The organism is Mesorhizobium sp. BR1-1-13 (genome assembly GCF_020165515.1).
In the GTDB taxonomy this organism is placed as follows: Bacteria; Pseudomonadota; Alphaproteobacteria; order Rhizobiales; family Rhizobiaceae; genus Mesorhizobium.
On the sequence record NZ_JAIUIH010000003.1, the window covers coordinates 561,620 to 616,542 of the forward strand.

At 63.5% G+C, this 54,923-nt stretch carries 60 protein-coding genes (2 of these 60 running past the window's edge); 26 read left to right on the forward strand and 34 right to left on the reverse strand.

Translation table 11 applies throughout. The features are described 5' to 3' along the window. The 6 genes from radA to LB533_RS10425 form a co-directional block, all read left to right on the forward strand. Positions 1-103, forward strand: partial view of a DNA repair protein RadA gene (gene radA / locus LB533_RS10400; protein WP_140637587.1) — the 3' end only. Its footprint begins 1,301 nt before the window's first position; the window shows 103 of its 1,404 coding nt (coding positions 1,302-1,404); its start codon lies off the left edge, out of view; its stop codon occupies positions 101-103. Between the two features lie 43 nt (positions 104-146). Further along, complete coding sequence (locus LB533_RS10405; protein WP_140494478.1) at positions 147-818, forward strand: CvpA family protein; 672 nt, start codon at positions 147-149, stop codon at positions 816-818. Between the two features lie 121 nt (positions 819-939). Continuing rightward, positions 940-2,409 carry an amidophosphoribosyltransferase gene (gene purF, locus LB533_RS10410; protein WP_140637586.1) on the forward strand — a complete coding sequence of 490 codons (1,470 nt, stop codon included), beginning with the start codon at positions 940-942 and terminating at the stop codon, positions 2,407-2,409. Positions 2,410-2,457: 48 nt separating this feature from the next. Then, a complete protein-coding gene (locus tag LB533_RS10415) occupies positions 2,458-3,213 on the forward strand; it encodes an SDR family NAD(P)-dependent oxidoreductase (protein WP_140637584.1) in 756 nt (251 codons plus the stop codon). A gap of 83 nt (positions 3,214-3,296) precedes the next feature. After that, positions 3,297-3,932 carry a hypothetical protein gene (locus tag LB533_RS10420; RefSeq protein ID WP_140637582.1) on the forward strand — a complete coding sequence of 212 codons (636 nt, stop codon included), beginning with the start codon at positions 3,297-3,299 and terminating at the stop codon, positions 3,930-3,932. Between the two features lie 148 nt (positions 3,933-4,080). After that, the gene (locus LB533_RS10425; RefSeq protein WP_140494486.1) at positions 4,081-4,299 is read left to right on the forward strand and encodes a hypothetical protein; all 219 of its coding nucleotides are present in this window, start codon (positions 4,081-4,083) and stop codon (positions 4,297-4,299) included. Positions 4,300-4,313: 14 nt separating this feature from the next. Here the strand turns inward: LB533_RS10425 and LB533_RS10430 are convergent, their stop codons facing one another. Then, positions 4,314-4,820, reverse strand: a complete 507-nt coding sequence (locus tag LB533_RS10430; protein WP_140637580.1) for an OsmC family protein — start codon at positions 4,818-4,820, stop codon at positions 4,314-4,316. Between the two features lie 523 nt (positions 4,821-5,343). Here LB533_RS10430 and LB533_RS10435 point away from each other — a divergent pair. Continuing rightward, positions 5,344-6,855, forward strand: coding sequence for a S10 family peptidase (locus LB533_RS10435; protein ID WP_140637579.1), 1,512 nt, complete (start codon positions 5,344-5,346; stop codon positions 6,853-6,855). Between the two features lie 167 nt (positions 6,856-7,022). On the opposite strand, the gene LB533_RS10440 is transcribed toward LB533_RS10435, so the two are convergent. After that, the gene (locus LB533_RS10440; protein ID WP_224556826.1) at positions 7,023-7,805 is read right to left on the reverse strand and encodes a glutathione S-transferase family protein; all 783 of its coding nucleotides are present in this window, start codon (positions 7,803-7,805) and stop codon (positions 7,023-7,025) included. Between LB533_RS10440 and LB533_RS29985 the strand changes: the two genes are divergently transcribed. Next, the gene (locus LB533_RS29985) at positions 7,696-8,040 is read left to right on the forward strand and encodes a hypothetical protein (protein WP_224556830.1); all 345 of its coding nucleotides are present in this window, start codon (positions 7,696-7,698) and stop codon (positions 8,038-8,040) included. The genes LB533_RS10440 and LB533_RS29985 overlap by 110 nt on opposite strands. On the opposite strand, the gene LB533_RS10450 is transcribed toward LB533_RS29985, so the two are convergent. Further along, on the reverse strand, positions 7,938-8,519 hold the full coding sequence (locus tag LB533_RS10450) for a VOC family protein (protein WP_140637575.1): 582 nt from the start codon (positions 8,517-8,519) through the stop codon (positions 7,938-7,940). The genes LB533_RS29985 and LB533_RS10450 overlap by 103 nt on opposite strands. A 322-nt stretch (positions 8,520-8,841) precedes the next feature. On the opposite strand from LB533_RS10450, the gene LB533_RS10455 reads away from it, so the two are divergent. Both LB533_RS10455 and LB533_RS10460 read left to right on the forward strand, forming a co-directional pair. Then, entirely contained in the window at positions 8,842-9,729 is an 888-nt protein-coding gene (locus LB533_RS10455) for a DMT family transporter (protein ID WP_140637573.1), read from the forward strand. Between the two features lie 54 nt (positions 9,730-9,783). Next, positions 9,784-10,686, forward strand: a complete 903-nt coding sequence (locus tag LB533_RS10460; RefSeq protein ID WP_140549304.1) for a DMT family transporter — start codon at positions 9,784-9,786, stop codon at positions 10,684-10,686. A 106-nt stretch (positions 10,687-10,792) separates the two neighbouring features. Here LB533_RS10460 and LB533_RS10465 read toward each other — a convergent pair whose 3' ends face one another. Beyond that, positions 10,793-11,719, reverse strand: a complete 927-nt coding sequence (locus tag LB533_RS10465) for a LysR substrate-binding domain-containing protein (RefSeq protein WP_140637572.1) — start codon at positions 11,717-11,719, stop codon at positions 10,793-10,795. 113 nt (positions 11,720-11,832) lie between these two features. Between LB533_RS10465 and LB533_RS10470 the strand changes: the two genes are divergently transcribed. Both LB533_RS10470 and LB533_RS10475 read left to right on the forward strand, forming a co-directional pair. Continuing rightward, on the forward strand, positions 11,833-12,240 hold the full coding sequence (locus LB533_RS10470) for a tautomerase family protein (RefSeq protein ID WP_140637570.1): 408 nt from the start codon (positions 11,833-11,835) through the stop codon (positions 12,238-12,240). A gap of 133 nt (positions 12,241-12,373) precedes the next feature. Next, positions 12,374-14,596, forward strand: a complete 2,223-nt coding sequence (locus LB533_RS10475) for an AMP-binding protein (protein ID WP_140637569.1) — start codon at positions 12,374-12,376, stop codon at positions 14,594-14,596. A gap of 120 nt (positions 14,597-14,716) precedes the next feature. On the opposite strand, the gene LB533_RS10480 is transcribed toward LB533_RS10475, so the two are convergent. The 5 genes from LB533_RS10480 to LB533_RS10500 form a co-directional block, all read right to left on the reverse strand. Beyond that, the gene (locus tag LB533_RS10480) at positions 14,717-15,535 is read right to left on the reverse strand and encodes a CDP-alcohol phosphatidyltransferase family protein (RefSeq protein ID WP_140494505.1); all 819 of its coding nucleotides are present in this window, start codon (positions 15,533-15,535) and stop codon (positions 14,717-14,719) included. A 3-nt stretch (positions 15,536-15,538) separates the two neighbouring features. Then, the gene (locus tag LB533_RS10485) at positions 15,539-16,237 is read right to left on the reverse strand and encodes a phosphatidylserine decarboxylase (RefSeq protein WP_140637567.1); all 699 of its coding nucleotides are present in this window, start codon (positions 16,235-16,237) and stop codon (positions 15,539-15,541) included. A 174-nt stretch (positions 16,238-16,411) separates the two neighbouring features. Beyond that, positions 16,412-18,295, reverse strand: a complete 1,884-nt coding sequence (locus LB533_RS10490) for an ABCB family ABC transporter ATP-binding protein/permease (protein WP_140637565.1) — start codon at positions 18,293-18,295, stop codon at positions 16,412-16,414. Positions 18,296-18,320: 25 nt separating this feature from the next. Beyond that, positions 18,321-18,668 (reverse strand): ArsR/SmtB family transcription factor, encoded by a 348-nt coding sequence (locus tag LB533_RS10495; RefSeq protein WP_140637564.1) that lies wholly within the window; start codon positions 18,666-18,668, stop codon positions 18,321-18,323. 120 nt (positions 18,669-18,788) lie between these two features. Beyond that, a complete protein-coding gene (locus LB533_RS10500; RefSeq protein WP_140637562.1) occupies positions 18,789-20,168 on the reverse strand; it encodes a LysM peptidoglycan-binding domain-containing protein in 1,380 nt (459 codons plus the stop codon). Between the two features lie 128 nt (positions 20,169-20,296). On the opposite strand from LB533_RS10500, the gene LB533_RS10505 reads away from it, so the two are divergent. Next, on the forward strand, positions 20,297-20,908 hold the full coding sequence (locus LB533_RS10505) for a TIGR00730 family Rossman fold protein (protein WP_140637560.1): 612 nt from the start codon (positions 20,297-20,299) through the stop codon (positions 20,906-20,908). A gap of 45 nt (positions 20,909-20,953) precedes the next feature. On the opposite strand, the gene LB533_RS10510 is transcribed toward LB533_RS10505, so the two are convergent. Then, positions 20,954-21,850, reverse strand: coding sequence for a LysR substrate-binding domain-containing protein (locus tag LB533_RS10510; protein ID WP_140637558.1), 897 nt, complete (start codon positions 21,848-21,850; stop codon positions 20,954-20,956). Between the two features lie 119 nt (positions 21,851-21,969). On the opposite strand from LB533_RS10510, the gene LB533_RS10515 reads away from it, so the two are divergent. Then, positions 21,970-22,260 (forward strand): muconolactone Delta-isomerase family protein, encoded by a 291-nt coding sequence (locus tag LB533_RS10515; protein ID WP_140637556.1) that lies wholly within the window; start codon positions 21,970-21,972, stop codon positions 22,258-22,260. Positions 22,261-22,435: 175 nt separating this feature from the next. Then, complete coding sequence (locus tag LB533_RS10520; RefSeq protein WP_140637554.1) at positions 22,436-23,434, forward strand: transporter; 999 nt, start codon at positions 22,436-22,438, stop codon at positions 23,432-23,434. Here the strand turns inward: LB533_RS10520 and rarD are convergent. From rarD to cysS, 8 genes are all read right to left on the reverse strand, one after another. Then, positions 23,412-24,338 (reverse strand): EamA family transporter RarD, encoded by a 927-nt coding sequence (rarD, locus tag LB533_RS10525; RefSeq protein WP_140637553.1) that lies wholly within the window; start codon positions 24,336-24,338, stop codon positions 23,412-23,414. The two genes, LB533_RS10520 and rarD, sit on opposite strands and share 23 nt — an antisense overlap. Positions 24,339-24,421: 83 nt before the next feature. Continuing rightward, positions 24,422-26,038 carry a citramalate synthase gene (gene cimA / locus LB533_RS10530; protein ID WP_224556809.1) on the reverse strand — a complete coding sequence of 539 codons (1,617 nt, stop codon included), beginning with the start codon at positions 26,036-26,038 and terminating at the stop codon, positions 24,422-24,424. Between the two features lie 187 nt (positions 26,039-26,225). Next, positions 26,226-27,185 carry a prolyl aminopeptidase gene (gene pip / locus LB533_RS10535; RefSeq protein WP_140637549.1) on the reverse strand — a complete coding sequence of 320 codons (960 nt, stop codon included), beginning with the start codon at positions 27,183-27,185 and terminating at the stop codon, positions 26,226-26,228. After that, positions 27,182-27,658: a GFA family protein gene (locus LB533_RS10540; RefSeq protein WP_140637548.1), complete on the reverse strand. Its 477-nt coding sequence runs from the start codon at positions 27,656-27,658 to the stop codon at positions 27,182-27,184. Before LB533_RS10540 ends, pip begins: the two co-directional genes overlap by 4 nt. After that, the gene (locus LB533_RS10545; protein WP_140637547.1) at positions 27,655-28,146 is read right to left on the reverse strand and encodes a GFA family protein; all 492 of its coding nucleotides are present in this window, start codon (positions 28,144-28,146) and stop codon (positions 27,655-27,657) included. The genes LB533_RS10540 and LB533_RS10545 overlap by 4 nt, the downstream gene beginning before the upstream one ends. A 6-nt stretch (positions 28,147-28,152) precedes the next feature. Then, the gene (locus tag LB533_RS10550) at positions 28,153-28,539 is read right to left on the reverse strand and encodes a VOC family protein (RefSeq protein ID WP_140637546.1); all 387 of its coding nucleotides are present in this window, start codon (positions 28,537-28,539) and stop codon (positions 28,153-28,155) included. Then, on the reverse strand, positions 28,536-28,940 hold the full coding sequence (locus LB533_RS10555; RefSeq protein WP_281407096.1) for an endonuclease domain-containing protein: 405 nt from the start codon (positions 28,938-28,940) through the stop codon (positions 28,536-28,538). The genes LB533_RS10550 and LB533_RS10555 overlap by 4 nt, the downstream gene beginning before the upstream one ends. A gap of 68 nt (positions 28,941-29,008) precedes the next feature. Next, positions 29,009-30,457, reverse strand: a complete 1,449-nt coding sequence (cysS, locus tag LB533_RS10560; RefSeq protein WP_224677140.1) for a cysteine--tRNA ligase — start codon at positions 30,455-30,457, stop codon at positions 29,009-29,011. A gap of 416 nt (positions 30,458-30,873) precedes the next feature. On the opposite strand from cysS, the gene LB533_RS10565 reads away from it, so the two are divergent. Then, positions 30,874-31,029, forward strand: coding sequence for a hypothetical protein (locus tag LB533_RS10565; RefSeq protein WP_140494544.1), 156 nt, complete (start codon positions 30,874-30,876; stop codon positions 31,027-31,029). Positions 31,030-31,094: 65 nt separating this feature from the next. Here the strand turns inward: LB533_RS10565 and LB533_RS10570 are convergent, their stop codons facing one another. Further along, on the reverse strand, positions 31,095-31,871 hold the full coding sequence (locus LB533_RS10570) for an SOS response-associated peptidase (RefSeq protein WP_140637544.1): 777 nt from the start codon (positions 31,869-31,871) through the stop codon (positions 31,095-31,097). 122 nt (positions 31,872-31,993) lie between these two features. Between LB533_RS10570 and LB533_RS10575 the strand changes: the two genes are divergently transcribed. From LB533_RS10575 to LB533_RS10590, 4 genes are all read left to right on the forward strand, one after another. Next, positions 31,994-32,428 (forward strand): NUDIX hydrolase, encoded by a 435-nt coding sequence (locus LB533_RS10575; protein ID WP_140637543.1) that lies wholly within the window; start codon positions 31,994-31,996, stop codon positions 32,426-32,428. A gap of 62 nt (positions 32,429-32,490) precedes the next feature. After that, on the forward strand, positions 32,491-32,865 hold the full coding sequence (locus LB533_RS10580) for a TIGR02301 family protein (protein WP_140637542.1): 375 nt from the start codon (positions 32,491-32,493) through the stop codon (positions 32,863-32,865). A gap of 385 nt (positions 32,866-33,250) precedes the next feature. Further along, the gene (locus LB533_RS10585; RefSeq protein WP_008874920.1) at positions 33,251-33,508 is read left to right on the forward strand and encodes a hypothetical protein; all 258 of its coding nucleotides are present in this window, start codon (positions 33,251-33,253) and stop codon (positions 33,506-33,508) included. A 69-nt stretch (positions 33,509-33,577) separates the two neighbouring features. Continuing rightward, entirely contained in the window at positions 33,578-34,372 is a 795-nt protein-coding gene (locus tag LB533_RS10590) for a hypothetical protein (protein WP_181169225.1), read from the forward strand. 20 nt (positions 34,373-34,392) lie between these two features. On the opposite strand, the gene LB533_RS10595 is transcribed toward LB533_RS10590, so the two are convergent. The 3 genes from LB533_RS10595 to LB533_RS10605 form a co-directional block, all read right to left on the reverse strand. Next, positions 34,393-34,749, reverse strand: coding sequence for a nucleotidyl transferase AbiEii/AbiGii toxin family protein (locus tag LB533_RS10595; protein ID WP_348641682.1), 357 nt, complete (start codon positions 34,747-34,749; stop codon positions 34,393-34,395). A 236-nt stretch (positions 34,750-34,985) separates the two neighbouring features. Next, entirely contained in the window at positions 34,986-35,213 is a 228-nt protein-coding gene (locus LB533_RS10600; RefSeq protein WP_140637540.1) for a hypothetical protein, read from the reverse strand. Between the two features lie 53 nt (positions 35,214-35,266). After that, complete coding sequence (locus LB533_RS10605) at positions 35,267-36,598, reverse strand: dihydroorotase (RefSeq protein WP_140637539.1); 1,332 nt, start codon at positions 36,596-36,598, stop codon at positions 35,267-35,269. Positions 36,599-36,680: 82 nt separating this feature from the next. On the opposite strand from LB533_RS10605, the gene LB533_RS10610 reads away from it, so the two are divergent. The 3 genes from LB533_RS10610 (at position 36,681) to LB533_RS10620 (ending at position 40,379) form a co-directional block, all read left to right on the forward strand. Beyond that, positions 36,681-37,541 (forward strand): YgfZ/GcvT domain-containing protein, encoded by an 861-nt coding sequence (locus LB533_RS10610; RefSeq protein WP_140637538.1) that lies wholly within the window; start codon positions 36,681-36,683, stop codon positions 37,539-37,541. Next, entirely contained in the window at positions 37,541-38,173 is a 633-nt protein-coding gene (locus LB533_RS10615; RefSeq protein WP_140637537.1) for an HD family hydrolase, read from the forward strand. Before LB533_RS10610 ends, LB533_RS10615 begins: the two co-directional genes overlap by 1 nt. Before the next feature lie 64 nt (positions 38,174-38,237). Beyond that, the gene (locus LB533_RS10620) at positions 38,238-40,379 is read left to right on the forward strand and encodes a putative bifunctional diguanylate cyclase/phosphodiesterase (RefSeq protein ID WP_140637536.1); all 2,142 of its coding nucleotides are present in this window, start codon (positions 38,238-38,240) and stop codon (positions 40,377-40,379) included. A 9-nt stretch (positions 40,380-40,388) separates the two neighbouring features. Here the strand turns inward: LB533_RS10620 and LB533_RS10625 are convergent, their stop codons facing one another. After that, positions 40,389-41,279 (reverse strand): fatty acid desaturase family protein, encoded by an 891-nt coding sequence (locus tag LB533_RS10625; protein ID WP_140637535.1) that lies wholly within the window; start codon positions 41,277-41,279, stop codon positions 40,389-40,391. A gap of 113 nt (positions 41,280-41,392) precedes the next feature. Between LB533_RS10625 and LB533_RS10630 the strand changes: the two genes are divergently transcribed. Further along, complete coding sequence (locus LB533_RS10630; RefSeq protein ID WP_140637534.1) at positions 41,393-42,310, forward strand: LysR substrate-binding domain-containing protein; 918 nt, start codon at positions 41,393-41,395, stop codon at positions 42,308-42,310. A gap of 19 nt (positions 42,311-42,329) precedes the next feature. Here LB533_RS10630 and LB533_RS10635 read toward each other — a convergent pair whose 3' ends face one another. The 5 genes from LB533_RS10635 to LB533_RS10655 all read right to left on the reverse strand — a co-directional run bounded on the left by LB533_RS10635 (position 42,330) and on the right by LB533_RS10655 (position 46,700). Then, positions 42,330-42,602, reverse strand: a complete 273-nt coding sequence (locus tag LB533_RS10635; protein ID WP_140637533.1) for a DUF3303 domain-containing protein — start codon at positions 42,600-42,602, stop codon at positions 42,330-42,332. Between the two features lie 19 nt (positions 42,603-42,621). Continuing rightward, positions 42,622-44,085, reverse strand: a complete 1,464-nt coding sequence (locus LB533_RS10640) for a RimK family protein (RefSeq protein WP_140637531.1) — start codon at positions 44,083-44,085, stop codon at positions 42,622-42,624. 5 nt (positions 44,086-44,090) lie between these two features. Continuing rightward, entirely contained in the window at positions 44,091-45,188 is a 1,098-nt protein-coding gene (locus tag LB533_RS10645) for a GNAT family N-acetyltransferase/peptidase C39 family protein (protein WP_140637529.1), read from the reverse strand. A gap of 205 nt (positions 45,189-45,393) precedes the next feature. Next, on the reverse strand, positions 45,394-46,185 hold the full coding sequence (locus LB533_RS10650; protein WP_140637528.1) for an anti-sigma factor family protein: 792 nt from the start codon (positions 46,183-46,185) through the stop codon (positions 45,394-45,396). Between the two features lie 2 nt (positions 46,186-46,187). Further along, positions 46,188-46,700 carry an RNA polymerase sigma factor gene (locus LB533_RS10655; RefSeq protein WP_140549337.1) on the reverse strand — a complete coding sequence of 171 codons (513 nt, stop codon included), beginning with the start codon at positions 46,698-46,700 and terminating at the stop codon, positions 46,188-46,190. Positions 46,701-46,915: 215 nt separating this feature from the next. On the opposite strand from LB533_RS10655, the gene LB533_RS10660 reads away from it, so the two are divergent. Beyond that, positions 46,916-47,167: a type II toxin-antitoxin system prevent-host-death family antitoxin gene (locus LB533_RS10660; protein ID WP_140637526.1), complete on the forward strand. Its 252-nt coding sequence runs from the start codon at positions 46,916-46,918 to the stop codon at positions 47,165-47,167. A gap of 440 nt (positions 47,168-47,607) precedes the next feature. Here LB533_RS10660 and LB533_RS10665 read toward each other — a convergent pair whose 3' ends face one another. Continuing rightward, positions 47,608-50,346 (reverse strand): DUF2339 domain-containing protein, encoded by a 2,739-nt coding sequence (locus tag LB533_RS10665; RefSeq protein WP_224677141.1) that lies wholly within the window; start codon positions 50,344-50,346, stop codon positions 47,608-47,610. Between the two features lie 37 nt (positions 50,347-50,383). Next, positions 50,384-50,530 carry a hypothetical protein gene (locus LB533_RS10670; RefSeq protein ID WP_224677142.1) on the reverse strand — a complete coding sequence of 49 codons (147 nt, stop codon included), beginning with the start codon at positions 50,528-50,530 and terminating at the stop codon, positions 50,384-50,386. A gap of 78 nt (positions 50,531-50,608) precedes the next feature. Here LB533_RS10670 and LB533_RS10675 point away from each other — a divergent pair, with 78 nt between their 5' ends. Next, positions 50,609-51,073: an NUDIX domain-containing protein gene (locus tag LB533_RS10675; RefSeq protein WP_224677156.1), complete on the forward strand. Its 465-nt coding sequence runs from the start codon at positions 50,609-50,611 to the stop codon at positions 51,071-51,073. Between the two features lie 46 nt (positions 51,074-51,119). On the opposite strand, the gene LB533_RS10680 is transcribed toward LB533_RS10675, so the two are convergent. From LB533_RS10680 to LB533_RS10695, 4 genes are all read right to left on the reverse strand, one after another. After that, positions 51,120-51,635, reverse strand: a complete 516-nt coding sequence (locus tag LB533_RS10680) for a PaaI family thioesterase (RefSeq protein ID WP_224677143.1) — start codon at positions 51,633-51,635, stop codon at positions 51,120-51,122. Further along, a complete protein-coding gene (gene recO, locus LB533_RS10685; RefSeq protein ID WP_224677144.1) occupies positions 51,632-52,402 on the reverse strand; it encodes a DNA repair protein RecO in 771 nt (256 codons plus the stop codon). The genes LB533_RS10680 and recO overlap by 4 nt, the downstream gene beginning before the upstream one ends. Positions 52,403-52,534: 132 nt before the next feature. Beyond that, positions 52,535-53,671, reverse strand: coding sequence for a porin (locus LB533_RS10690; protein ID WP_140637518.1), 1,137 nt, complete (start codon positions 53,669-53,671; stop codon positions 52,535-52,537). A 580-nt stretch (positions 53,672-54,251) separates the two neighbouring features. Beyond that, a protein-coding gene (locus tag LB533_RS10695) for an aminoglycoside phosphotransferase family protein (protein ID WP_224677145.1) crosses the window boundary here: on the reverse strand, positions 54,252-54,923 show its 3' portion. Its footprint extends 219 nt past the window's final position; only the last 672 of its 891 coding nucleotides appear in the window; the start codon falls outside the window, past its right edge; the stop codon is at positions 54,252-54,254.

A 54,923-nucleotide genomic window follows, 5' to 3' on the forward strand; every position in this document is an offset into this window, starting at 1 on the left:
TGCCGGAGGAATCGGGGCCGGCGCTTTCCAGCCCACCGAGCTCGCCGACCTCGTGGCGCGCATAGCCGGCTCACGGCGCAGCCGCGCCAACGACGAAGAATGACGGGCTCACCTAGTGGTGAGCGACAGGGAGTGGGGCGACAAAGATGCCGATAACGCTGCTTGACGGAATTCTCGTCGGCTTCACCCTGGTCTCGGCGATGCTCGCCATGGTTCGCGGCTTTTCACGCGAGGTCCTGTCCATCGTGTCCTGGGCGGCGGCAGCCGCGGCGGCATTCTTTTTCTACAAGCCCGTCCTGCCCTACCTGAAGCCCTATATCGACAATGAAAAGATCGCCATGGCGGCCTCCGCCGGCGTCGTCTTCATCATCGCTTTGATCGTCGTCAGCGTCATCACCATGAAACTCGCCGACTGGATCATCGATTCCCGCATCGGCGCGCTCGACCGCACGCTCGGCTTCCTCTATGGCGCGGCCCGCGGCATTCTGGTGGTCGCCGTGGCCTTGCTGTTCTTCAATTGGCTGGCCGGCGCCAAGGCACCGGCCTGGGTCACGGAGGCCAAGTCGCGGCCGCTGCTGGAACAGATCGGCGCCAAGCTCGAAAGCCTGCTGCCCGAGGATCCGGAAAACGCCATCCTCAAGAAGCTCAATCCGAATCAGCCGGCCGCCGAAACGCCCGCCGCACCGGATGCACCGGCCACGGATGCTCCGGCGGGAGGGGACGATGCCAATGCGCCGGCCCCCGACGACAGCGATGCCGGAACGCCTCCCGCGGACAACGCACCGGCCAATCCGGCCCCGGCTGCGCCGGCGAATTGATGAGTGATCGGGCGCCGCGGAACAGGCGCCCAAGACTGACGATGATCGTGAACCATCGCCGGACGCGTTGCTTTCACGACGCTATCGCCTTATATGGCGATTTTAGCGGAGCTTGAGCCCCATGGCAGATGCAAACGACGTGCTTTCCGCGGAAGCTGACGATCACTTCCACGACGAATGCGGCGTGTTCGGCATTTTCGGCCGACAGGACGCGGCGGCCATCGTCACGCTCGGTCTGCACGCGCTGCAGCATCGCGGCCAGGAAGCGGCCGGCATCGTCTCCTACGACGGCACCCAGTTCCATGTCGAACGCCATGTTGGCCTGATCGGCGACACCTTCACCAAGCAACGCGTCATCGACAGCCTGCAAGGCAATCGCGCCATCGGCCATACGCGCTATGCCACGACCGGCGGCGCCGGCATGCGCAACATCCAGCCTTTCTTCGCCGAACTGGCCGATGGCGGCTTCGCCGTGGCCCATAACGGCAATCTGACCAACGCCATGACCGTGCAGCGCGCGCTGCAGAAGCAGGGCGCGATCTTCTCCTCGACCTCCGACACCGAGACGCTTCTGCACCTCGTCGCCACCAGCAAGGAGCGCGATCTGAACTCGCGCTTCATCGATGCGGTGCGCCAGGTCGAGGGCGCCTTCTCGCTGGTGGCGATGACGGCCAAGAAGATGATCGGCTGCCGTGACCCGCTCGGCATCCGTCCGCTGGTGCTGGGCGACCTCGACGGTGCCTGGATCCTGGCCTCCGAAACCTGCGCCCTCGACATCATCGGCGCGCGTTTCGTGCGCGACTTGAAGCCCGGCGAGATGGTCGTCGTTACCTCCAAGGGCATCGAAAGCCTGTTCCCGTTCGAGCCGCAGAAGACCCGCTTCTGCATCTTCGAATATGTCTATTTCGCACGCCCGGATTCTTCGGTCGAAGGCCGCAACGTCTACGAGGTGCGCAAGCGCATCGGCGCGGAACTCGCGCAGGAAAATCCGGTCGAGGCCGACATCGTCGTGCCGGTGCCGGATTCCGGCACGCCGGCGGCTATCGGCTTTTCGCAAGCCGCGGGCATTCCCTTCGAGCTCGGCATCATCCGCAACCACTATGTCGGCCGCACCTTCATCCAGCCTGGCGATTCCATCCGCCATATGGGCGTCAAGCTGAAGCACAACGCCAACCGCCGCATGATCGAGGGCAAGCGCGTCGTGCTGGTCGACGATTCCATCGTGCGCGGCACGACCAGTCAGAAGATCGTGCAGATGGTGCGCGACGCCGGCGCCAAGGAAGTGCACATGCGCATCGCCTCGCCGCCGACCAGCGCCTCCTGCTTCTACGGCGTCGATACGCCGGAAAAATCGAAGCTTTTGGCATCACGCATGTCGATCGAGGAGATGGCCGAATTCATCCGCGTCGATTCGCTCGGCTTTCTGTCGATCGACGGACTCTATCGCGCCGTCGGCGAAGCCAGCCGCGACAACGAGCAGCCGCAATTCTGCGACGCCTGCTTCACCGGCCAGTATCCCACCCGCCTGCTCGATTTCGAAGGCCACGACAATGTACGCACGCTGTCGCTGCTGGCGACGAGCGGCGCGTAGGATCGCCGCACCGCCAGTTGCCATAGCCATATTTCCGGAATCTGTCGCATGACCCTCGACCTCTCCGGCCGCGTTGCGGTCGTTACCGGCGCCTCGCGGGGCATCGGCTACTTCATCGCCAGGGAACTGGCTGCCGCCGGCGCCCACGTCATTGCCGTGGCGCGCACCGTGGGCGGGCTGGAAGAACTCGACGACCAGATCAAGGCGGAGCGCGCCAAAACCGGCAAAGGCGAAGCGACGCTGGTGCCGCTCGACCTTGCCGACATGGCCGGCATCGACCGCCTGGGCGGCGCCATCCACGAGCGCTGGGGCAAGCTCGACATTCTCGTCGCCAATGCGGGCGTGCTCGGCGTGATCTCGCCGATCGGCCATGTCGAGGCCAAAACCTTCGAGAAGGTGATGACCATCAACGTCACCTCGACCTGGCGGCTGATCCGCTCGGTCGACCCGCTGCTGCGGCTCTCCGACGCCGGCCGGGCCATCATTCTTTCGTCCAATGCCGCTCACTCGGCGCGCGCCTTCTGGGCGCCCTACGCGGCTTCCAAGGCGGCGGTCGAGACGATGATGCGCTCCTGGGCGCATGAGACGCAGAGCCTGCCGCTCAGAGTCAACGCGGCCGACCCCGGCGCCACCCGCACCGCGATGCGCGCGCAAGCCGTGCCCGGCGAGGACCCGGAAACGCTGCCGCATCCCTCCGAAATCGCCAAACGCATCGTGCCGCTGGCAAGCCCCGACCTGAAAGAGACGGGACTGATCTTCCAGGCCAAGCACAACCGTTTCGTCGCCTACCGGCAGCCGGAATAGCCGCATCCTTTTTATCGGAAGAATTCGGCTCCGGGCGGCGTTCCTCGAATGTACTTTCGAAGCTCAAACCCCGGAGGATCGACATGCGCAGACTTATTCTCATCGCCGCCACCGCCACTATCTCCGCCTTGGCCGCCGGCACAGCTTTGTCACAAGATGCCAGAATGAGTTTCTTCGTCACCAGCGTCGGCTCGGGCAAAGGGGCAGACCTCGGCGGCCTGAAGGGCGCGGACGCGCATTGCGCCTCGCTGGCGGAAGCAGCCGGCGTCACCGGCAAGACCTGGGCCGCATACCTGTCGACCAGCACCGAGGATGCGCGCGACCGCATCGGCAAGGGACCATGGGTGAATGCCAAGGGCGTCAAGATAGCCGACGACGTCGCCTCGCTGCACGGCGATGCCAACGGCATCACCAAGCAGACGGCGCTCAACGAAAAAGGCGAGATGGTCAACGGCCGCGGCGACACGCCCAACCGCCACGACATGCTGACCGGCTCGAAGCCCGACGGCACCAGGATCGCCGACCAGACCTGCGGGGACTGGACCATGAGCGGCACGGAAGGCGCTGCCATGATGGGTCACCACGACCGCGCCGGGCTCGATGATTCGGCTGCCGCCAAATCCTGGAACTCTTCGCATGCTTCGCGCGGCGGCTGCGGCCAGGAGGCGCTGAAAGGCACCGGCGGCGACGGCCTGTTCTATTGTTTCGCAACGAATTGACCAGGCCCCGCCCGCCCCGCCACATCACGCGGCCGTGATGTGGCGGCGGAAAGCTGCGTCGCGGTCATGCTTTCGTCATTTCCGCAGAGTTGATAGGATCACATAGATTCCCACAACAAGCCCGGCTGGGCAGAGCAAGGAAATTCCCATGGCTTCGAGCGTAGCGTTGGTCTGGTACCTAGTAATTGCCGGTCCGCAAGGCGGCATGGTCGTGTTGCCCAGCACGTTCGACAAGCGCGAACAATGCACCGCCGCCATCACCGAATACCAGAAGCAGCCGGCCCCGACCGGCTGGTCGCTGCAATGCGTGCCGAGCGCATCACCCTTCACCGACGAGGGCGACGCGGAGGAACCGGCAGCGCAGTAAGGCGTGATGCGGCGTCAGCGCCGTGCGCTGACCGTCAGTTCCGGCTTCTGATTGATGGTCTGGAACACCACGCAGTAGCGTTCGGTCAGCCTCAGCAAGGAATCGATGCGCTCCTGCGGCTCATCGGTGTCGAGACTGAAATTCAGCCTGATGGCGCGAAAACCGACCGGCGCATCCTTGGCAACGCCGAGCGTGCCGCGAAAATCAAGGTCGCCTTCGGCCTCGACCGTGGCGGCGCCGAGCTTGAATTCGAGCGCCGTCGCCACCGCCTTGAGCGTTACGCCGGCGCAGGCCACAAGTGCCTCCAGCAGCATGTCGCCCGAGCAAAGCTCGAGCCCCGAGCCGCCGGTTGCCGGATGCAAGCCGGCAATCGCGAGAGCCCTGCCCGTCTCGACCTTGCAGGCGATCGACTGGTCATCGAGACTGCCTCTGGCCCTGAGCGTGATGAGCGCGCGCGAAGCATCATCGCGATAGGTCTCTTTCAGCGGCGCCTGCATGGCCTTCAGTGCGGTGGCGTCCATTTCGCTGCCCCTTTCCGACGATTGTTTCTGGCGCTGGCATGCGCCAACCGACCGAGATTTGACCCGATCACACCGGAAAGCAAACATAATCATCGCGTTGGAACACAGGCGCGCGCAACCACTATCCCAAATGGGACATTGACGGACGAGGGCTCAAAAACTGTCTGATCCATGGGGAGTGCCGTCGTTCCATTTTCCGGTGACCGACTCGGGTCAACGAAGGCTGGCGATGGGCAGTCGAGTGTGCGGGCGGTCTCTCGTGATAGGAATTTTTTCTTGACAGGGTGAAGGCAGCTATGGTACATATCTGGTTATGGTGCTGAGTTGCGCCAGGGACCCGCCGCACAGGCGGGTTTTTTCATTCAATGCTCTCTCAATAGTGCGCCGAGAAGGCTTGCACGGAACCCGCTGACCCGGATTCGTTGCCCTGATGGCAGGCGATCGTCTTCAGCCGGACAGGCCTTTCCTTTGACTTCGATCGCATCGGCTATAGCTATGCGACAAGCGTTCTCGCGGAGGCTTCATGCCGTTCAAGTTGAAACTGATCTCTCTCATCCTACTGATGCTTGCTGCCTTCGCACAGCCTGTGCTGGCTGAAACGCCGGAGAGGCCGGCGCCGACCGGCGGTGTGCTGTCGCTGCTGCCGCAGCCGCAGGTCACCAGCCATTCGATCACGGTTGCCGGACGCAAGCTGGACTATCAGGCCAAGGCCGGCACGCTGTCGCTGCTTTCAGGCAAGGCCGACGTCACGGCGGAGATCTTTTATGTCGCCTACACGCTGCGGCCACCGGCCGATGCGACAAAAACGGCACCACGCCCCATTACCTTCGTCTTCAATGGCGGCCCCGGGGCGGCCTCCGCCTATCTGCATCTCGGTGCGCTCGGTCCGCGCATCATCACGACCGGAGCCGACGGCGAATTCCTGCCGCCGCCGCAAAAGCTCATCGACAATCCGGACAGCTGGCTCGACATGACCGACCTCGTCTTTGTCGATCCGATCGGCACCGGCTACAGCCGCGAGGCTCCCGGGCAGAACACCCACGATTTTTGGGGCGTCAACCAGGATGCCAGCTCGATCGGCGCCTTCATCCGGCTCTATCTTGCGCAGAACGGCCGCAGCGGCTCGCCGCTTTTCCTTGCCGGGGAAAGCTATGGCGGGTTTCGCGCGGCACTGCTGGCCAGAATGCTGCAGGAGGATGTCGGCCTTAGCCCGAGCGGCATCGTGCTGATCTCGCCGGCGCTGGAATTCATGCTGGTGCAACCTGACGAATTCGAGCCGCTGCACTGGGCCCTCGAACTCCCCTCGCTGGCATCGGTGCGGCTCAGTGCCGACGGCGTTACGGGCGAGGCGCTGCGGGCGCAGTTGGCCGCGGTCGAGCGCTATGCGCTTGGCGAATACCTCACGGCGCTGGCCAGCGGGCTGGAGCAAGGCGGGGGGCTCGCGAGCCAGCGGGTGGCCGAGATCACCGGCCTGCCGCTCGATCTCGTGCAGCGGAACTTCGCGCGTATACCGACCAGCCTTTTCGCGAGGGAGTTCGCCCGCTCGAAGAGCAAGGTGCTCAGCCCCTATGACGCCATGATCGGCACGGCCGACATCGCTCCTGAAAGCGCTCGCAACGCCGGACCCGATCCGGTGCTCGACCGCAGCGTTCCAGCATTGACCTCGGCTTTTGTCGGCTATGCCCGCGACGAATTGAACTACCACACCGATGTCAGCTATCGGCTGCTCAATGGCGAGATCAGCCGCAATTGGGACTACGGCACATCGCGGCAGGGCTATGCCGGCGTGATGAACGATCTGCAGCGGGCGCGCTCGCTCAATCCCGCGCTCGGCGTCGTCATCGTCAACGGCTACACCGATCTCGTCACGCCCTATCTGGCGTCTCGCTATCTGGTGAACCAGATACCGACGCTCGCCGGTGCAAAGCCCATCCGCGTCGATGTGCTGGACGGAGGACACATGATGTATTTCAGGCCGGACGGAAGGCGGGCGCTCAAAGCAGCGGCGGCGGAGCTTTACCAAGCGACGCAGTAAGCGCCACGGGATACGCCGGAAGCGCGGTGTGACGAGCATCCGCGATACGCTGGCGGACAGTGCCCCCCACTGTCCTGCCAGACAAAGGAGGCGTGAAGGAACCCGACGGATCGCAGTTCATCTTGGCCGCCGGCTGGCTTCAACCGGCCTGCGACGCCGAAGCGATCTCACACCCGTGGCTGTGACTTCACATGGGCAATGTAGCCGCGCACGTCGCTGGCCGGGTCTGCATAGGCCTTGCCGAGCTTCTTCTCCATCGCGGCCATGTAGTCGCTGGCCCATTCGGGCAGGGCATAGTCGATGACGACGAGAAATTCGAGTGTCGCCGCCAGGCGGATGTCGGCGATAGACGGGTTCTTGCCTCCAATGAAGGGCTTGCCGTCCCTGAAGAAAGAGTGGAACACCTCCAGCGGTTCGGAGATGGCGGCGATCGCCGCCTTCTGCGCCTCGGCCTTCCTGTCGGGATGAGCGTCGCTGTGGCCGACCTCTCCGGCATATTGCGGGAAACCGAGCGCCGGATAGGTGGCGCGCGCCACATAGGGATAGAGCGTGCCGATCAGGTAGAACATGGCGCTGTCGATCATCGCCCGCTTGGCAGGCGCCTTGGGGTAGAATTTCTCCAGCCCGTGCTTGTTGGCGAGATACTGCATGATGGCGCAGCTTTCCCAAAGCACCCCTCGCGGCAGGCCCTTGTCCTCGATCATCGGAGTCAGATGGGCCGGGTTGCGCGCCATGAATTCGGGCGAACGCGTGCTGCCCCAGGCGTCGGCCTCGACATGGTCCAGCCCGGCGGCGCGGGCAAACACCCGAACCGTCATGTTGTTGACGCTGGGCTTCAGCATGCTGATCATCAGGGCGGGGTTCTTCGCCGATTTCCCCTTGGTCCTGGACGCGGTTTTGCCGGCGGTTGCTGCTTTTGACGCCGCCTTGGCCGAAGGCTTTGCCGATATTCTTGGCGCCGGCTTGGTTGAAGCTTTTGCTGCTGGTTTTGCCATAACCTTTGGTGTCGCCTTGGCTGCCGGCTTCCTCGCACCCTTCGTCGCTGTCTTTGCCATGTGTTCCTCCCTTTGCTTATTCAAAAATCAATATGGATTGCGCGGCGTCCTGTCGGCCGACAATGTCGCGCGCGAGCGCTCGACCAGTGCCTGGATGGCGTCGGCCAGATGCGCCTCGGCGATGTTGTAGTCGCCCCGCGCGACGCGGAGCTTGTGCGCTTCCATCAGCACGTCGGCATGGCCAAAGCCGGCCGGCGGCTCGAAACGGTAGGAAGCAAGTTCGATCAGCAAGCCGAGCGGATCCTCGAAATAGATCGAATCCATGAAACCGCGGTCCTTGACGCCACTGTGCTTGATGGCGCGCGCATCAAGCCGGGCGACCGCCTGCAGGAAGGTGACGCGCGACACGGCAAAGGCGATGTGGTGGACGCAGCCGGTGTCGGTCGGGGTGCGTCGCTTTACCGGCGTGCGGGTCTCGTCGGTAAAGATGGTGATCAGCCGCCCGTCGCCCGGATCGAAATAGAGATGGCTTTCGGCCGCCTTGTCGAGGTTGGGCTGCTCGAAAATGAAAGGCATGCCCAGCACGCCTTCCCAGAAATCGATCGAGGTCTGGCGACCGGCGCCGACCAGCGTGATGTGATGTACGCCTTGCGATTGCAGTTTCTGCATTGCGTTCTCCCCCCGATCTCGGCGTCTCGATGTCCGTACTGCCGGCTGTCAGGGCCCGCTGCCATGATGCGAATGGCGTCTCTTATGCGAGCGCCGGCTTCTTGATCCGCACCGTTTCCCTGGCCCGCCGAGCCTATGCGCCGGCTTTGTGAGACAATGCTAAACCAATCAGTCGCGCCGCGCCAGAAGCCGCATCCGGGATCGGACCTGCCCCAACGCAAGCATGGCGCTGGAGCAGCGCCTTGCAAGGTTTCGCCCCTATAGCTGGCGGGAGCGGAGCCGACAGGGGCCGGAGCCGTTTTCACACAAGGCCGCTTGCCGCATGGCCGACGTCGCCATTCTCGAAACACGCGAAAGGGTTCTCGCCGGCATCCTCCTGACCGGCGTCGCCTATTTGCTTTTTTCCACGCAGGACGCGTCGATCAAGCTGCTGGTCGCCAGCATGAGCGTCTGGCAGATCATGTTCTTCCGGAGCATCACCATACTGACCGCCTGCGCGGCGATCGGCGGACGGCATCTCTATACCGAGACAGCGCGGTCGCCGATCGTGTGGCCGATGCTGTTGCGCAGCGTCTTCACCCTGGCGGCCTGGCTCTGCTACTACAATGCCGCGCGCAGCCTGCAGCTCGCCGAACTGACCACCGTCTACTACGCGGCCCCGATCATCGTCACCGTGCTTTCCGTGGTGATGCTTGGCGAAAAGGTGCCCATGCTGCGCTGGCTGGCGGTGGCAATCGGCTTCGCCGGCGTCTTCGTCGCCTGCGACCCTGCCCATCTCGGCCTGTCCGTGCCGGTGCTGCTGGTGCTGGCCGCCGCTTTCCTGTGGGGCATCGCCATCGTGCTGTTGCGCAAGACAGCCCTTGCCGAGCGCTCGATGGTCCAGCTCCTGCTCAACAATTTCTATTTCCTGATATTCTCGGCGGTGCCGGCGCTGCTCTGGTGGCAGACGCCCGGCTGGAGCGAACTGCTTCTGCTTGCCAGCGTCGGCGCGCTCGGCGGGTTGGCGCAGTATCTTCTCTTCGAAGGCATGAAACGGACGCCGGCCTCGATCATCGCGCCGCTGGAATACACCTCGCTGTTGTGGGCCTTCGCGCTCGGCTTCGCCATCTGGGGCGACGTGCCGCGCCGCGAAGTGTTCTTCGGCGCTGCTCTCATCATTGCCGCAGGGCTGCTGATCGTGGGCGGCGAGCATTTCCGCAAACGGCTGTGATGGCCAGACTGCTGACACTACGATGTCAGGACAGAACCACGTAGATTGGCTTTCATGACCGACGTAGCAGCCGCCACCGACACCGCAGAACGGACACTTGGCATCATTCTGGTGTCGTCGTCGGCGGCGGTGTTCGGGCTGACCGGTGTGCTGACCAAATCGATCCATGCCGATCCGCTGACCATCACCTGCTGGCGCGGCTTCGTCGGCTTCATCCTGATCAGCCTCTATGTGCTGTGGCGCCGCCACCGCTCCGGCAACCGCGAAACGCTGCGGCTCGGCTGGCGCGGCTGGCTGCTGGCGGTGGAAGGCGCGCTGGCCAGCATCGCCTTCATCTCCGCCTTCAAATTCACCTTCGTCGCCAATGTCACGGTCATCTACGCGACGTCGCCTTTCATTGCCGCGCTGCTCGCCTTCCTGCTGGTTCGCGAGCCCTTCCGCCTGCAGACGATGTTAGCCGCAGCGGTCTCGCTTGGCGGCGTCGCGGTCATGGTCTGGTCGAGCTTCGGCACCGGCAATCTGTTCGGAGACGGGCTGGCGCTGCTGATGACGATCGGCAGCGCGCTCTACATGATCATGGTGCGCGCCTTCCGCGACACGCCGGCGGTCTGGGCAGGCGCGGTCTCGGCCCTGCTGTTGTTCATACTCGGCTGGTTCGTCACCGACCCGCTTGCCGTCTCGGCAAGAGACGCCGTGCTGCTGGTCGCCTTCGGCTCGAGCTTCGCACTCTCCTCCATCCTGTGGACGGAAGGAGCGCGGCTCATCCCTGCGGCTGAATCCGGCCTGCTCGGCTCTGCCGAAGTGCCGTTCGCGATCCTGTTTGCCTTCCTTTTCCTGGCCGAGATACCGCCCGTGGCCAGCATGATCGGCGGCGCGATCGTGCTTTGTGCGGTGTTTGCCCATGCCGGCCGCGACTGGCTGTCGGCAAAGCAGCAACAAGCGCCAGGTCCGTTGTGAAAGCCGAGCCCAAAAAAATTTGCGCAGTCACGGAACCATCATCCGGTTCAGGCATTGTTGAGCAGACGGACCACCCCCCGAGTCCCCCCAAACCCCTCGGTCCGTCCTACTCCAAGCCGACCGCAAGGTCGGCTTTTTCTTTGGCCCCGCGCCTGACGATGGACGGCTCTCTGCCAAAAAGCCCTGGTAGAGCCAGGCCGGCGCCGAGCAGTGCGCCTAGATCCCGCGCCGGGCTCTCGGCGTCGGCGCGCAGCCGGACGGCGAATTCAGCAACGGGCACGGGCGGCAGGTCAAATGCGTGGGGTGCTTCGACAATCCCGGAATGGGCAAAGCGTGCGGTGCGCAGCGTCAGCGCAATGCCGGCATTGACCGCCGTGCGCAGGCCGGCCAGGCTGCCGCTGCCGGCCGCGATGCGATAGCGCCGGCCGGCCGCATCGAGCGCCGAGATCGCCGCTTCGCGGAAGCCGCAATGCGGATCGAGCAGCGCAAGCGGCAATTCGTCCTGTCGCGCAGCCAGCCCTTTCTGCGAACAGAGCCACATCATCGGCTCGCGCAGCATGCCGATTTCGTCCGGCGTCGCCGCTTGCCGCATAACGATCGCCAGATCCAGGCTACCGCCCTGAAGGGCGTGCGCCAGCTCGGCGGAGCGGCCGACGCGCAGCTCGATCCTGACGCGCGGATGGCTTTCGGCGAAGGCACGCAGCAGATCGGGCAAGCCGCTGTCGGCGAAATCCTGCGTCGTGCCGATCGCGATGCGTCCATCGGCCTTTGCGCCCTTCAAGCCGAGCCAGGCTTCACGATGCGCTGCAAGGATACGCCGGGCATAGCCGACAAGCTCCTCACCGGTCGGCGTCAGCCCGCGGCTCCTGCCCTGCGGCGCCAGCAGCGGTTCGCCGACAGCCTCTTCCAACCGCTGCATCTGCGCCGTCACAGCCGACGGTGAACGGCCGACAACGGAGGCCGCTTGCGCCAGCGAGCCACTGTCGGCGAAGGCGAGGAATGTCCTCAAGAGGTCGGGATCGAGCATTTTCATAGTTCGATATTATCGAACTATTTTTTGAAAACAATTCGATTTTCATGACTCATGATTGGTGACATGGTTGCGTCATTGGCTGACAGAGCCCGCCAGAACCAAGGAGAAGGACAATGCCCATCATCAACGTCAGCGTCACCGGAACGCCCGACGCCACGCTGTCCGCCAGGATCGCCAAGGAGGCCACCGAACTCACCGCCACACACCTCCGCAAGGATCCGACCATAACGGCGGTTGCCGTTTCCTACCTCGATCCGCAGCACTGGTTCGCCGGCGGCACATCGCTGGCCGAGCATGGGACCAATACGTTCTGGCTCGACATCAAGGTGGTCGACGGCACCAACACCAAGCTCGAGCTGGAAGCCTATCTCAAGGCGATCTTCGCCGCCTTCGGGCGCCTGCTCGGGTCCGTGCACGAGGAAAGCTACGCCTTCGTGCACGAAGTGCCGGCCGCCGCCTACGGTTATGGCGGCAAAACGCAGGAATTCCGCTTCATCAGCGGGAGACTGAAGACGGCGTAGAAGATGCCGCTTTTGCCCTCCCTTCGTGAGAGGCGGCAGGAGGCCTCCTCATTGACCTTGCCCGCACATCGTCTAGGTTCTTGCCGAAGCGGCCGCAGAGCCGAGGTGCAAGGACCGTTGGGAGAGACGCGGCATGATCCTGACACTGGCGCTGCTTGCGGGTCTGGTCGTGGCCTGGCTGCTGATCGGGGTGATGGAAAAGTTCCGCCTCGGCCTGCGCTTTACCCAGGCGCTGCTCTACGTGCCGTTCAAGCTCGCCTACCGGATCAGCGACAGCCGCATCGCAATCGCGCGCGATGCGGCGGCGCCAGTCATCTATGTCATCTCACATCAGTCGCACTTCGAACCGGCGCTGATGCTGTCGCTGCTGCCTGACGACACGCTGCACATCCTCGACGGAGCCTCGGCCAGGGCGCCATGGCTGGAGCCGTGGCGCGAGCTTGGCCGCACCATCGCCTTCAACGCCGAGCACGTCTTCGTCAGCCGCAGGCTGGTGCGCGTGCTGAAGGGCAAGGGCCGGCTTGCCGTCTACCTGCCGGACGCGGTCGAGCCCGACGTCAAGTCGTTCCGGCTGTTTCGCGCTGTCACCCGCATCGCCATGCAGGCCGACGCCCGCATCGTGCCGATCTTCGTCGGCGGCGCCCGCGACCTTCCTGTCTCGTTGACACCGGCCAGCATCGCGCCACGGCGCTGGTTCCCGCGCCTGTCGATCAGCGCATTGGAACCAATGACCATCGCCGAGCTGGTGGCGCGCATTCCCGACCAGGCTTCGAACACCAACGCGCTGTTCGACCGCTTCTCCGAGGCGCGCTTCGCAGCCGCCGATCTCGATCGCGGCCTGTTCCTGGCCATGCGTGACGCCGCAACCAGGGTCGGCGCGTCGCATCCGATTATCGAGGACGTCGTCTCGGGCGCGCTGAGCTATCGGAAACTGTTTATCGGCGCGCGCGTGCTGGGCAGGCGTTTCGAGGCGGTGACGGCGCCCGGCGAAGCGGTCGGCCTGCTCCTGCCCAACGCCAATGGCGTGGTGCTGTCCTTGGTCGGGCTGCTCTCGGCCGGGCGGGTGGCCGCGATGATCAACTATACCGCGGGTCCGGCCAGCATTACCGCGGCCATCCGCACGGCGGTGATCCGCACGGTCGTCTCCTCCCGCGCCTTCATCGAGAAGGCCGACCTCGGCGATATCGTGACGGCGGTCGAAAAGGGCGGCGCGAAGTTTCTCTGGCTGGAGGATACACGCGCAAGCGTGACGGCGCTGGAAAAGCTTACCGCCGCCTTGCTGTGGCGCTGGCCGCTGCAGCGTCAGGACGCAGCCAAACCCGCGGTCATCCTGTTCACCTCCGGTTCGGAAGGCACGCCGAAGGCGGTGGTGCTGTCGCACAAGAACCTTTACGCCAACGCCATGCAGGCGGAAGCCCGTGTCACCATCTCGCCGGCCGATATCCTGCTCAACGTGTTGCCTGTGTTCCACTCCTTCGGGCTGACGGGCGGCACCATCCTGCCGCTGGTCACAGGCGTAAAACTGTTCCTCTACCCCTCGCCTCTCCACTACAAGATCATCCCCGAGATCGCCCGTAAGGTGAAGCCGACGGTCATGTTCGGCACCGACACTTTCCTCGCGAACTACGCGCGCACCGCCAAGGACGGCGATTTTTCCAGCCTGCGCTTCGTCGTCGCCGGCGCCGAAGCGGTAAAGCCGGAAACCCGCGGCGCCTATCGGGAGCGTTTCCAGGCCGAGATCATCGAAGGCTTTGGGCTGACCGAGGCCGCGCCCGTGGTTGCCGTCAACACCGCCATCCATAGCCGCGACGGCACCGTCGGGCGGCTGCTGCCGGCCATCCGCATGAAGCTCGAACCCGTCGAAGGCATCGAGGGCGCCGGCCGGCTGTGGCTCGACGGCCCGAATATGATGATGGGTTACATGACCGCCGACCGGCCGGGCGAATTGCAGCGGCTGGAAGGCTGGCACGACACCGGCGACATCGTTTCGGTCGACCGCGAAGGCTTCATCACCATTCGCGGCCGGGCCAAGCGTTTCGCCAAGATCGCCGGCGAGATGGTGTCGCTGGGTGCGGTCGAGATGCTGGTCCAGTCGCTGTGGCCGGAAGAGCGCCATGCCGCCGTGGCAGTGCCCGACAAAAGGCGCGGCGAGCGCATCGTGCTGGTCACCACCGCCGACGATGCGAGTGCCGAGGAACTGCGCCAATTCGGCAAGAAAGCCGGGGCGGCCGAACTGATGGTGCCCAACGACATCGTCAAGGTGGAAGAGATCCCGGCGCTGGGCTCAGGCAAGACCGACTACGTGTCGGCCCGCAAACTGGCCATCGATCGTCTGGGGCTGAGTGCGGCGGCGTAAGTGAAGAGGCCAGAGGGGGCCGTCTCACCTAAATCGCGGACCCGGGCGCAAAGCGCTGGCGTTCAATGCGCCCTCTGTCGCCTTCGGCGACATCCCCGCCTCAAGAAAGCGATAACAGCGCTATCCGATATCCGAAGGCGGCACCTGCTCCCCTTCCAGCCTGGCGCGCTTCGAATAGGCACGCACGCTGAAGGGCAGGAAGAGGAGATAGCCGGCGACGGAGGCCGTCAGCGTGTACCAGGGATAGGTCATCAAGAGCAGGATGTAGAGCACGACGCCCAGGATGACCGGCAATACCTTGTCACCCGGCACCTTGACGCTCTTTCCCGAATAGACCGGCAAACGGCTGACCAGCAGGAAGGCGACCAGGACGGTGAAGCCGGTGGCGATGAAGGCGGCCGGGCGGCCGGGCTCCAGCCCAAGCCGCAGGAAATACAGATAGAGCGGCAGCATCACCAGCACGGCGCCCGCCGGCGCCGGTACGCCAACGAAATATTCGGTCTGCCATGCCGGCCGCTCGGCCTTTTCCTCGTCAAGAACATTGAAGCGGGCGAGCCGCATGCCGCAGGCGATGGTGAACAAAAGGGCGGCAATCCAGCCCGGCGATCCCGCGCGGTCGAGCAGGAAAGCGTAAAGCACCAGCGCGGGCGCGACGCCGAAATTGACGATGTCGGCTAGCGAATCCATCTGCGCGCCGAATTTCGACGTCGCTTTCAGCATCCGCGCCAGCCGGCCGTCTATGCCGTCGAGAAACGCGGCGAGCAGCACCATGACCACCGCGGGCTCGAAGCGGTTCTCGAAAGCGAAGCGGATGCCGGACAGGCCGGCACAGATGGCGAGCACCGTAACCAGATTGGGCAGCACCATGCGCATCGGGATTTCGCGGATGCGCGGGCCGCCGCTGGCATGCGCCTCGAATTTCTTGAACGGCGCGCCCACCGGTCAGGATATCCGCACGAGAGGCGTGGCGGCGACACCGCCGAATTCCGCCAGCACCGTTTCGCCGGCAACCGCCGTCTGGCCGACGGCCACGCGTGGTGTCGCCGCCTCCGGCAGGAAGACATCGACGCGCGAACCGAAGCGGATCAGGCCGAAACGTTCGCCTATGGCGATCGAGCCGCCGGTCTCGGCCCAGCAGACGATGCGCCGCGCCACGAGGCCGGCGATCTGCACCGCCGCGACGGTGCCGTTGGGGCTGTCGATGACCAGCCCGTTGCGCTCGTTCTCGGTGCTTGCCTTGTCGAGTTCGGCATTGAGGAACTTCCCGGGCCGATGCTCTATACGGGAAATCTTGCCGCGCACCGGGGCGCGGTTCACGTGGCAGGAAAAGACGTTCATGAACACCGATATGCGGGTCATTTCGGCATTGCCGAGGCCAAGCTCGCGCGGCGGCACGGCCGGGCCGACCGCCGAGATGACGCCGTCGGCGGGGCTCACCACCAGACGGTCATCGACCGGCGTCACCCGCTCGGGATCGCGGAAGAAATAGGCGCACCAGGCGGTGAGGATGAGCCCGATCCAGAACAGGATCGAGGAGAAATAGCCGAGGAAAAGCGTGCCCGCGCCGAAGGCGACGATGAACGGATAGCCCTCGCGATGGATCGGTACGAACGCGTTCTTGACCGTATCGACAAGGCTCATGGGATGGGGCAGTCCCTGTTTCAGGTCCGGCCTCAATAACCGAAACACCCTCTGCCCGCAACGCGACAATGGGGAAGGGTGTTCCAGCTTGGCAAATACGGCGCCAGTACCCTTCAAGCGTCTCGGCGCTATGCGCCGATCCACCTTCTTCCACGAGGAGAAGGAAAGCGGCCGCTAAGACAGCTCCGACGTGCGCCTGCGCACCACTATGCCCAGTTCGTCGCTTTCGCGAGCGATGCGCAGACGCTCCTCGGCTTCGGTCGCCTCGCGCTGGCGGTCCCACATCGAGGCGTAAAGCCCGTGCTTGCGCATCAGATCGGCATGGGTGCCGCGTTCGGCGATCTGGCCGTCCTTGAGCACGATGATTTCGTCGGCCGTGATCACCGTGGACAGCCGGTGGGCGATGACGATCGTGGTGCGGCCCCGGCTGACCAGGTCGAGCGCGGCCTGGATCTCCTGTTCGGTATGGCTGTCCAGCGCCGAGGTCGCCTCGTCGAGCATCAGGATCGGCGGCGCCTTGAGGATGGTGCGGGCAATCGCCACGCGCTGCTTCTCGCCGCCGGAAAGCTTCAGACCGCGCTCGCCGACCATCGAGCGGTAGCCTTCGGGCAGCCGTTCGATAAAGGGGCCGATCTGGGCGAGTTCGGCCGCCTTGCGCACCTCCTCCTCGCTGGCGCCGATGCGGCCGTAGCGAATGTTGTAGGCGATGGTGTCGTTGAACAGCACGGTGTCCTGAGGCACCATGCCGATCGCCGCACGCAGGCTCTCCTGCGTCACCTCCCTGACATCCTGGCCGTCGATCAGTACCTGGCCCGACTGGATGTCGTAGAAGCGGAACAGCAGCCGCGAGATGGTCGACTTGCCCGCGCCCGAAGGACCGACGATGGCGACCGTCTTGCCGGCCGGCACCTCGAAGCTGATGCCTTTCAGGATCTTGCGGTTCGGATCATAGGAGAAATGCACGTCGCGGAATTCGACCTTGCCGGCTTCGATCGCAAGGGGCCTGGCACCGGGCTTGTCGACGATCTCCTGCGGCACGTCGAGCAAGTCGAACATCTGCTCGATATCGGTGAGGCCCTGGCGAATCTCGCGGTAGATGAAACCGATGAAATTGAGCGGCACCGAGAGTTGCATCAGCATGGCGTTGATGAAGACGAAATCACCGACAGACTGCGTACCGCGCTGCACTTCGAGCGCGGACATGCACATGACGATGACCGTGCCCAGCCCGTAGATGACGCCCTGGCCGAAATTCAGCCAGCCGAGCGAGGTCCAGATCCTCGTCGCCGACATCTCGTAACGCGCCATGGAGCGGTCGAAGCGCTCCGCCTCCATGGCCTCGTTGTTGAAATATTTAACCGTCTCGAAGTTGAGCAGAGAGTCGATCGCCTTGGTGTTGGCGTCGGTGTCGCTGTCGTTCATGTCGCGGCGGATCGAAATGCGCCAGTCGCTGGCGCGAACCGTGAACCAGACATAGAGCCAGACGGTGACCGCCACCACGGCTACGTATTTCCAGCCATAGGTGTAGGCGAAGATGCCCGTGGTCAGCGCGAATTCGAGGATGGTCGGCGCCGTGTTGAGCATGATGAAGCGCACGATCGTCTCGATGCCCTTGGTGCCGCGCTCGATGATGCGCGACAGGCCGCCGGTGCGCCGCTCGAGATGGAAGCGCAGGGACAACTGGTGCATGTGGACGAAGGTGCGGAAGGCAAGCTGGCGCACCGCGTACTGGCCGACGCGGGCAAACAGCGCGTCGCGCAACTGGTTGAAGCCGAGTTGCACGAGCCGCACGACATTGTAGGCGACAACCAACATGACCGGGGCGAGCAGGAAGGCGGGCAGCGGCGGCGTCGATTTGCCGTCGCCGGCCAAGGCGTCGGTCGCCCATTTGAAAAAATAGGGTCCCGCGACCAATGTCAGTTTGGCAACCACCAGCAGAATTGTCGCCCAGGTGACCCGCGCCCGCAGATCGGCACGGTCCGCCGGCCACATATAGGGCCAGAGGTTAAGCAGCGTCTTGAAGGTCGGGGAATCGGCGGAGACGGTTTTTTCGGCCACTTTTCTTGCCTTTTGGGTGAGAGGGTCAGCGGCTGGTCGAGCAGGAAACGACGAGCGCGCTCAGCGAAGCCGACACGCCGGCAAGCGCGGCGTGGTCGACCTCGTAGCGCGAGCGCTGGCGGTCAGGCGCGAAGCGCACCAGCCCCGCCTCGACCAGGATCTTCAGATGCTGCGAGACGGTCGACTGGGCGAGATCGAGATGGTCGACGACGTCGCGACAGCAGCAGAAACCGCTGGCGGACAGGCGTTTCAGGATCTCGATGCGCGCAGGGTGCGAGAGCGCGGCGAGGCGGGCAGCGATGGAGTGGCTGTCGGTGGTGCAAGATGTTGGCGCGCTCGTCGCGCGGTCCGGTTCAGGCAGGGATTCGGTCATCGTTCATCGGCGATAGACGATGAACGGTGACGAGGCAAGCTGGCCGGATGGGGAGATTGCAGGCGGAGGTTGCGAAGGATCGGCTGCGGAGCGGCTTGCAGCCGCCCCGCGGACGCTTGCCTACTCCGTCTTCGCCGAATGCGTCGTCATCTGGTCACCCATCGCCTTGAGGTCGGCGGCCTCACCTTCCTTCGACCGAGGCGGGACCTTGAACACCTGTCCCGGCCAGATGCGGTCGGGATTGCGGATCTGGTCCTGGTTGGCGAGATAGATGGTCGAGTAGCGCATGCCATAACCGTAAACGCGCCGCGAAATCCGCCACAGCGTGTCGTGACGGCGGATGATTACGGCGCCGTTGGCATGTTCGAGCTTAGGTGAAACGGTCTCGGCCACATCGGAAGGCGGCGTGGCCGCTGCATCGGCCGGAGCCGGTTCCGCCGGGTTGGGCGCGACAGCGGCGGGCGCTTCAGCGGCAGCCGACGGTTCGGCAGGCTTTACATCGGCCGCCTTGGATTCGGCAGGCGCGACGGCGGCGACCGCCTCGCCCGGTTCGCGCTCGAACGGCACGGCGGCGCGGGCCACCACCTTCACCCCGTCGGCATCGAGCCCATCGACACGGATGGTGTAACTGCCGACCGGCACGTCCCGCCTCGCCTCAACCAGGAAATGGCCATCCGGCGATGCCTGCGCTTCGCCAAGCAGGATATCGTTGGCATAGGCGCGCACCTTGCGGCCCGGGTCGGCGAGGCCGGCGACAAAGATCTTGCTGCCGTCAATCTCGACCGCTTCGACGACGATCTTGGGTTCGGCCACGGAGGGCGCGGGCGGCGTTGTCGGCGCCGCAGGAGCAGGCGTTGTTTCGATGGCGGCGGACGTGCCTGGCGCCGGAGCCGCGGCTGCAGGCGCTTCCGGTGTTGTCTGCGGCTGGGGTACGGTCAGCAGTTCGGCCGGCTTGCCCGGTTCCTCGACCATGGCCAGCACCTGGCCGCTCGCATTGGCGGGGATGGAGACGACGGCCGTCTGGGCGGAAGCGGTCACGACATCGCCGGCGGTGGAGCGCAAGGCAATCGTATAGTCACCGGGCTTCAGCGGATCATCGAGCACGATGACGAAGGCGCCATCCGGACCGGCGACCGTCGAGCCGATCACGGTCGAACCGTTGAGGATCTCGACTTTTGAATTGGGCGCGGCATTGCCGGCGACGACGATCGAACCATCGCCTTCGACGCGCACCACGTCGAAGGTCGGGGCGATCGGACCCGCGACGGCAGGCGCGGTTGCCTCCGAGGTGGGAGCGGCCGGTACCGCGGCCTGCGGCAGCCGCGCTTCCGTGCCCGGATTGGCCGGCTTCGGCGCCACAGGCGGAGCCTGCGCCGCGACGTCCGCCGGCGGCGTGCGATTGAAATATGGGTCGAGCGCGCCCGACACATAGGCGGTTCCCGCAACCGCGACGGTCCCACCCGCCGCGAACAGAAACGCCTTCAACGGATTGATCGCCATCTACTTCCCTGCCCCTTAGCCACCTAACGCCGGTCTAGCCTGTTTTACCATCACCGACAAGAAAAAGCCCGGACTTCTCGGCGCTTAGGGCTTGACCGCGCTTTCAGACCCAATCACCAATCATCGGCATGAATACGATTCGATCCGTCTGCGTCTATTGCGGCTCGTCTCCGGGCCGCGATGAAACCTATGCCAAGGCTGGTCACCTGCTCGGGCGATCGCTTGCGCGCTCCGGCCTCAGGCTGATCTATGGCGGCGGCACCAAAGGCATCATGGGCGCCGTCGCTGAAGGCGCGCTCAAGGCCGGCGGCAAGGTCACCGGTATCATTCCCCGCTTCCTGATCAACAGGGAAGCAACCGAAACCGCGCTAGACCGGCTCGACGAGCTCGTGATCACCGAAAACATGCACGAGCGCAAACATAAGATGTTCGAGAAATCCGACGCCTTTGTGGCATTGCCGGGCGGCATCGGCACAGTCGAGGAGATCGTCGAGGTCATGACCTGGGCGCAACTTGGCCATCACCGCAAGCCGATCGTCTTCGGCAATGTCGGCGGATTCTGGGATCCGATGCTGGCGCTTATCGACCATATGGCAACCGAAGGCTTCATTCACACCGCACAGCGGGTCAAGCCGCTGGTCGTCAATGACCCCGAGGCAATCGTGGCCGCCATCATGGTGGCAGGCTCCTCGGTCGATGCGCCGACGGAGGGCGTGCAGGCGGTGATAGACAAGATGTAGGGGAGTAGGGGAGTAGGGGAGTAGGGGAATAAGCGAAGACAGCACCTACTGCCCTACTGCCCTACTCCCAGCCTGCCGCAGATCAGCGATTACCGCCCGCCGATCTTGGCGCCGCCAGGCGAGATGGATCGAGACCTTGCGCTCGAACCATGGCAGGTCCCGAAACAGGATCCCGGGCGGCGCGGCGATGCGCAGGCTCAACTGGACGGTGGCAAGACCGAGGCCGGCGCTGACAAGGCCGAGCGAGGTCAACGGGTCCGCCGTCTCATAGGCGATATCGGGCAGGAAACCCGCCTTGGCGCAGGCGGCCAGGAACTGGCCGCGATTGGTGTCGTCGGGCTGGCGCACGACGGTGATCCAGACGCGGCCGTCGAGATGGTGCGGCTGGATATCGGCCACTTCGGCGAGCGGATCGCCTTCGGGCATCGCCAGCGCCAGCGGCTCGTGGCGCAGCGGCATGCTGGCGACATCGGGATCGTCCGCGGCGGGCGGCGAATAGACCAGGCCCAGATCCAGCGACCGCTGCCGCAGCGCCTCGATCTGCGCCGCCGAGCGCAGGCTTCTCAACTGGAGATGAAAATCCGGCCGGTCGCGGCGGAACTGGCGCAGCATCGCGGCGACAAGCCCGGCGTGCACGGCGCCTTCGACATAGCCGATGGCAAGACGCCCGACAGACCCGCTGGCAAGGTTTCGACCAAGTTCCTCCAGCCGGCGCGCGTTCGACAGCAGCGCGCGGGCCTCGGCGAGAAAGGCGCGGCCCTCGGCATTGAGATGGACGCGCTGTTTTACCCGTTCGAACAGGGTCACGCCAAGCTGCTGTTCAAGCTGCATGATCTGCCGGCTCAGCGGCGACTGCGAAATATGCAGCAGCTCGGCGGCGCGACCCACATTGCCGGTTTCCGCGACGGCGACGAAATATCGGATCTGGCGCAAGTCGAACATTTTTTGCTCCGCGGCATCAAGTCTCCAAATGTCTCAACTTTAGCCTAATCAGTCTTGGACAGTCTGACCATCCAGCGCGATACCTGCCGCCATCAACCGCTGACAAACAGGAGACCGACATGCAGTTCTTTGCCCTCCTCACCCGCAACACCGAAAAGTTCACCGACGCCGATTTCGCGCCGCTGCTACCCGGCGAGGCCGAGCAGCGGCGCACGCTCTACGCCCAGGGTGCGGTTCGCCAGGTCTGGAACCGTGGCGACTTGCCCGGGAGCGGCATGATGTTCGAGGCGGCCAGCGATGCCGACGTGCGCAGTCATCTCGGCAGCTTGCCGCTGGTCAAGGCCGGCATGATGGACATTGCCGCAATCGTGCCGCTGAACCCCTATCCCGGGTTCGGTCCGAAGCGCTAAGTGTGGCAGTCGCAATGCGGTGGCGGCGAAAGGCGCGGCCGCACTGACGCGGCCGCTCGAGAGAGTGTGATCGGCTGTCAAGGAACCGTCACACGAAACCCCGCCGCCCGTGCTAGATGTTGCGATCACGCGCCGCCACGCGGTGCCATGCTCGAAATATGCATCCGGCACTACCATGGATACTGCTCTCGCCCCGGAAGGCACCGACCTGTCGCCCTACCTGCCAGACGAGCATGGGCTGTTCTTCATCTATCATTTCACCGCCGACGGCCTGCGCACCAAGGATGCCGCCGGCGCGCAATGGACGTGGCGCAGCTACCAGCTTTCCGACATGCGCGCACGCCACGAGATCGCCGCCGAACAGGCCCTGCCGGCGCCCGTGCGCGAGGCCTTCCTGTCCGCCAGCCATGGCTGCCACATCGACCTCGAGGATGACTGGCTTTATGGCGACCTGCCGGACCTGCGCCACGACTACTCGGCGGAAGCCGGCGGGCTCGGCCATTTCCGTTTCGCCCTCAACGACACCATGCTGGTCGGCGCCCGCAAGAAACCCTTGCAGTCGGTCGACAACATCCGCAAGGCGATCGAGAACGGCTCGCGCAAGTTCCGCTCGCCGGCCGAGCTGATCGAGGCGGTCGTGGGCCAGTCGTTCGACGGCATGGCGGTTGAACTCGCTGCACTTGGCGACAGTCTCGACGGCATCGAGGACCGCATCGTCTGCGACGCATGGCACAATGAGCGGCAGGCGCTCGTCGATGCGCGCCGGCACCTGGTGGTGATCCACCGGCAGATGGCGACGCTGACCAATCTGTTTCGCCATCTCGACCATTCGCACCGCAACGACCTGCCCGATTCGATCAACGACATGGCAGCACGGCTTTCGCACGGCGCGCAGACGCTGCACTATGATGGCGAGCAGTTGCAGGCGCGCGCCAGGCTGTTGCAGGACGAGCTGATGGCCAAGCTGACGACGCAGTCGAACCGGCTGCTCTATGTGCTGTCGGTGATGACCGCTGTGCTGTTGCCGATGACGATCATCTCGGGCCTGTTCGGCATGAATGTCGGCGGCTTGCCGCTGGTCAACACGCCGATAGGCTTCTGGGTGGTGACCGCGGTTTCGATGCTGATCGCCGGAGCGACCTATCTCTTCGTCAGGCGGCTCGGGCAGATGTAGCCCGGCGCGCCGTCGCCAGCATCGACCAGGAATACATGGCCAGCGCCGCCCAGATCAGGGCAAAGGCGACAGCCTGGGTGGTGTCGAACGGCTCTTTGAAGATCAGCACGGCGATCAGGAACACAATGGTCGGCGCAATATATTGCATGATGCCTATGGTGGAGAGACGCAAAAGCCTGGCGCCGAATGCGAACAGCAGCAGCGGCACCGCAGTCACCGGCCCGCAACCGGCCAGCAACGCCGTATCGACGCCGTTGCCGGAAACGAAATGGTCCTGGCCGGTGGCGATCAGCCAAGCGATATAACCCAAGGCCGGCACCGACAACAGAAGCACTTCAAGCAGAAAACCCTGGCTCGGGCCGATCGGCAGCGTCTTGCGGAAGAAGCCGTAGGCGGCGAAGGAAAAGGCCAGCGCCAGCGACACCCATGGCAACTTCCCAGCCTCGATCGTCAGCACGGCGACCGCGATCGCCGCAAGCACCACGGCCGCGATCTGCAGCCGGTCGAGCCGCTCGCCGAGCAGCAGGGCGCCGACGACGACGCTGACAAGGGGATTGATGTAATAGCCAAGGGCGGTCTCGACAGTGCGGTCGACGGCGATCGCCCAGACGTAGACGCCCCAATTGACCGAGATCAGCGCCGCCGTCAGCGCCGCCATGGCGATGGTGCGGGGCGAGCGGATTGCCGCCTTGAAATCCGCCGTGCGGCCGGCCCAGACCAGAACCGCGGCGGCGATCGGCACCGACCAGACGATGCGGTGGGCGATCACCTCGGCAAGCGGCAGATGCGCAACCGCTTTCATGTAGAAAGGCAGCAGCCCCCACAAGAGATAGGCACCCAGCGCCAGCAGGAAGCCGCGGCGGGCTTTTGAAACTGCGTCCTGGGTAATTGCTTCAGCGGCCATGGCCCAACGCTATGGCCCAGTAACCTTGGCAAGACCATCGCAAAGTTCTGATGGATCAACGGACTTTCGCTGATGGTTCAAACTTACTCCGCCGCCACCAGACCCGCCATGTCCCGGTTCTTCATCAGCTTGTAGATAATGGAATCCATCAACGCCTGGAACGAGGCGTCGATGATGTTTTCGGAAACACCAACCGTCCACCAGCGGGCACCGGTCGTATCATGCGATTCGATCAGGACGCGAGTGATCGCTTCGGTGCCGCCATTGAGGATACGCACCTTGAAGTCGGCGAGTTCCAGATCGGCGATTTCGCCCTGGTATTTGCCAAGATCCTTGCGCAGCGCGATGTCGAGCGCATTGACGGGGCCGTGCCCCTCGGCCACCGACATCTTCTCCTCGCCCTCGACCAGCACCTTGACCACCGCTTCCGACACCGTCTTCAACTGGCCATTGGCATCGAAGCGGCGTTCGATCATGCAACGGAACGAGGTGACGTGGAAGAACTCGGGCAAGCCGTGCAGCATCTTGCGCGCCAGGAGCTCGAAGGAGGCGTCGGCGCCCTCATAGGCGTAGCCGGAGGCTTCGCGCTCCTTGACCACCGATATCAATGCGTCGAGCCGGTGATCGTCCTTCGGCACATCGATGCCGCGCCGCTTCAGCTCGGCCAGGAAATTGGCCTTGCCGCCCTGGTCGGAGACCATGACGCGGCGGCGGTTGCCAACCGCTTCCGGCGGCACATGCTCGTAGGTCGCAGGTTCCTTGGCGAGCGCCGAAGCGTGGATGCCGGCCTTGGTGGCGAAGGCGGAAGCGCCGACATAGGGCGCCTGCGCCTCCGGAGCGCGGTTCAAGAGTTCGTCGAAGGCGCGCGACAGGCGCGAAATGCCAGTCAGCGCCTCGGCGGAAATCCCCGTCTCGAAACGATCGGCGAAGGCCGGCTTCAGCGCCAGCGTCGGCACGATGGAGATCAGATTGGCATTGCCGCAGCGTTCGCCAATGCCGTTCAGCGTGCCCTGGATCTGGCGCACGCCCGCTTCGACCGCGGCCAGCGAATTCGCCACCGCCTGGCCGGTGTCGTCATGGGCATGGATGCCGAGATGGTCACCGGGAATGCCCGCGGCGACGACCCTTTCCACGACTGCGCGTACTTCCGAGGGCTGCGTGCCGCCATTGGTGTCGCACAGCACCACCCAGCGCGCGCCGGCATCATAAGCGGTCCTGGCGCACGCCAGCGCATAGTCCGGATTGGCCTTGAACCCGTCGAAGAAATGCTCGCAATCGACCATTGCCTCCTTCCCCGCGGCAATGGCGGCCTCTACCGAAGCCTTGATGGACTCCAGATTCTCCTCGTTGGTGCAGCCGAGCGCCACACGAACATGATAGTCCCAGCTCTTGGCGACGAAGCAGATGGCGTCCGACCGCGACTGGACGAGTGCGGCAAGTCCAGGATCGTTGGAAGCCGACACCCCCGCCCGCTTGGTCATGCCGAAGGCGACGAACTTTGCCTGCGCGGTGCGCTTTTCCCTAAAGAAGGCCGTGTCGGTCGGGTTGGCGCCGGGGTAACCGCCCTCGACATAGTCGAGGCCGAATTCGTCGAGCAGCTTGGCGATAGCGATCTTGTCCTCGACCGAGAAGTCGATGCCGGGCGTCTGCTGACCATCGCGAAGGGTTGTGTCGAAGAGGTAGAGGCGTTGCTTTTTCATCGTCCTGTGGGCGCTTGAACGCCCCCCTCTGTCCTACCGGACATCTCCCCCTCAAGGGGGGAGATCGGCAGTTCGAATGTCCCGCCATCACCTGCGGCGCTGAAAATTTGCGAAACCCTGGGTGATGGCCAATCTCCCCCCTTGAGGGGGAGATGGCCGGCAGGCCAGAGGGGGGTGAGCGCCGACATCAGTTTTTCCCCGCAAACCCATCCGTGGCCCGGATCAGCCGGTCCAAGATACCCGGCTCGGAATAGGCATGGCCGGCGCCCTCGATCAGGTGAAAGTCCGCCTTCGGCCAGGCCTTGTGCAGCGCCCAGGCGTAGCGTGCCGGGCACGGCATGTCATAGCGGCCGTGGACGATGGTGCCGGGAATGTCCTTCAACTTCCAGGCATCGCGCAGCAACTGCCCCTCCTCCAGCCAGCCGGCATGGACGAAGTAGTGGTTCTCTATGCGGGCGAAGGCGATAGCGTAGTCGTCCTCACCAAACGGTCCGCTGGTCTCCGGCTCGGGCAAAAGCGTGATCGTCTCGCCCTCCCACAGGCTCCAGGCGCGGGCCGCCTCGATCTGCGCGTTTCGGTCGGAGCCCACCAGCCGCTTGCGATAGGCCGCCATCATGTCGCCGCGCTCGGCCTCGGGGATCGGCGCCAGGAAGCGTTCCCACTTGTCGGGAAACATCTCGGAGACGCCGAACTGATAGTACCATTCGAGCTCGGGGCGAGTCAGCGTGTAGATGCCGCGCACAACGAGCTCACTGACGCGTTGCGGGTGCGTCTCGGCATAGGCGAGCGCCAGCGTCGAACCCCAGGAGCCGCCGAAGACCAGCCATTTATCGAAGCCGGCCATTTCGCGCAGGCGCTCGATATCGGCGACCAGGTGCCACGTGGTGTTGGCCTCCAGCGAGGCATTCGGCGTCGACTTGCCGCAACCGCGCTGGTCGAACAGGATGACGTCGTAGAGAGCGGGATCGAACAGCCGCCGATGCTTTGGCGAGATGGTGCCGCCCGGCCCGCCATGCAGGAACACCGCCGGCTTGGCGCCTTTGGTGCCGGAGCGTTCCCAATAGACCTGGTGGCCGTCGCCGACGTCGAGCATACCGCTCTCGAAGGCTTCGATCTCGGGATAAAGCGTGCGCAGTTCAGAGCTCATAGTTGCAAACCTTTGGACGGCCAGTCCGTCGTTTCATGGTCGGGATGCTGGAAGGAGATGATCTGCTCCTGCCTTGCGTAATAGTCTGGATCCTGGTGGACGGGCTGATCGAAGATCGTCTCCACCCAAGGCAGCCGCGCGGCGTAATTGACCTGGATCTGCGGCGCCAGGTCGGAGCGATCGTCGAAGGCGCCGATGGCGATCTCCAGGCCGCCGGGCTGGCGGTAGGTCAGCGGCGTGCCGCAGCGGGCGCAGAAACCGCGATCGATGTTGACCGAGGACTGAAAATAGCTCGGCTCCTCACGGGTCCATTCGACGCCGTCCTTCGGCGCCGTCACCAGAGCGCCGAAAAAGGAACCGAACTGTTTCTGGCACATGCGGCAGTGGCAGATGGACGGGCGTCCAAGCTTGCCCTTGATGCGGAAGCGAACGGCGCCGCACTGGCAGCCGCCGGTTCGAATGGTCTCGCTCATGATGTTTTCTCCGGCGGCCATTGCTCGGTGTCGTGGTCGGGATGCTGGTAGGAGACAAGCTCTGCCAGATAGGGGGCCGAACCCATGTCCGCCATCGTATCCTCGCCCGGCAACTTTGGAATGGAATCGACGTAAGGCAGCTTTGCCTCGGTGCCCCATTGGATGGTCGGCGCGATATCAGCCGGAGCGTCGAAGGCGGCAATCGCAAGCGCCATGCCGTCCGGCGCCTCGAAAGTCAGCGGCGTTCCGCATTCGGCGCAGAAGCCACGCCAGGCAGCGTTCGACGAGCGGAAGCGCTTGGGCTCGCCGCGCGTCCAGTCCACCTTGGCGCCGCGCACCGAGACCAGCGGAAGGTAGAAATTGCCGCTCGCCTTCTGGCACATGCGGCAATGGCAGACCGAGGCATCGCCGAGTGCGCCCTCCACGCGAAAGCGCACGGCGCCGCACTGGCAGCCGCCGGTGTAAACCGGCCGGTTATCGAGGCTCATGGCAGGTCACTCCGCATCATGGCAGACGGCCTCGACATTGTTGCCGTCTGGATCGAAGACGAAGGCGCCATAGTAGTTCGCATGATAGTGCGGGCGCAGGCCCGGCCCGCCATTTTCCTTGCCGCCGGCGGCAAGAGCGGCAGCATGGAAAGCATCGACCTCGGCGCGGCTGCGCGCGGTGAAGGCGACGTGCTGGCTGGCCTTTTGCCCCGCCTTGCCTTCCTGGAGCCAGAACACCGGCCGATCGCGGCCGTAGCCACCGACCTTGGCGCCCCCGGTATATTCCAGCGGCACCATATAGAGCAGCGAGGCGCCAAGCGGCGCCATCGCCTTGTCATAGAAAGCCTTCGAAGCGTCGAAATCGGCAACGTCGATGCCGAGATGGTCGATCATGGAACGAACTCCTCCCGTGCTTCCTCCGGCACATCTGCGATGGCCAGGCCGGCCGCAATCACGATATGCTGACAGACATTGTCGATATCGCGGATCACGTCATCGTTCCAGAAGCGCAGGATGATCCAGCCGAGTGCTTCCAGCTTGGCGGTACGCGCCGCATCCGCCTCCGAGGCTTCGGCCCTGGCGTGTTGGGAACCGTCAATTTCGATGATCAGTTTTTTGCTCGGACAAGCAAAGTCGACGATATGGTCGGCAATGGGCATTTGGCGTCGAAACGCCAGCCCCATGAGGCGGTGTGCGCGTATCTCATTCCAAAGCTTCAGTTCCGCATCGGTCATAGCTTTTCGCATCTTGCGCGCGTTGCCACGATTGAGGGGAGATACAGGATGATGGGTCACGGCGAGGCGCCCCCCTCTGAGGGCGCCTCGCGCTGCCCTCTCGATTCCTGCTGTGTGAGCAGCCACCCTCACCGCTTCACCTCCCACGTTGTCACGCGCGCGCCCGTGACCGGGTCCTTCCCGTCCTTCAGTTGCACGCCTTGCGCCAGCAGTTCATCGCGGATGCGGTCTGCCTCGGCCCAATTCCTGGCGGCGATCAATTCCAGGCGCCTGGCGATCGCCTTGGCGACCGCGGCCTCGTCGACCTTGGCCGCCCCGACATCGAAACCCAGGAAGGCAAGGGCACCCTTCAGCGAGGCCGCTGCGGCGTTTTCGCGATTGCCGCTGAAGTCGACCGCCTCGCCGGCCAACTGGGTCAAAACCTGGAAGGCGGCGTAGGTGGCGAGATCATCCGACAACGCCTGCACGACCTCGGCCGGCAATTGCCCGACCGCCGGCGCCAGATCGGCCGCGCGTTTCCACTTGCGCAGCGTGTTCTCCGCTTCCTCGAGCTTGCGCACGGAAAAGTCGATCGGTTCGCGATAGTGCGTCATCAGCATCGCCAGCCTGAGCACCTCGCCGGGCCATTTGCGGCCGCCGAATGTTTCGGTCTCCAGCAACTCGTTGATCGAGTAGAAATTGCCGAGGCTCTTCGACATCTTCTGCCCTTCGACCTGCAGGAAGCCGTTGTGCATCCAGATGTTGGCCATCACATCGGTGCCGTGCGCGCAGCGTGACTGGGCGATCTCGTTTTCGTGGTGCGGGAAGATCAGGTCGAGACCGCCGCCATGGATATCGAAGACCTCGCCCAGGTAGGCGGCGGACATCGCCGAGCATTCGATGTGCCAGCCCGGCCGGCCCCTGCCCCACGGGCTCTGCCAGCCCGGCTCCTCCGGGGACGACAGCTTCCACAACACGAAGTCGCCAGGATTCTTCTTGTGCGCGTCGACGGCAACGCGAGCACCCGCCTGCTGCTCGTCGAGATTTCGCTTCGACAACTGGCCGTAGTCGGGCATCGAAGCGGTGTCGAACAGCACTTCGCCTGCGGCAACATAGGCATGGCCGCGTTTGATCAGGCTTTGAATCAAGGTGATCATGTCTGCCTTGCCGTCGGCGCGGGGCTCGACGAACTCGGTGGCGCGCGGCTCGACTGTCGGCTCCAGGCAGCCGAGCGTCGCGACGTCCTTGTGGAACTGGCCCGCGGTCTTCTCCGTCACCCGCCTTATCGCCTCGTTGAGCGACAGTCTGCCGGCTGATATCTCGCTGCCGAAATCGCGCAGTGCGCGTGCGTTGATCTTGTCGTCGACATCCGTGATGTTGCGCACATAGGTGACGTGCGTCTCGCCATAGAGATGGCGCAGCAGCCGGAACAGCACGTCGAAGACGATTACCGGCCTGGCATTGCCGATATGGGCGAAGTCGTAGACGGTCGGACCGCAGACATACATGCGCACGTTCAGCGCGTCGATCGGGACGAAATCCTGCTTCGCGCGCGTCAGCGTGTTGTAGAGGCGCAGGCCCTTCGATGCGTCAGACATTCCATGCCTTTCCGGTTCAGAACTTTTGCCTGGATGAAGCCAGTTCCGCGCCGAGGCGCAAAACGGACTCCAGCCTGCTGGCCGGGGCGTTTGTCCAATCTAGGGGAAGATGAGGCGAAAACGTCCGGACCAGCGCGAAGCTAGCCAATAATGCAAATGCCACAAATGGCGAAAGACGTTTTCATAGGCGGCTTTATCGCCTTGGCCAGTGTTGCCGTCAAGTCGCTTATCCCGAGAAAAACGACGCCAGAACTGGCAAATGCGTCGCCCGATCACACGGAATCAGCCACTGAAACATTTTATTAAACATGTCGGCACAGTCATGAAACATACGCCGGCTAGATCAACCTGCGTCACGATTTGGTCGGATTCGGCCGCCAAACGCAGACACGGAAACGTTATCTGGGAAGAGACACATGCCTCGAAGCAAGCAGGAAGCCAACCGCGCCAAGCAACCAGCGCTGGCAAACCATTATCGCGCAATCGGCCCGGCCGCGATCGTCGCCGCCCTGCTCCACACCGCGAAAAAGAAAAAGCCGGTGCAGAAAATCGTATCGCCCCGCGCTGCCTGAAGCAGTGCGCGATCGGCCCAAGGGCCCGAACGAGGCGCCATACCGCACCTCGAACAGAGTTCCTGCTAAAACAGCGTCATCTGACTGTCGTCCGCGCCGGGTTTCGGGCGCTTGACCTTCTCGGGCTCGGGTCCGATCTCCCCCTTCTCCTGAATCTCCGGCCCGGTGTTGGCGACCTTGTTGACGAGGTCGGAGACCGGAATCGCTTCGAAGAAGTCGCGCTGCGCCGGTCGCAACAGGTCGGCGACGTCGCGCGGCTCAAGTCCGCGGCAATCGAGCCAGCGGGTGAAGTCTTCAGGTGCGATCACCACGGGCATGCGGTCATGGATATGCGCGATGTCGGCATTAGCCTCGACCGTCAGAATGGCGCCGGTGTCCAACTCCGAGCCGCCCGGTTCGGCATAGGTTTCAACCAGCCCGGCAAAGGCGACCAGCCCGCCATGCCGCGGCCTGATCCAGTAAGGCTGCCCCTTCCTGCCGCCCACCTCTCCGGGCCGCGCCTGCCGCCATTCGTAAAAACCTGATGCCGGCACCAGCGCCCGGCGATGACGCATGGCGGCTTTGAACGAAGCCTTTTCGATTACGCCTTCGGAGCGTGCGTTGAACAGCAGCGGAAATTCGCTGACATCCTTTACCCAGGCGGGGATCAGGCCCCAGCGCACCAGCATCGGCCAGCGGTCCGGCAGGTTGGAACCCGGCGTTCGCGGCGGGCCTGAGATCGCCATCAGCACCGGCTGCGTCGGCGCTATATTGTAGCGCGCAGGAAACTGCTCCACTTCCGCCAGGCCGAGGAAAGCGGCTGTCTGGTCCGGTGTCGCGGTCAAGGCAAAGCGTCCGCACATGTCTATCGATCCTGATGTCCGGCCTAGAAAGTGGCGATGGAACAGCAGCACTGCAACCGTTAAAGCTGTCTGGCGTCGGCCGGTCCACAACAGGCTGCCGAAATCGGGGTGATCGGATATCCATGGACGAAGTGCGAAAAGTCATTCCCGCGGTCTCGGTCGCCGTTGTGCGCGGCGACGCCGTGCTTCTGGTCAAGCGGGCGCGACAACCCTCGCAAGGGCTCTATGCGTTCCCGGGCGGCAAGGTCGAAGCCGGTGAGACGCTGGAACAGGCGGCACGGCGCGAACTGCTGGAGGAGACGCAATTGCAGGCCGAAAACTATCGGCGGCTGCGCGAAATCCTCCTCGACGGCACGCTCGACGGCCACCCGGTCGACTACCAGCTGACGGTGTTCGGTGCGGTCCATGCCGGCGGCGAGGCCGTGGCCAGCGACGACGCCGAGACCGCCGCCTTCTACACGCTGGTCGAAATGGCTGATCTGCCGCTTGCCGGCTCGGTGCTCGCGGTCGCCGAGGAACTGCTCGGACGGCCGTCGCAAAACCCTGAGCGCCCCTGAAATCCGGAATTCGCCCGGCACAATCGCCTTGCAGGCGGCAAATTGTTTGGCCAGATTGACTTATGCGTTGCCTTCCTCTCCTTCTCGCGACATGCCTCGCCGTCAGCACCGTGGCGGCACGGCCGGCGTTCAGCGCCGAGGCACCCTTCGAACCGGGGCTGATGCGGCTAGCGGAAGTTCTGGGATCGCTGCATTTCCTGCGCAATCTGTGCGGCGAAAAGGGCGACCAGTGGCGCGGCGAGATGCAGAAGCTGCTCGAATCGGAAAACCCGGATCCGGAACGGCGCGCCCGCTTCATCGCCAGCTTCAATCGCGGCTACCGCTCATTCGGCGGCACCTACACGCAATGCACCGCGTCGGCGACCGAAGCCATCGGCCGCTACATGAAGGAAGGCGAGACCCTGTCGCGCGACATCGCCTCGCGCTACGGCAACTAGCGCATGTCGCCCAAAGCGCCCTCGCAAGAGCGCATCCGGCCTTCATCAACAGATATCCGGTCCATTGCCGGCGGCTACGAGCATATCCAGCTTGTGTCGAGAACTGTCATGGTGCAATCCTTGTTGCGCTTATGCAACAGCGTTAATGAAACGTTAGCGCGCGTATGTGGAATTAACTCAAACTGAAGGTTTTCACCCCGCAGGCACGCCTAATCGGCTAAGTTTGAGCAGGATTGAATGCAGCTTCGCAAGCGCAACCGGCCTCCTGTAAAGAACGATCAAAAAAATGTCGTATTTACAAAGACTTATTTGCGGCTGCGTGTAAACGGAACAGATCAAGCCTGATCCATCGACGGATCGCTGCTTGCAAGGGTGGACATCGCTTATGGAACATGGTGTCAACGACATCGACGCGCTGGTCAGAGAAGAAAAGCGCCTGACCGCGGTGGAGAGCCACAGCGAGGCCTGGGCCGAAGGTCTTTCGGCAGGCATAGAACCCGAGATCATCGCCGAAGCGGCGCTTGAAACCGCGTTCGGCGAAATGCTGCGCGCCAACGGCGAGACATCGGCCCTTGCCCTGCTCGACCGCATGCGTGAAAAGGTGATTGCTGGCGCCTTCGAACCCGAACGGCTGCGGCACTGAACCGACGTCCGGTTCTTTGACGGCAAATGCCGCTCGGGCATCATGCCCGGAAGCAGGGAGAAACGGGCAGTGGATTTTTCGATGTCAGGCAAGCCGCGCGGCTTGGTCCTTTGCATCTGTTTCGCCGCGTGCAGTGCCGCGATTCCCTTGGTTGCGTGTCTGACAAGCAGCCCCGCTTATGCGCTGAGCGAGATCAAGCGCGAAGAATTCCCGTCGCCGGTCCAACCGATGGTAGACGACGACGTATCGTCGCCGGGAAGCACCGTGCCGATACCCGATCCGGTCGGAACGCCATCTTCGACCAGCCAGCCAACCGCCCCGGACAAGGCCGAGCCGGTCACCCCGCCGAACGGCGACGGTGCCACCAACAGGCCGCGCGTCGATCCCGACGCGCCCACACCGGAGGTCGTCTACGATCTCGGCAAGCTGCCCGAACCGGTGCGGCGCATGCATGACCTGATCATCGAAGCCTGCGCGAGCGGCGACATCGAAAGACTGAGGCCTTTGATCGGCAAGGGCGACGGCATGACCCAACTGTCGCTGACCGACATAGATGGCGACGCCATTACCTTCCTCAAGGGACTCTCCGGCGACCAGGATGGCCAGGAGATTCTTGCCATACTGGAGGAGGTGCTCAATGCCGGCTATGTCCATGTCGATGCCGGGACACCACAAGAGCTCTATGTCTGGCCGTATTTCTTCGCCCTGCCCCTGGACAAGCTCGACGCCAGGCAACGGGTCGAGTTGTTCAAGATCGTCACCGCGAGCGACTTCGACGATATGAAGCAGTTTGGCGCCTACATCTTCTACCGCGTCGGCATCACGCCCGCTGGGCAATGGACGTTCTTCGTCGCAGGCGACTGAAACGTCGGGCAGGCGAGTGCCTATTCGTGCGGATCGTCTCGGCGAATGCCTGCATCGGGCCATAGGCGGATAGCTTCATCCCGAAGAGCCGAGATCGCCTTTGCGGCCATGTCGGGATTCATTTGCAGGACTTCGGCAGCGTTGCGTAGCTCGTCCTGGTCCTGAAGCTTGTTTGCGACCCAGGCAACCTTGTTCTGGATATCAGGGCCGTAGGCGGTCTGCGCCTTGACGCGAGCCTGCGCCGGGATCCTTCCATAGATGCCAATCAAGATCCCAAGATCGATGGCATCGCGATACGCGGTCGCGCGATCCTGACACCGATCGGCATTGGCCAGCAGCTTCTCGGCAAACATGTCCGCTGCAACGAGGACAGGCACCTTTAGATCATTGTCGATATGACCTTGAAGTTGGATGCGCCCTTTACTTCGAATTTGATCGGTTGGCCCTGCAATCTTACGATTGTCCTCAAACCATACTGATCGATCTGGAAATCTCGGACGGCTTCGACAGCGATGATCCGGTGTTCGGGCTTCTTGAATTCCTTCATGATTTCCGCTCGCGTATGTTCTTGTGAATATTCCAGTTGCGGAGAAATCAGGAAGGAAACGAAACCTCAGCCAGTGGCCAAAAGAATGCCCTGGCCGAATTTTTCCGCCAGGTTCCGGATAAGCAGCCTTTCAGATGTTGTAAGGCGCTTTTGATCGACAAACCGCCAGTTTCGCTCGTAGATGGCGAAAGCTTCCTCTGCAGGAATCGGGCGCGTTGCATCGCGGCTCCAGACGAGTGCGTGTAGCTCCGGAAACTCAGCGGGGACAATCATTGGCGTGATATCTGTGCGCATAACCCCACTCAATTCAGTGGATCGTGCCTAAGAAATCCAACGATGTGAAATGGCTATGCGGGCAACGCCTCGGAGAACTCCACTGCCCTGCCCTGGCCCGGCGTCACGATCTCGCCCTCCCACATGATGCGCTGACCTCGAATGACAGTGCCGACCGGCCAGCCGGTGACTTTCTTGCCGTCATAAGGCGTCCAGCCGGCCTTCGAGCCGGCTTGTGCATTGGTGATGGTCTCGCGCCGCTTCATGTCGACAATTGTGAAATCGGCATCATAGCCGGCGGCGACACGGCCTTTCCTGGCCATGCCGAAGATGCGCTGCGGGCCGTGGCTTGAAAGATCGACGAAGCGCTGCAAGGTCAGCCTGCCGGTGTTGACGTGGTCGAGCATGATCGGCACCAGCGTCTGCACCCCGGTCATGCCCGAGGGCGATGCCGGATAGGGTTTTGCTTTTTCGGCCAATGTGTGCGGGGCATGGTCGGAACCGAGTACGTCGACAATGCCTTGCGCGATGCCGTGCCAGACGCCGTCGCGATGGCGCGGGGCACGGACGGGCGGGTTCATCTGGATCAGTGTACCGAGCCGTTTGTAGTCGTGCGCCGACAGTGTCAAATGGTGCGGTGTCGCCTCGCAAGTGGCGACATCCTTGTGCTGTTCGAGGAACAATATCTCCTCGGCCGTGGAGATGTGCAGGACGTGGATCCGGGCACGGGCGGCCCGCGTGACGCGCACCAGCCGCTCGGTGCAGCGCAAGGCGGCGATCTCGTCGCGCCAGACCGGATGCGATGAAGGATCGCCCTCGATGCGCTCGCCAAGGCGTTCGCGCAGCCGGAACTCGTCTTCCGAATGAAAGGCGGCGCGGCGGCGGGTGTTCCTGAGGATCGAGGCGACGCCTTCATCGTCCTCGACCAGCAGGTCGCCGGTGGACGAGCCCATGAAGACCTTGATCCCGGCAGCGCCCGGCAGGCGCTCGAGTTCGGCCACATCCCTGGCGTTCTCGCGCGTGCCGCCGACCCAGAAGGCGAAGTCGCAGTGCATACGGCCGGTGCCGCGCCGGACCTTGTCGGCAAGCATTTCTTCGCTGGTGGTCAACGGATTGGTGTTGGGCATTTCGAACACGGCGGTGACGCCACCGAGCACCGCCGCCCGAGATCCGGTCTCCAGGTCCTCCTTGTGCTCCAGTCCCGGCTCGCGGAAATGCACCTGGCTGTCGACGACGCCTGGCAGGATGTGCAGCCCCCGACAGTCGATCGTCTCACCGGCGGAGGCCTGGCGCAGATCGCCGATGGCGGCGATGCGCCCATTCTTCACGCCGACATCGCGTTGCCCCTCGCCGTCATGGTTGACGACCATGCCGCCTGTCAGGATGAGGTCGTAGGTGTTGGCCATGCTGATCGATCTCTTGCGGGGGGAGTGTCAGCGGCTTACGTAATGGCCAACCGTTTTGCAAGATCAGGCTTTTATCCGCCCCATGCCCTTTGCCCTGCTGAAAGACCGCGCACTCATCTCAATCTCCGGCCCTGATGCCGAACACTTCCTGCAGAACATCCTGACCACCGATCTCGACGCGCTCGGCGCCGGCGAGGCAAAACCGGGCGCGCTTTTGACGCCGCAGGGCAAGATCCTGTTTGACTTCCTGATCTCACGGGCCGGCGAAAACGCGTTCCGCCTCGAATGCCGCGCTGACGTCGCTGACGATTTCGTACGCCGGCTGATGCTGTACAAGTTGCGCGCCAAGGTCGAGATTGCCAAATCCGAACAGACGTTTGTCTCCATTGCCTGGGGAAATGAGTCAGCTCCCTCACAAAAGGATTCAACCGTGCTGGCCGACCGGCGCTTTCGCGATGAAAGCGTCACCCGCTCCTATGGCAGCGCTCGAGAGACTGACGACGGCGCCGCATGGCAGGCCTTGCGCATCGCGCATGGCATTGCCGAGAGCGGCACCGACTACCAGCTCGGCGACGCCTTCCCGCATGACGTGCTGCTCGACGAGACCGGTGGCGTCGGTTTCAGGAAGGGCTGCTATGTCGGCCAGGAGGTCGTCTCGCGCATGCAGCATCGCGGCACGGCAAGGCGGCGGGTGCTGATCGTCAGGGCCGAACGGGCCTTGCCTGATGCCGGCGTCGAATTGACCGTCGACGGGCGATCTGTGGGGACGCTCGGCTCGAATGCCGGCACGATCGGCCTCGGCATCATCCGTATCGACAGGGTCAAGACAGCGCTCGACGCCGGCCAGCCGATCCTGGCCGGAGACGTGCCGGTTACGGTGGCCATTCCACCTTTCGCCAAATTCAGCTTTCCCCAGGAAGCCGTCGGCACGGAGGAGGCCTGATGGCGGCCGACCGCATCGGTGCGCCGGCACGTGCCTGGCAGCGCATGCTGTCCGGCCGCCGGCTGGACTTGCTCGACCCCTCGCCCCTCGACATCGAGATATCGGACATCGCCCATGGGCTCGCCCGCGTCGCGCGCTGGAACGGCCAGACCCGCGGCGAGCACGCCTTCTCGGTCGCGCAGCATTCGCTGCTGGTGGAAGCGCTGTTTTGCGACCTGATGCCCGAGGCGCCGGCGGACGCCCGGCTTATGGCGCTGCTGCACGATGCGCCCGAATATGTCATCGGCGACATGATTTCGCCGTTCAAGTCGGTGATGGGCGGCAGCTACAAGGACTGTGAACTGCGCTTGCAGCGCGCCATTCATCTGCGCTTCTCGCTGCCGCCAGAACCAGGTGCAGGCCTGCGCAAGGAGATCAAGCGCGCGGACCAGATCGCCGCCTATTTCGAGGCAACGCTGCTCGCCGGTTTTTCGACCGCCGAGGCGACCGAGTTCTTCGGCCGTCCGCGCGGCTTCAATGCCGAGCGCTTCGATTTCACGCCGCGCTCGGTAACCTGGGCACAGAATGCCTTCCTGAAGCGTTTTTCCGCGATCGAGAGGTCGCGGCGCAAGGTTACTGCAGCGGTAGGGTAGAAAACGCTAAATTAACCGGAACGGCTGACACTGCGGTGTTCGATCACGTCCGCAGGCGCGCCCCATGCCCGTCGGTGACATCAAGGATGGTCCGGCCGTCCCGAAACGGGAGGCCGGAGGCATGGACCGCTCGCGCCGCATGGAAGACGAGCTGCGTGCGCAGAACGAACGCTTCTCGGCCGCCGTCGAGAACATGTCGCATGGCCTTTGCATGTTCGACGCCGACGAGCGCATGATCATCTGCAACGGTAATTATATCAACATCTTCTGCCTCGACGCCAACGTGGCGCAGCCGGGCATCCGTTTCATCGACATCCTGCGGCACAGCGTCGATGTCGGCATCGCCTCGCAAAGCGCCGAAGAACTTTACGCCATCCGCAAACCCTATATCGATGGAGCGAAACCCTCGACCTATGAGGAGGCGCTCTCTGATGGACGCATCATCAGCATCTCGCACCGGCCATTGGCATCGGGCGGCTGGGTTTCGATCTACGAAGACATCACCGAGCAGCGGCGCGCCGAACAGGATCTCAAGGAACAGCATCGCCGCTTCGACGCGGCGCTCGCGAACATGTCGCAGGGCCTGCTGATGTATGACGCCGGCGGCAGGCTGATCGTGCGCAATCAGCGCATCCTGGAGCTTTATGGTGTGACCGAGGTGGATCTGCCGCTCGGCATGACTCACCGCGAGCTCCTCGAACGGCTGGTGCGCCTTGGCGTCTATGCGCCCATAGATGTCGAGGACGAAGTTTCGAGGACCGAGGCCCGCGTGCTGGCCGGCCAGACGCGGTCGACCCCCCGCCGGCTTGCCGACGGACGAACGCTGATGGTTGCCCGCCGGCCGATGAGCGGCGGCGGCTGGGTCGCCACTTTCGACGACGTGACCGAGAGCAGGCTTGCCGAGGAGCGCATGACCCATCTTGCGCATCACGACGTGCTGACTGGGCTGCCCAATCGCTCGATGTTTCGCGACCGGCTCGACCGGGCACTGGAGGATGCGGCCGCGGGACCGCTGGCAATCTTCTCCCTCGACCTCGACCGCTTCAAGGCCGTCAACGACACGTGGGGACATCCGGCCGGCGACCGGCTGCTGAAAGGCGTGGCCGCAAGACTGCTGCGCTGCGTGGGCAACGACGCGGATATCGTGGCCCGTTTTGGCGGTGACGAATTCGTCATCGTCCAATTCAATGTCGAGGGACTGGCCAGTGCGGAAAAACTGGCAAAACGCATTGTCGAGGCCATCGCCAAACCGTTTCATGACAAGAGCCGGGACATGCATGTCGGCGTCAGCCTTGGCATCGCGCTTTCTCCCGGCGATGGCAGGGACGCCGATACATTGCTGACAAACGCCGACATGGCGCTCTACCGGGCAAAAAGCGAAGGGCGCAATTTGTACCGTTTCTTCGAGCCCGGCATGGATGCCACGGTGCGCGCGCGCCGGGCGCTTGAGGCCGATCTCGATACGGCGCTGCCGAGCCGGGAATTCGATCTCGATTTCCAGCCGATCATGGCCATCGCTTCGGGCGAGATCGTCGGCGCCGAGGCCCTGATGCGCTGGCATTCGCCGTCGCGCGGCACGGTGGCGCCGGATGAGTTCATTCCGGTCGCCGAGGAAACCGGGCTGATCGTGCCGCTTGGCGAATGGGCGCTGAGGAAGGCCTGTGCGACGGCAGCAGCCTGGCCGCCTGGCCTGCGCCTTGCGGTCAATGTCTCCGCCGTGCAGCTCAAAAGCGGCGGCTTTGCTCGCAGCGTCATCTCTGCCCTGGCCTTTTCAGGCGTGCCGGCCGGACGACTGGAACTGGAGATCACCGAAACCGTCCTGATGGACGAGAGCAAAGACGTCCTGAGGAGACTGCGACAGCTGCGCGAACTCGGCATCCGCATCGCGCTCGACGACTTTGGCACCGGCTATTCCTCACTCGGCTATCTCAGGCGCTTTCCCGTCGACAAGATCAAGATCGACCGTTCCTTCATTTCCGATATCGGCAATCGCGACACCGCGGCGATCGTGCGCACGATCATCGGGCTGGGCACCGAACTGGGCATCACGGTCACCGCCGAAGGCGTAGAAACCGAAGCACAGCTCGACATGCTGCGCCGAAACGGCTGCGCCGAGGCGCAAGGCTATCTGATTGGCGTGCCGTCAAACGCGGCGGGGATTCGGCACCTGTTGAAATCGAGCGCGGTGCGCAGCCAGACCGGCTGACGGCATAAATCAGCGCAGCGTCTCGATGTATTTTTCGTGGAAGCTGACATAACCCGGCTCGACGACCTTCAGATGCCGCTCGATCAGCGCGTGAAACTCCGGCAACCGGTGGAAGGGCACGCCCGGATAGGCGTGATGCTCGGCATGGAAGGGCATGTTCCAGGCAAGCTTGCGCACAGCCCAGTTGGTCAGCGTCGTCCTGGTATTCTCCAGCATGTTGGCGACGAAGGGGCAGCGGCCATGCTCGGCCAACAGGTAGAGCCGCAAGAACGGCTGGCCGAGCAGCGCGGGAAAGATCCAGACATGGAGCAGCACCGTTGCCTTGAACCATAGCGCGAGCATCAGCACGACGGCATAGAAGGCAATCATCGCGCGCGCCTCGGCGCGTACCTTCGGACGCCCCTTGCGGGGCACGTAGTTGTCCTGGCAACGTCCCATGGCATTGGCGTGGAGCGTCTTCAGATGCCCCAACCACACTGGAAGTCCGGAAACGTGGACCAGGTACTGCCGCCAGGTTTCCGGTTTCGGGAAGGCCAGCTCCGGATCGCGTTCGGGATCCTGGGTGAAACGGTGATGGGCGAAATGGAAATAGCGGAACCAGTCGGCCGGCAGCGCGATCGCCAGGCTGCAGACGCGCGCGACGGCGTCGTTCAGCCATTGCCTTTCGAAAGCCGTGCGATGCACCGTCTCATGCAGCAGCGTGAACAGGAATACGATCAGTATGCCTTGCGGCAGCATCAGCAGCGGCCAGAACGGCACCTTGGCGGCGATCAACGATCCGAGGAGCATGATCGCGCCGAGGTGGAACGCGAGCTGAACAAGGCCAGGCCCATCCGACTTGCCGGTCAGCCGGCTGCGCTCCTCATTCGTCAGGGAGGCGATCACGTCACGATGGTCCATGGGAGCATTCCGGCCGATTGCGTTTGTTCAACCAGGATACTCCTGCAAGAAACCTTTCTAAAAACGAGGATTTCTGCAAAATAGATAAGCTGAACTTGTCTTTGGTCATCGCCATGGTCGCACTTCCTTCGTTACGGGGTCTTCAGGCTTTCGAGGCGGCTGCGCGCACCGGCAGCTTCGCCGCGGCGGCGGAAGAGCTTTCGGTCTCGGCCGCCGCAGTCAGCCAGCTCATCCGCATCGTCGAGGAGCAAGTTGGCCGCAAGCTCTTCCACCGCGCCAACCGGCGTGTCGTCCTGAGCGAGGCTGGCGTCGAGATGCTGCCCCGATTGACCATGGCCTTCCAGGAAATCGGCAGCGTCTCGCGCCAGCTTGCAGGCGATGCGTTCCGCCCGCGGCTCGTCGTCTCAGTCCCTCCGTCCATGGCCATGGGCTGGCTTTCCGAGCGCCTTGCCGGCTTCATCGCCATCCATGGTGCCGTCGACATATCTCTCAGGGGGGATGACGACCCGGTGTCGTTCGACCGCGACCTGATCGACGTCAGGCTCTCCTACGGTCCGCACTATCGTGAGCACCCGATCGAGGACATTGTCCAGGACGCGGTCTATCCCGTCTGCGCGCCGAAGCTTGCCAGCGTGCTGGAGGCGGATGGCGGTCCGCTCGCCGGGCTGCCCCTGATCCACACCGACTGGGGACCGACCGGCGCATCCTTTCCCTCATGGCGCAGCTGGTTCGAGGCGGCCGGCATCGCGCCTGGGCGCGGCATTCAGCGCGGCCTGTCGGCAAACTCCTCGCGCGCGGCGCTCGACCTCGCCATTTCGGGACTGGGCGTGGCGCTGGCGCAAGGGATCTATTGCGCCGAGGCCGTGGAGGACGGCCGGCTGGTCCGGCCCGTCGCCAGGGCGATTGCGCTGCGCCAGCCCTATTGCCTGACGATTCCGCAGCGGAGCGCGAGAAGAGACGTCGTGGCGGCATTCCGTGACTGGCTGGTTGATGAATGCCAGCGCGTGGTGGGCTCGCCGGCGCTCCGCTGAGCCGTTAAGCGGCGACAGTTCAGAGGTGCCCGCTCAATGCTTCGACCATGTCCTTGTTCGCCGCCACCGGCACGATCTCGAACTCCACCAGATCCGCCCACTCGATCACCCAGCGCTGCAGCAGAGTGACGTCGTCGGTCTCCACCAGCAGGAAACAGCGGCTCATGTCCGCCGCGATCCAGCTATGGTGCACCAGAAGCTCGTCGGGCTTCAGGCGGCCGCGATCGCGGAAGCGGCGGTAGATCTCCTTGCGGTCGCAGCCGCGAAAATCCTCGGTCACCAAAAACAGCATCTCTGCCCCGCTTGAATGATTATCGGCCCGGCCGCTCCAAACGCTCCAGGAACCATTGCGTCAGCCGTACCCAGACCTCGTCCTTCTCGCCGGAGTCCTCCCAGCCATGATCGAGGTTGGGATTGTCGTTGACCTCGATGACGAAGACGCCGTCCTTGGTTTCCTTGAGGTCGACGCCGTAGAGGCCGTCGCCGATGCAGCGCGCCGCCTTGACTGCCGTCTCGACGACATGGGGTGGCGTCTCCTTCAGCGTGAAGGTCTTGATGCCGCCCTGGTCGGGCTTGCCGCTGGCCTTGTGGTTGACGATCTGCCAGTGCTTCTTGGCCATCAGGTAGTGCACGGCAAACAGTGGCTGGCCGCCGAGCACGCCGACACGCCAGTCATATTCGGTCGGGATGAATTTCTGCGCGATCAGAAGGTCGGAATCCTCCAGCCATTCGGTGGCGAGCGTCTTCAATTCCTCGAAATTGGCGCATTTCTTGACGCCGCGCGAGAAGGAGGAATCCGGGATCTTCAGCACCAGCGGAAAACCCAGCGTCTGCGCCGCCAGCTCAAGGTCGGAAGCGCCGGCTATCATCACGGTCGGCGGCACCGGCACCTTGTTGTAGGCCATCAGCTCGTTGAGATAGACCTTGTTGGTGCAGCGGATCATCGACAGCGGATCATCGATGACCGGCATGCCTTCCTGCTGGGCGCGGCGCGCGAAACGATAGGTATGATTGGAGATCGAGGTGGTCTCGCGGATGAACAGCGCGTCGTAATTGGCGAGCTTGGCAAGATCCCTCTTGGTGATCGGCTCGATTTCGACGCCCATCTTTTCGGCGATCCTGGCCCAGTAGCGCAGCGAGGAGATTTCCGAGGGCGGCAATTCCTCGTGCGGGTCGACCAGCGTGGCGAAGGTGTAGCGCGCCGGCGTGCGGCCCTTGGTGTCGCGCCATTCGCGGTTGGTGTAGGTCTCCAGGCATTGCAGGAAGAAGCTCTCCTCCTCCTCGGTCATGCGGGCCAAGGGATGAAAGCCGATCTTGCGGATCGAGGCCCACTCGGCGCTGTCCTTGATGTGGACCTCAAGCGCCGGCGCGCGGAACCAGTCGAACAGGAGCTTGGCGAATCGGTCCCACACCTTGGACGGACCAATGCCGAAGAAGATGCAGACCTTCGCCGGAAAAGCGCCGCCAAGATCCTTGCGGCACTTGTTGAGCGCCAGCTCCAGTTCGGGCAGCGCATGTTCGTAAAGCTTGCGCTCCGACAGATCGATCATGGTTTCTACGGTCGGGATGACCTTGTGGCCGCGCGAACCCGCCAGCAGCGAGGCATAATAGCCGCGGCTCTGGTAGCCGTAATTGTTCGATAGGTTGATGACTTTGGGACGCTGGCCGCGAAACAGCGCCGGATGCGCGAGATAGTCGCGGTTGGTGATGATCTTGTGCGGTGTCGCCACCTGGTCGAGATCGCTCTGCCGGCCAGTTAAGATAACCCAGGTCATTGTTATCAGCGCTTCCCCAGAGTGATGGCGGCGCGCAGTCCGTCGCGGCCGAACTGCGCCATATTCATAAAGATGCCGTAAGGCACGGGAATGTTGGCGGCATCAAGGATGGTCTCCTGCCTCTCGTCCTCGACCCAGGGATCGTGGATCAGGATATGGTCGCCGTCGTCGCCGATGGCCAACACCCAGTGCGGCACCTTCTTGCCGAACATCAGGAAGCCGCTGATCAGCACCAGCACCAATTTTCCTTTCGCGATCGCGGCGCGAATGTCGTCGATGGTGAATGAACGGTAATTCACCGGGATGCCGTAAAGTTCCGCGCGTCGGCGAAAGTCGACCTGGGCCAGTTCCATCACCCGACGCTTGTCCGCGCTGCGCACCGATTGCAGAAATAACGCGCCGTAGAACGACACGTAAATCTCGGCCGCAAGGCCGCTCTCATAGCCGGCGACCGCGAGGCCGAACGGCTCGCAGCCACCCGGGCCCGACATCATGAAGACGGTCGTCGCTTCGCGCCAAAGACGAATTTCCCTGACCGGATCCGGTACGAAGTCATGATCGAAATTGGCCATGGCCATCATCAGGCAGCAGGGACCGCAAGTGAATTCGCAGGTCTGCTGGTAGAACGGCACGCTGGTGGCGACCGGAAGTTCGCCGCGCAAGGTTTTCTCGTAGCGCAGCGCCGTGGCGCCGTCTTCGTAGTAGTCGGGTTCGCGGCCGATCTTGCGGTAGCCGGCCTGCTCGTAGATGCCGATGGCACGGGCATTATCCTCCCGCACTTCTAGGCGCAGCATCATGCGGTCGTGCTCGAAGGCCGCCTCCTCCGCCGCCATTAGCAACCGGCGGCCGATGCCGAGGGCGCCAAAAAAGGGACTGGTGGCGATCGAATAAAGGCGCGCCACGCCGCTGCCCTTGCGAAACAGCACAATCGCATAGCCGGCGACGCGGCCATCTCTTTCGGCGACCAGCGTCTCGGCGGTCTCACGCTCTATGAACTGTCGGAAGGAGCGACGGGAAATGCGGTCGCTGGAGAAAACAGCTTTCTCGATGGCGGCGAGATCATCGACGTCAGTCGCGCGGGCCGTGCGGATCTCGGCAGGCATGCGGGCTTGGAAAACCTCGATTGGGTTGTGATGAAGGCCCTATTCGAAACGTCCGGACAGCAGCCGAAAACGGCAGCGTCCATCAAGCGCTATCGCACCTCGATTCGGGCCGAATTGTGACAGATTCGGCGCCGGCCCGACGGGATGAAGGCTTCGAACAAGGTCGCCGTTTTCGGGTAGCGGCGCTGCCAAAAAACGATCCTGTTCAACTCGACAGACCGGCCAGAAGCTGGCTGTAGGCGCTCTTGGCCACAATCGCCAATTTCTCTTGCGGCACTGAGCCGACGACAGCGCAACCATAGCCCTTGTCAAGCCAGTAGACGGCCTGAGGGCCGGCTTGCTCCGAAGCGTAGGTTCCCCTGGCGTTCTCCACCGATTCGGCCGTCACAAAGAGCGATATGCGCTCGCCCTTGTCGTCTTCATAGAGCAGCATTGCCGCCTTGCTCTCGCCGGCCGGCAGCAACCTGCCGCCGACCAGTTGGAACCCGCTGCCGGTCAAGTCCGGCGCAACCAGCTTCAATCCGACCCGGTTGGACAGCCAGGTCAGCAGATGGTCCTTGTCGCTTGCCGGCACTTCCACCGCATGCCGCTTCTCGGCGGCATAGATGACATGCGCGGCGATCGCCTGCTCGGCCAACTGATCCTCGGCCTGATCTTCCCGGCCAATACCGTCGCTGCCGGCAAAGTAGCCGCCAAGCCCGCCCGCGGCCAGTAGACCGGCAGCGGCGGCGGCAAGCCACCAGCGCGAGCGTGGCATTGGCGCCCTGGCTGGCGTCTCGCCAAGCACCACCTTGCGCAAGCGCACCGGCACCGGCTCGTCGATCACGCCAGCGAAGGCGTCTCGCAATGCCGCCCTGTCGGCGATGAAACGGGCGCTTTTCGCCTTCATCTCGGGAGTGGCGTCGAGCCATGCGTCATAGGCGGCGCGCTCATCGGCCGGCAACTCGCCGTCGAGTGCCATGTGGATGTCGCGTTCGGAGAAATCGCGGCGGATCATTTCTAGACGATCCTTATCGAACGGCGGCGTGCCGTGTCGTCCAGCAGTCCGCGCAACTCCTCGCGCCCGCGTGCAATGCGCGACATCAGCGTTCCGGCCGGCACTCCCAGGATGTTGGCGGCCTCGGCATAGGAAAAGCCTTCGATCGCGACCATGACGAGCGCTGCACGGCGGTCGGGGCTGATCGCCTGCAATGCGTCGACGATCTCGCGCGAGGCGATGCTTTCCACCTGCTCGGCCGGCTGTGCAACCGCCTCGCCCGCTTCCAGCGGAAGCATCGCGGCTTCGCCGCGCCGATTCACTTTGCGCATCTGGTCAATGAACAAATGGTGCATGATCGTAAACAGCCACCTCCTGGGGCTTTCTCCCGTCTGCCAGTTGTCGAGCCGCATGAGGGCCCGTTCGAGACAGTCCTGGACGAGATCGTCGGCGGCGTCGCGGTCTCGCAACAACGAGCGTGCGTAGCGGCGCAGGCGCGGTATTTCGCCGAGGATTGCTGCCTTCTTTTCGTCCATGACCGCTGGTTTTCGGAATTGCCCTATTCATCAGATTGAACGCGCCTTCGCGGCGCGACGCAAGCAGCCAGTGCGAAGCGGTCCACCGCCCCGGTCACCCAAGCAATGATGTAACGATGGGAGCGGCAGGTTTATTCCCGGGGCATACCGGGTTGCCTAACTAGGTATTCTAGGTATTCTAGGTATAACAGGTGAATTACGTAAATGGTGGCGCTATGAAGCAATTTTCCTTTTCAGACATGAACCGCGTGTCCGGCGAGATCCTCGAGACGGCAATGATCGAGCCTGTTGCTCTCACCAAACGCGGCAAGGAGAAGCTGGTCATTTTGTCAGCCGACCAATACCGGCGACTCGTCGGTTCGCCTCAGGCCGTTGCTTACACACTTGAGGGCGCCCCGGACGAAGTTCACGATGAACTCATGTCTGGACTGGAGGCCATCACAACCACTGACGAGCTGGATGCTTAAATCCGGCGACTTGCTTCGATACTATTATTTGTGGGCGCGGGAGGCCGACACGGGCGAGGAGTCCGGCCGCAAAGCGCGACCCGTCTGCATTGTGGGAGAACGCCGACCACGCCCGCCGCACTGTTTCTGTTCCCACTTACCTCGCAGAAACCCGACCAGTCTCGCGCGTATATTGCTATTAGCGAAATTGAGTGCCGCAGGGGAGGCCCTGATTTTCCGTCGTGGCTGATCTGCGACGAGTACAACCGCGTACGTCTTGACGAAGTTTACGATTTTGTGACGACAAAGCCGATCGGTTCCTTCAGCCCGGCTTTCGTCCGCAAGATTGCTGGTCTTATTAAAGAGGCGGCTACAAAACGTCGCCTGCGCGGCATAGCCCGAAAATAGCGGGCACGCGGTCCAACCCTCTCTGGGCTGCTATTCAAAGTAGAGACAAGGCTTCACGCCCCCTTTGCCGCCCTGGTCAAAAGCCGCTGGTAAAACAGGCCGATGCCGATCAGCACGGCGCCAAGGCCGATGAAGGACAGCGCGCGAAGCACACCCTCCAGCTCCGACATGTCGAAGAGGAACACCTTCAGTACGGCGACTGCGATCAACGCGGCCGAGGCGATGCGCAGCACCTGCGATTTCAGCCAGACGCCGGCGGTCAGCAGCGCCACGCCGATGATCAGCCAGAGTGCCGAATAGGTGTAGGTTTCCAACTGGCCAAGGCCGCTCCACAAGCCGATGAACTCGCCCTTGAACAGGCGCCGCACCGACAACGTGGCATAGGCGAAGGCAAGCAGTGCCGCCACCAGCGCCAGCATGGCGGCATACCATTTCGGCCGCTTGTTGCGGGCATAGAGCGCAAGCCCGCCGGCTGCGACCGCCGGCAGGAGATAAGCGAGGAACAACAGGTTGAAGGCCGGGATCCGCCCGGTCGACTCGTCGGTGAAAAGCGGGTTCAGCACCAGGAAATGCTGCACGACGATGAAGGCGACCGAAATCACGCCCGCCGCCATGGACCCGTAGCGCAGCACGGAACTTGGCGAGCGCCTGTCGATGGCCACGAGTATGGCGCCGGCGCCGATCGCGATCAGCGTGTAGATGGCCTGTTCGGCAAGTGTGGGCGCATCGCTGTTGAGGACACCGCCATGCATGGCGTGGCGCACCAGCATGGCAAGCGTCAGCAGTGCAAACAGCGCCGCCGAAGCTTCCATGGCAAGGCGCGGCCGGCCGTCGGTGGTGCGGGTCAGTTGCCAGGCAGCGAAACCGAAGGCGAGCGCCGGCACGCCGTAACCCGGCAGCAGCCAGTTGAAGACCGGCGTCGCCGACAGGAACCCGGCGCCGACTACGGTCGGATCGAAGATGACACGGCCAAGCACCACCCCGACCGCGCCGACCGAAATCCAGCCGAGCACCGGATAGGAACGCCAGCGCGTGGCTAGCGCCGGCACGATTGCGGCCGCACCAAGCAGGATGGTTGTCCAGCCGGAACTGAAGGCCATATGCAGCATCAGCAGGCCTGCGAGCGCGGCTCCGCCGAGCGCGAAGGATACGGCCGCCCTGCCCTGCAACGGCGGTTCCTCGCCGCGCGCGATCCATTCGCCGCCGGCGGCGAAAACCACGACCAGCAACGCCGCCATGGTGGCGTAGACAAAGTCACGGTCGAGATTGCCGAACGTGAACCAGAGTGCCAGCAGGACGACCAACGGCACGATGACGCCCCACGCCGCCCATGACGCAGCGCGGAAATGGGTCGCGGCGGCAAATTTGCGGGCGGCCCAGAAACCGGCGCCGATGAAGACAAGGCCAAGCGCAACACCGATGCGCAGGGTCAGCGCGTTCGACGACGCCAGGGGCAGGCCTTCGACGCCGAAGGCATCGCCCGAAAGATCGGAAGCGATCGAGGTCGGCGGGATGATGCCGAGGTAGATCAGCACTGTCACCAATCCGGCCGCATAAAGCAGTGGCAGCGCCGGGGGGCGATAGAGCGCGACGGCCACCATCGCGGCGAGCACGATGGCTCCCGGCAAGGCATCACCGGCAGCGACGAAGGCCGGATCGACCGAAAGGCCCAACGCCGAGAGGGCAACAAACAGGCCCGGCGCGATGGACGGCCAGTCGAAAGCCGTGGCTGATCCGCTTTCGTCGCCACGGCGGCCAAGCCAGACGAAAGCGAGCACGACCAGAGTGACGATGTCTATGAACAGGATTACCGACAAATTCGCGCCCGGCGCATCGGTCATGTAGAGGATCGTCCAGATGCCGGTACCGACGAAGGCTGCCGCCATCAGCGATTTCCAATCGCGCATGCGGACTATCACGCTCGTGGCGGCAAGCACGATCGCCAGATAGCCGAACAGGGCCCAGGGATTGGGCGCCTGAGAAGCGATCAGCATCGGCGTCACCATGGCGCCGACGAGGCCGACACCAGCCAGCGCCTGGCCGTGGACAAGGGCGGCGGCAATCGCCCCTATGCCGATGGCGCCGAGCAGCGTGAAGGCGAGCGCCGGCCCGATAAAACCGTAGATGCCATGTGCGGCGTAGACGGCGCCGAAGAGGATGAAGGCGCCCGCCGCAGTCAGGATCGCCGGGATGTAGGCGCCTGCGGCGCCTTGCACGGGGACCCTGAAGCCGGTGCGGCGAATGAATTCGCCGGCTGCAATCAGCACCACGCCGAGCAGCGCCGCCATGGTCAGCCGCACACCGGGACCGAAAATGCCGGCTTCGATCGTGTAGCGAATGAGAAACAGGCCGCCCAGGGCCAATGCCAGGCCGCCGACCCAGACCGCCCAGCGGGTGCCGAGCGCCGTTTCGATGTCGGGTTTGCCGGGTGCTTTCGCCGCGGCGACCGGCTCGGGTTCCGCCGCCTTGGGCGCCGCCTCGCCTGGTGACCATGGCCCCGGCTTGACCTCGTCCGTCGCTGCGTCGGTTTCCAGAGCCGGCGGCGTCTGCCCGGTGGCTGCCTCGCTGGCCGTTGGCGAAACGACCACGGCCGCAGCGACAACGGCTTCGGCCGGCTGGCCATCGGTCGCCGCCGGTTCGGACTGCTTGGCGAGAGGCGGCACGGCGCCGGAAAGGACAAGGCTTCGCAGCGCCCCAAGCTCGCGCTCGATCAGGCCAATGCGGCTCTGCTGGCGCGAAACGATGACGAACAGCGCGATGATGGCGACAAGGCCGATCAGGCTTTCAAACATGGCGGCTCCCCCAAACCAGACCAGTTGCTACTGACGATCAAATGTGGCCGGCAAACGACCAGACAACGCCCGTCAAATCGACGGCTGGAAAGATCGAGCATGTTTCGGCGCTGAAAGCCAGCGGGTTGCGCCTGTTGTTCTCCAGCATTCCTTCCGAATAGCCAAGCCCGGCTTCGGGGAACATTGCCTGCCAAACCCTCCCCCGATGACCTATGATGTCCTCGGCCGCGAAGAATTCACAAGCAATGCGGTGAGGATACTTATGCCGAAACGAAGCGCAGGACTTCTGATCTACCGGCGAAACGCGGGGGTTCTCCAGTTCTTGCTCGTCCACCCGGGTGGACCGTTCTGGGCAAGGAAAGATGAGGGAGCGTGGTCGATCCCCAAAGGGCTCGTCGACGAGGGCGAGGACGAGTTGAAAGCCGCCCGACGTGAGGCGGAAGAAGAACTCGGCGTCGCCATCAACGGCGACTTCCAGCCTATCGGCAGTTATCGGCAGCCGGGCGGCAAGATCGTGAGTGCGTGGAGCGTCGAGGCCGACGTCGACCCCGAAGCCGTCAGAAGCAACATGTTCACCATGGAGTGGCCACCAAGGTCGGGATCCATGAGGGCATTCCCCGAAGTGGACCGGGCCGGTTGGTTTTCAGCGGTTGAGGCCGGTCTCAAGATCCTGAAAGGCCAGCGCGCGATCCTGGACGATTTCGTGGAACGGCAAAAAGCCGGATAGGCGCCGGCTGTTCTCACCGCTCGTCCAGTGCGCCTTTGGACGACCCTTATCGTGCCGCCAGATTGGCGGCCGGGAAGATCGAGCATGTCTCGGTGCCGAAAGCCAGCAGCTTGCCGCTGGCATCCTTCAACGTCGCCTCGGACACCGCCAGCGTGCGACCCTTGTGAATAACCTTGCCCTCACAGACCACCTCTCCGGTCCTGGGCGTGATCGGCCGCGTCAGGTTCACCTTGAACTCCGCCGTCGTATAGGCCTCGCCTTTTGCGAGCAGCGTCTGCACGGCGCAGGCCGCCGAATCGAGCAGTGTCGCCGCCCAGCCGCCATGCACGCCCCCCAACGGGTTCAGATGGCGCTCATTCGGCACGCCCCGAAACACGGCACGGCCTTCCGAGACTTCGGTCAGCGCGAAGCTGAGCTGGAAGGAAATCGGCGGCGCCGGATATTTGCCATCGATGATGCGCTGCAAAAGTTCCAGGCCGGTGTAGGCAAGGATGTCCGCATGCGGAATGGTGCCGAGGCCGAGCGGCGAGACCCGGCCTGGATAAAGTTCCACTTCGCTCATGTGATGATTTCACTCGCGGCGGTTTCTCCCGACAGGCCTTTTGTCGTGTGGTGCTTGCGCAGCGCGGCGAGGAAGCCGGCGCGCGCGCCCGGCTGCTCGATGCCGCGCGGCTCGTAGACATGACGGGTGAAGAAGAAGCCGGTGAGCCGGAAGGCATCCTGGATCGCCGCCGGATCGGCGCGCAGGCCGGAGCCACGCAGGAAGGCCGGTAGCGCCAGCATCTTGTCGCGCCAGGGCGCGCCGGCCTCGCGCGACACCGCCCGGCCCGATTTCGGCGAGACATAGGCAAGGTCCTGCCGCGTGCCGGTCGCGGCGCACTGGCTGAGATCGAGACCGAAACCCAGTTCATCGAGGATCAGGAGCTCGAAACGGGCCACCAGTTCGCCGGCTGCATCGACGTCATCGAGATGCACGATCATCACCGACAGCGCCTCGTAGAGGCCGCCATGGGCGTCGCGCTCGGGCAACAGGCGCAGATGCGCGGCCATGGTCTGCAGGCCATACACGGCGACGGCACTCTCCATCAACCTGGCCGCATTCATCTCGATCGCTTCGGCCTGGAACGTGCCGAGGTGCTCATCAAGGCGCGCCCGCCAAAGCAGGTCGACACGGTTGCCGGGCTGGAGAACAGGCTGCTGCTTGCGCGAGCGCCCGCCGCGCACGAGGCCGAGATGGCGGCCATGCGCACGCGTCATCACCTCGAGGATGGCGCTGGTTTCGCCATGCTTGCGGGTGCCGAGAATGATTCCCTCGTCGCGCCATTCCATGCCTGGAGCATTTCACCGATCGGGTGGCGAAATCAAGGTACGGGCTTGGTGCCTGGGCTGGCTCTCGCAAGGGTGCATAAAAAGCCGCCCGCAGCATAGCTGCGGGCGGGTCTGGTGGGGTCAGTCGATCCGTTAGAACGAGCGCTGGAAGCGGAGGATGCCGCCGACGCTGCTCTTCTTGTCGGCCTTGGTCCAGTTGTTGAAGTCGGCGTCGTCGAATTTTCCTGCATTGAGGTAATCGACTTCAGCCGTGATCGTGTAACCGGGCACAATCGTGTATGCGACGTTGGCGGCGACGCCGAGGTTCTTCCAGTCGTCATAGGAGATCTGGGCGTTGAACGAGGTCTTGTCGTTGAACTTGTAGGTGCCGCCACCCCAGATCGCCCAGTTTCCGCCCCACGGCTTATATTGGGTGCGGCCCGTGCCGAAGTCGTTGATGTTGTCGTTGGTGCCGTAGCCGCCCATGATGAACAGCGACAGTGCGTCGCTGACATTGACGTCCAGGCGAACCTTGCCGGCCACTTCCTCGTAATTGCTGTCATAGGCGACGACGCCGGTGACCGCACCCCAGTCGCCCTTGTACTTCAAGCCGCCGACGACATGCGGAACATAGCTGTCGATCGTGTTGACGCCGGTACCTTCTTCGAGCGAGACCACGGCCGAGAAGCCGCTGCCAGCGTCGAAATAGTACTGCACCACGTTGGTATCCTTGATACCGTACGGGATGATCGTGTCCTGGATGACGTTGCCGGCATAGCCGATAAACGAATCGTATGCCGTTTCATCCTTACCGACGCGCAGGCCGCCGAGTTGAATCCAGGCGAAGTTGAGGGTGGTCGCCTTGTTGCCGGCCTGCCAGCCAGTGCCGCCAGTCTCATAGTCGCCGCTGCTGTTGCCAAATTGAAAGCGAGTCTCGGTGTAGGTCTTCAACGTACCGAGCTCGGTTTCCTGGCCGGTCCAGGTCTTCAGCGCGAAGCGCATGTTCTTGTAGTAGGTGTCGTGGCTATCGCCGTCCATGTGATCGGCAACGTTGTTGACGCCATCCAGCGTGCCGCTGTCGCCGACGCCTATGTCATAGCGGAGATAGCCGCCGATGCGCAGGCAGGTCTCGGTGCCGGGGATATAGAAGTAGCCGGCGCCGTAGACGTCGCAGATCCTGACGTATTCAGCGGGTTCCGGCTCGGCGACGACGACAGCGTCGGCGGCGCGAGCGCCGGAGACCGCGATCAGTGCCGCGGCTGAGCCGAGAAGAAGGCTCTTGATGTTCATTTTCTGACCTCTCCAGTCAAAGTTAAAAATGGCTTCGGATTTTGGTTGGCGGATATATTTTCCCGCCTCACCCACAACGAAAAAGGCCCGCACCGCGTCCCCTTTTCGCGGCGAACATACCCATCAATCTTCCGCCTTCAATGACAATTCCACAAACATGCTAGGTTGATGGCATAGATTAAATCCGTGTTGCAGAAATAACACTAGGAAATTCACTTCAAATTACGGCACAGCACAAGTGGAACATTGTCATATTTCCGTTATAATTTCTTGCATGCTCCAATTTTATGATGATATTCCACGAACAGCGATTGTTTGAGAAATTTCGCGTAAATAAACCCACTTCCATGGTCGTTTCTACCTAGCCATTCCCCAGCCACGTGAAACCGAAGCCGATCCCCTGGAAGGAGTCTTTCAGCGGGTCACGGGCACGCCGGGACGGACCACGGGCCATGATGGGAAGGTCAATCCGACTCAGCGGACTCGTCTGCAAGAATCCGCGCTGGCCAACTGAGAAGTCGACCCAGGCGAAACTCGTCGTCCCTGGTCGATAGCCGCCAGCCAACGGTTTGGGTCGTTATTACCGGCGCTTGTGGTCGGCCAGCACCGCGTCGATGGCGCGCCAGGATTGTTCGATCTCGGCCGAGTTGGCGTCTATCTCGCCGGCGGCGGTGATCAGCGCCTTCCACAGTGCCCAGCCGCGGCCGCGCGCCCAGGTCGCGTCGTCGACGCCGAGGCCAGCGCGGAACACTTCACGGCTTTGCCCCTCGAACAACGTCCAGGCAATCGCCAGATCGCATGAGGGATCGCCGACGCCGGAGGTGCCGAAGTCGGTCACCGCGCTTAGCCTGCCGTGTTCAACCAGAAGATTGCCCCAACTGACATCGCCGTGGAACCAGACGGGCGAGCCTTGCCAAGGGGCGGCAAGAGCCGTTTCCCAGACGGCGCTTGCCGCGCCGGCGTCGATATGGGTGTCGAGCGCCGCGATCGCTTGTCTCGTTTCGCCGTCATAGACGCTCAGCGGACCGCCGCGAAAGAAATTGTGTTGGCCCGGCCCCGGTGCGCCAGCCGGGTCGATCCGCTTCAGCGCAATCAGAAAGCCGGCCAGGTCCGCCGCGAATTCCGACAGGTTGGCGATACGTTCCCGCTTTGCAGTCTCACCTTCGATCCACCTGTAAACGGACCAATGCCACGGATAGCCTTCGGCCGGGGCTCCCATCGCCAGCGGTATAGGGATGGGCAGCGGCAACAG

Bases quoted from the DNA above. Each gene is read 5' to 3' on its own strand.
- LB533_RS10405 (WP_140494478.1), top strand. From the start codon at position 147: ATGCCGATAACGCTGCTTGACGGAATTCTCGTCGGCTTCACCCTGGTC.
- purF (WP_140637586.1), top strand. From the start codon at position 940: ATGGCAGATGCAAACGACGTGCTTTCCGCGGAAGCTGACGATCACTTC.
- LB533_RS10415 (WP_140637584.1), top strand. From the start codon at position 2,458: ATGACCCTCGACCTCTCCGGCCGCGTTGCGGTCGTTACCGGCGCCTCG.
- LB533_RS10420 (WP_140637582.1), top strand. From the start codon at position 3,297: ATGCGCAGACTTATTCTCATCGCCGCCACCGCCACTATCTCCGCCTTG.
- LB533_RS10425 (WP_140494486.1), top strand. From the start codon at position 4,081: ATGGCTTCGAGCGTAGCGTTGGTCTGGTACCTAGTAATTGCCGGTCCG.
- LB533_RS10430 (WP_140637580.1), bottom strand. From the start codon at position 4,820: ATGGACGCCACCGCACTGAAGGCCATGCAGGCGCCGCTGAAAGAGACC.
- LB533_RS10435 (WP_140637579.1), top strand. From the start codon at position 5,344: ATGCCGTTCAAGTTGAAACTGATCTCTCTCATCCTACTGATGCTTGCT.
- LB533_RS29985 (WP_224556830.1), top strand. From the start codon at position 7,696: ATGCTGATCATCAGGGCGGGGTTCTTCGCCGATTTCCCCTTGGTCCTG.
- LB533_RS10450 (WP_140637575.1), bottom strand. From the start codon at position 8,519: ATGCAGAAACTGCAATCGCAAGGCGTACATCACATCACGCTGGTCGGC.
- LB533_RS10455 (WP_140637573.1), top strand. From the start codon at position 8,842: ATGGCCGACGTCGCCATTCTCGAAACACGCGAAAGGGTTCTCGCCGGC.
- LB533_RS10460 (WP_140549304.1), top strand. From the start codon at position 9,784: ATGACCGACGTAGCAGCCGCCACCGACACCGCAGAACGGACACTTGGC.
- LB533_RS10465 (WP_140637572.1), bottom strand. From the start codon at position 11,719: ATGAAAATGCTCGATCCCGACCTCTTGAGGACATTCCTCGCCTTCGCC.
- LB533_RS10470 (WP_140637570.1), top strand. From the start codon at position 11,833: ATGCCCATCATCAACGTCAGCGTCACCGGAACGCCCGACGCCACGCTG.
- LB533_RS10475 (WP_140637569.1), top strand. From the start codon at position 12,374: ATGATCCTGACACTGGCGCTGCTTGCGGGTCTGGTCGTGGCCTGGCTG.
- LB533_RS10485 (WP_140637567.1), bottom strand. From the start codon at position 16,237: ATGAGCCTTGTCGATACGGTCAAGAACGCGTTCGTACCGATCCATCGC.
- LB533_RS10495 (WP_140637564.1), bottom strand. From the start codon at position 18,668: ATGACCGAATCCCTGCCTGAACCGGACCGCGCGACGAGCGCGCCAACA.
- LB533_RS10500 (WP_140637562.1), bottom strand. From the start codon at position 20,168: ATGGCGATCAATCCGTTGAAGGCGTTTCTGTTCGCGGCGGGTGGGACC.
- LB533_RS10505 (WP_140637560.1), top strand. From the start codon at position 20,297: ATGAATACGATTCGATCCGTCTGCGTCTATTGCGGCTCGTCTCCGGGC.
- LB533_RS10510 (WP_140637558.1), bottom strand. From the start codon at position 21,850: ATGTTCGACTTGCGCCAGATCCGATATTTCGTCGCCGTCGCGGAAACC.
- LB533_RS10515 (WP_140637556.1), top strand. From the start codon at position 21,970: ATGCAGTTCTTTGCCCTCCTCACCCGCAACACCGAAAAGTTCACCGAC.
- LB533_RS10520 (WP_140637554.1), top strand. From the start codon at position 22,436: ATGGATACTGCTCTCGCCCCGGAAGGCACCGACCTGTCGCCCTACCTG.
- rarD (WP_140637553.1), bottom strand. From the start codon at position 24,338: ATGGCCGCTGAAGCAATTACCCAGGACGCAGTTTCAAAAGCCCGCCGC.
- cimA (WP_224556809.1), bottom strand. From the start codon at position 26,038: ATGAAAAAGCAACGCCTCTACCTCTTCGACACAACCCTTCGCGATGGT.
- pip (WP_140637549.1), bottom strand. From the start codon at position 27,185: ATGAGCTCTGAACTGCGCACGCTTTATCCCGAGATCGAAGCCTTCGAG.
- LB533_RS10540 (WP_140637548.1), bottom strand. From the start codon at position 27,658: ATGAGCGAGACCATTCGAACCGGCGGCTGCCAGTGCGGCGCCGTTCGC.
- LB533_RS10545 (WP_140637547.1), bottom strand. From the start codon at position 28,146: ATGAGCCTCGATAACCGGCCGGTTTACACCGGCGGCTGCCAGTGCGGC.
- LB533_RS10550 (WP_140637546.1), bottom strand. From the start codon at position 28,539: ATGATCGACCATCTCGGCATCGACGTTGCCGATTTCGACGCTTCGAAG.
- cysS (WP_224677140.1), bottom strand. From the start codon at position 30,457: ATGTCTGACGCATCGAAGGGCCTGCGCCTCTACAACACGCTGACGCGC.
- LB533_RS10565 (WP_140494544.1), top strand. From the start codon at position 30,874: ATGCCTCGAAGCAAGCAGGAAGCCAACCGCGCCAAGCAACCAGCGCTG.
- LB533_RS10570 (WP_140637544.1), bottom strand. From the start codon at position 31,871: ATGTGCGGACGCTTTGCCTTGACCGCGACACCGGACCAGACAGCCGCT.
- LB533_RS10575 (WP_140637543.1), top strand. From the start codon at position 31,994: ATGGACGAAGTGCGAAAAGTCATTCCCGCGGTCTCGGTCGCCGTTGTG.
- LB533_RS10580 (WP_140637542.1), top strand. From the start codon at position 32,491: ATGCGTTGCCTTCCTCTCCTTCTCGCGACATGCCTCGCCGTCAGCACC.
- LB533_RS10585 (WP_008874920.1), top strand. From the start codon at position 33,251: ATGGAACATGGTGTCAACGACATCGACGCGCTGGTCAGAGAAGAAAAG.
- LB533_RS10600 (WP_140637540.1), bottom strand. From the start codon at position 35,213: ATGCGCACAGATATCACGCCAATGATTGTCCCCGCTGAGTTTCCGGAG.
- LB533_RS10605 (WP_140637539.1), bottom strand. From the start codon at position 36,598: ATGGCCAACACCTACGACCTCATCCTGACAGGCGGCATGGTCGTCAAC.
- LB533_RS10610 (WP_140637538.1), top strand. From the start codon at position 36,681: ATGCCCTTTGCCCTGCTGAAAGACCGCGCACTCATCTCAATCTCCGGC.
- LB533_RS10615 (WP_140637537.1), top strand. From the start codon at position 37,541: ATGGCGGCCGACCGCATCGGTGCGCCGGCACGTGCCTGGCAGCGCATG.
- LB533_RS10620 (WP_140637536.1), top strand. From the start codon at position 38,238: ATGCCCGTCGGTGACATCAAGGATGGTCCGGCCGTCCCGAAACGGGAG.
- LB533_RS10625 (WP_140637535.1), bottom strand. From the start codon at position 41,279: ATGGACCATCGTGACGTGATCGCCTCCCTGACGAATGAGGAGCGCAGC.
- LB533_RS10630 (WP_140637534.1), top strand. From the start codon at position 41,393: ATGGTCGCACTTCCTTCGTTACGGGGTCTTCAGGCTTTCGAGGCGGCT.
- LB533_RS10635 (WP_140637533.1), bottom strand. From the start codon at position 42,602: ATGCTGTTTTTGGTGACCGAGGATTTTCGCGGCTGCGACCGCAAGGAG.
- LB533_RS10640 (WP_140637531.1), bottom strand. From the start codon at position 44,085: ATGACCTGGGTTATCTTAACTGGCCGGCAGAGCGATCTCGACCAGGTG.
- LB533_RS10645 (WP_140637529.1), bottom strand. From the start codon at position 45,188: ATGCCTGCCGAGATCCGCACGGCCCGCGCGACTGACGTCGATGATCTC.
- LB533_RS10650 (WP_140637528.1), bottom strand. From the start codon at position 46,185: ATGATCCGCCGCGATTTCTCCGAACGCGACATCCACATGGCACTCGAC.
- LB533_RS10655 (WP_140549337.1), bottom strand. From the start codon at position 46,700: ATGGACGAAAAGAAGGCAGCAATCCTCGGCGAAATACCGCGCCTGCGC.
- LB533_RS10660 (WP_140637526.1), top strand. From the start codon at position 46,916: ATGAAGCAATTTTCCTTTTCAGACATGAACCGCGTGTCCGGCGAGATC.
- LB533_RS10665 (WP_224677141.1), bottom strand. From the start codon at position 50,346: ATGTTTGAAAGCCTGATCGGCCTTGTCGCCATCATCGCGCTGTTCGTC.
- LB533_RS10670 (WP_224677142.1), bottom strand. From the start codon at position 50,530: ATGTTCCCCGAAGCCGGGCTTGGCTATTCGGAAGGAATGCTGGAGAAC.
- LB533_RS10675 (WP_224677156.1), top strand. From the start codon at position 50,609: ATGCCGAAACGAAGCGCAGGACTTCTGATCTACCGGCGAAACGCGGGG.
- LB533_RS10680 (WP_224677143.1), bottom strand. From the start codon at position 51,635: ATGAGCGAAGTGGAACTTTATCCAGGCCGGGTCTCGCCGCTCGGCCTC.
- recO (WP_224677144.1), bottom strand. From the start codon at position 52,402: ATGGAATGGCGCGACGAGGGAATCATTCTCGGCACCCGCAAGCATGGC.
- LB533_RS10690 (WP_140637518.1), bottom strand. From the start codon at position 53,671: ATGAACATCAAGAGCCTTCTTCTCGGCTCAGCCGCGGCACTGATCGCG.